Annotated in this window: 48 protein-coding genes and 1 tRNA gene (1 of these 49 cut by a window edge); 22 read left to right on the top strand and 27 right to left on the bottom strand. The window is 62.2% G+C overall.

Features of this window, described 5'->3' with window-relative positions; genetic code table 11:
• Positions 1–884: 884 nt before the first annotated feature.
• The 3 genes from HNP33_RS10955 to HNP33_RS10965 form a co-directional block, all read right to left on the bottom strand.
• A tRNA-Val gene (locus HNP33_RS10955) sits at positions 885–961 on the bottom strand.
• A gap of 106 nt (positions 962–1067) precedes the next feature.
• Positions 1068–3305 carry a RelA/SpoT family protein gene (locus tag HNP33_RS10960; RefSeq protein ID WP_184708502.1) on the bottom strand — a complete coding sequence of 746 codons (2238 nt, stop codon included), beginning with the start codon at positions 3303–3305 and terminating at the stop codon, positions 1068–1070.
• Between the two features lie 39 nt (positions 3306–3344).
• Positions 3345–4280, bottom strand: a complete 936-nt coding sequence (locus HNP33_RS10965; protein ID WP_184708500.1) for an alpha/beta fold hydrolase — start codon at positions 4278–4280, stop codon at positions 3345–3347.
• Positions 4281–4370: 90 nt separating this feature from the next.
• Here HNP33_RS10965 and HNP33_RS10970 point away from each other — a divergent pair, with 90 nt between their 5' ends.
• The 5 genes from HNP33_RS10970 (at position 4371) to HNP33_RS10990 (ending at position 9159) form a co-directional block, all read left to right on the top strand.
• Complete coding sequence (locus HNP33_RS10970; RefSeq protein WP_184708499.1) at positions 4371–5153, top strand: 3-hydroxybutyrate dehydrogenase; 783 nt, start codon at positions 4371–4373, stop codon at positions 5151–5153.
• 306 nt (positions 5154–5459) lie between these two features.
• On the top strand, positions 5460–6191 hold the full coding sequence (gene ompR / locus HNP33_RS10975) for a two-component system response regulator OmpR (RefSeq protein ID WP_184708497.1): 732 nt from the start codon (positions 5460–5462) through the stop codon (positions 6189–6191).
• A 157-nt stretch (positions 6192–6348) separates the two neighbouring features.
• Positions 6349–7866, top strand: a complete 1518-nt coding sequence (locus tag HNP33_RS10980) for a sensor histidine kinase (RefSeq protein WP_184708495.1) — start codon at positions 6349–6351, stop codon at positions 7864–7866.
• A gap of 136 nt (positions 7867–8002) precedes the next feature.
• Positions 8003–8404 carry a GFA family protein gene (locus tag HNP33_RS10985; protein ID WP_184708493.1) on the top strand — a complete coding sequence of 134 codons (402 nt, stop codon included), beginning with the start codon at positions 8003–8005 and terminating at the stop codon, positions 8402–8404.
• Positions 8405–8496: 92 nt separating this feature from the next.
• Entirely contained in the window at positions 8497–9159 is a 663-nt protein-coding gene (locus HNP33_RS10990; protein ID WP_184708491.1) for a hypothetical protein, read from the top strand.
• A gap of 215 nt (positions 9160–9374) precedes the next feature.
• On the opposite strand, the gene ispF is transcribed toward HNP33_RS10990, so the two are convergent.
• Complete coding sequence (gene ispF / locus HNP33_RS10995) at positions 9375–9875, bottom strand: 2-C-methyl-D-erythritol 2,4-cyclodiphosphate synthase (protein ID WP_418903837.1); 501 nt, start codon at positions 9873–9875, stop codon at positions 9375–9377.
• Between the two features lie 113 nt (positions 9876–9988).
• A complete protein-coding gene (locus HNP33_RS11000) occupies positions 9989–10882 on the bottom strand; it encodes an IspD/TarI family cytidylyltransferase (protein ID WP_184708489.1) in 894 nt (297 codons plus the stop codon).
• 247 nt (positions 10883–11129) lie between these two features.
• On the opposite strand from HNP33_RS11000, the gene mfd reads away from it, so the two are divergent.
• Together mfd and serB are read left to right on the top strand one after the other, a co-directional pair.
• Positions 11130–14618: a transcription-repair coupling factor gene (gene mfd, locus HNP33_RS11005; protein WP_184708487.1), complete on the top strand. Its 3489-nt coding sequence runs from the start codon at positions 11130–11132 to the stop codon at positions 14616–14618.
• Between the two features lie 205 nt (positions 14619–14823).
• Positions 14824–15531 carry a phosphoserine phosphatase SerB gene (gene serB, locus HNP33_RS11010; RefSeq protein WP_184708486.1) on the top strand — a complete coding sequence of 236 codons (708 nt, stop codon included), beginning with the start codon at positions 14824–14826 and terminating at the stop codon, positions 15529–15531.
• On the opposite strand, the gene HNP33_RS11015 is transcribed toward serB, so the two are convergent.
• The 3 genes from HNP33_RS11015 to HNP33_RS11025 all read right to left on the bottom strand — a co-directional run bounded on the left by HNP33_RS11015 (position 15488) and on the right by HNP33_RS11025 (position 20035).
• Positions 15488–17512: a hybrid sensor histidine kinase/response regulator gene (locus HNP33_RS11015; RefSeq protein WP_184708484.1), complete on the bottom strand. Its 2025-nt coding sequence runs from the start codon at positions 17510–17512 to the stop codon at positions 15488–15490. The genes serB and HNP33_RS11015 overlap by 44 nt on opposite strands.
• Positions 17513–17740: 228 nt before the next feature.
• The gene (locus tag HNP33_RS11020) at positions 17741–19324 is read right to left on the bottom strand and encodes an ABC transporter substrate-binding protein (protein ID WP_184708482.1); all 1584 of its coding nucleotides are present in this window, start codon (positions 19322–19324) and stop codon (positions 17741–17743) included.
• 54 nt (positions 19325–19378) lie between these two features.
• Positions 19379–20035: a response regulator gene (locus tag HNP33_RS11025; RefSeq protein WP_184708480.1), complete on the bottom strand. Its 657-nt coding sequence runs from the start codon at positions 20033–20035 to the stop codon at positions 19379–19381.
• A 377-nt stretch (positions 20036–20412) separates the two neighbouring features.
• Between HNP33_RS11025 and HNP33_RS11030 the strand changes: the two genes are divergently transcribed.
• The 4 genes from HNP33_RS11030 (at position 20413) to HNP33_RS11045 (ending at position 26743) form a co-directional block, all read left to right on the top strand.
• Positions 20413–20988, top strand: coding sequence for a hypothetical protein (locus tag HNP33_RS11030; RefSeq protein WP_184708478.1), 576 nt, complete (start codon positions 20413–20415; stop codon positions 20986–20988).
• A gap of 17 nt (positions 20989–21005) precedes the next feature.
• Positions 21006–22385 carry a CsgG/HfaB family protein gene (locus HNP33_RS11035; protein WP_184708476.1) on the top strand — a complete coding sequence of 460 codons (1380 nt, stop codon included), beginning with the start codon at positions 21006–21008 and terminating at the stop codon, positions 22383–22385.
• 131 nt (positions 22386–22516) lie between these two features.
• Positions 22517–25585 carry a beta strand repeat-containing protein gene (locus tag HNP33_RS11040; protein ID WP_184708474.1) on the top strand — a complete coding sequence of 1023 codons (3069 nt, stop codon included), beginning with the start codon at positions 22517–22519 and terminating at the stop codon, positions 25583–25585.
• Positions 25586–26287: 702 nt separating this feature from the next.
• Entirely contained in the window at positions 26288–26743 is a 456-nt protein-coding gene (locus HNP33_RS11045) for an ABC transporter substrate-binding protein (protein WP_325064931.1), read from the top strand.
• Between the two features lie 132 nt (positions 26744–26875).
• Here the strand turns inward: HNP33_RS11045 and HNP33_RS11050 are convergent, their stop codons facing one another.
• Positions 26876–27142: a DUF3820 family protein gene (locus HNP33_RS11050; RefSeq protein WP_184708470.1), complete on the bottom strand. Its 267-nt coding sequence runs from the start codon at positions 27140–27142 to the stop codon at positions 26876–26878.
• 198 nt (positions 27143–27340) lie between these two features.
• On the opposite strand from HNP33_RS11050, the gene HNP33_RS11055 reads away from it, so the two are divergent.
• Positions 27341–28129 carry a MetQ/NlpA family ABC transporter substrate-binding protein gene (locus HNP33_RS11055; protein WP_184708467.1) on the top strand — a complete coding sequence of 263 codons (789 nt, stop codon included), beginning with the start codon at positions 27341–27343 and terminating at the stop codon, positions 28127–28129.
• Between the two features lie 205 nt (positions 28130–28334).
• Complete coding sequence (locus tag HNP33_RS11060; RefSeq protein WP_184708465.1) at positions 28335–29636, top strand: UDP-N-acetylglucosamine 1-carboxyvinyltransferase; 1302 nt, start codon at positions 28335–28337, stop codon at positions 29634–29636.
• Positions 29637–29717: 81 nt separating this feature from the next.
• On the opposite strand, the gene HNP33_RS11065 is transcribed toward HNP33_RS11060, so the two are convergent.
• Complete coding sequence (locus HNP33_RS11065; protein ID WP_184708463.1) at positions 29718–30635, bottom strand: EamA family transporter; 918 nt, start codon at positions 30633–30635, stop codon at positions 29718–29720.
• A 99-nt stretch (positions 30636–30734) separates the two neighbouring features.
• Between HNP33_RS11065 and HNP33_RS11070 the strand changes: the two genes are divergently transcribed.
• On the top strand, positions 30735–31205 hold the full coding sequence (locus HNP33_RS11070; RefSeq protein ID WP_221452053.1) for an Lrp/AsnC family transcriptional regulator: 471 nt from the start codon (positions 30735–30737) through the stop codon (positions 31203–31205).
• A 222-nt stretch (positions 31206–31427) separates the two neighbouring features.
• The gene (locus tag HNP33_RS11075; RefSeq protein ID WP_184708459.1) at positions 31428–32495 is read left to right on the top strand and encodes a pirin family protein; all 1068 of its coding nucleotides are present in this window, start codon (positions 31428–31430) and stop codon (positions 32493–32495) included.
• A gap of 119 nt (positions 32496–32614) precedes the next feature.
• Here HNP33_RS11075 and HNP33_RS11080 read toward each other — a convergent pair whose 3' ends face one another.
• Positions 32615–33286, bottom strand: a complete 672-nt coding sequence (locus HNP33_RS11080; protein ID WP_184708457.1) for a LysE/ArgO family amino acid transporter — start codon at positions 33284–33286, stop codon at positions 32615–32617.
• A 71-nt stretch (positions 33287–33357) separates the two neighbouring features.
• Here HNP33_RS11080 and HNP33_RS11085 point away from each other — a divergent pair, with 71 nt between their 5' ends.
• The 4 genes from HNP33_RS11085 (at position 33358) to HNP33_RS11100 (ending at position 38144) form a co-directional block, all read left to right on the top strand.
• Complete coding sequence (locus tag HNP33_RS11085; protein WP_184708455.1) at positions 33358–34257, top strand: HTH-type transcriptional regulator ArgP; 900 nt, start codon at positions 33358–33360, stop codon at positions 34255–34257.
• A 209-nt stretch (positions 34258–34466) separates the two neighbouring features.
• Positions 34467–35663 (top strand): M28 family peptidase, encoded by a 1197-nt coding sequence (locus HNP33_RS11090; protein ID WP_221452054.1) that lies wholly within the window; start codon positions 34467–34469, stop codon positions 35661–35663.
• 94 nt (positions 35664–35757) lie between these two features.
• Positions 35758–36771 (top strand): ABC transporter ATP-binding protein, encoded by a 1014-nt coding sequence (locus HNP33_RS11095; protein WP_184708453.1) that lies wholly within the window; start codon positions 35758–35760, stop codon positions 36769–36771.
• Complete coding sequence (locus HNP33_RS11100; protein ID WP_184708451.1) at positions 36768–38144, top strand: hypothetical protein; 1377 nt, start codon at positions 36768–36770, stop codon at positions 38142–38144. Before HNP33_RS11095 ends, HNP33_RS11100 begins: the two co-directional genes overlap by 4 nt.
• A gap of 153 nt (positions 38145–38297) precedes the next feature.
• On the opposite strand, the gene HNP33_RS11105 is transcribed toward HNP33_RS11100, so the two are convergent.
• From HNP33_RS11105 to HNP33_RS11115, 3 genes are all read right to left on the bottom strand, one after another.
• A complete protein-coding gene (locus HNP33_RS11105) occupies positions 38298–38792 on the bottom strand; it encodes a DUF2721 domain-containing protein (RefSeq protein WP_184708449.1) in 495 nt (164 codons plus the stop codon).
• Positions 38793–39027: 235 nt separating this feature from the next.
• Positions 39028–39249, bottom strand: a complete 222-nt coding sequence (locus tag HNP33_RS11110) for a SlyX family protein (protein ID WP_184708447.1) — start codon at positions 39247–39249, stop codon at positions 39028–39030.
• An 88-nt stretch (positions 39250–39337) separates the two neighbouring features.
• Entirely contained in the window at positions 39338–40534 is a 1197-nt protein-coding gene (locus HNP33_RS11115; RefSeq protein ID WP_184708445.1) for a PLP-dependent aminotransferase family protein, read from the bottom strand.
• A gap of 265 nt (positions 40535–40799) precedes the next feature.
• Between HNP33_RS11115 and HNP33_RS11120 the strand changes: the two genes are divergently transcribed.
• Positions 40800–41876 (top strand): DUF4105 domain-containing protein, encoded by a 1077-nt coding sequence (locus tag HNP33_RS11120; protein ID WP_325064932.1) that lies wholly within the window; start codon positions 40800–40802, stop codon positions 41874–41876.
• A gap of 61 nt (positions 41877–41937) precedes the next feature.
• On the opposite strand, the gene HNP33_RS11125 is transcribed toward HNP33_RS11120, so the two are convergent.
• Positions 41938–43392: an amidase gene (locus tag HNP33_RS11125; protein ID WP_184708443.1), complete on the bottom strand. Its 1455-nt coding sequence runs from the start codon at positions 43390–43392 to the stop codon at positions 41938–41940.
• A gap of 207 nt (positions 43393–43599) precedes the next feature.
• Between HNP33_RS11125 and nth the strand changes: the two genes are divergently transcribed.
• Positions 43600–44253, top strand: a complete 654-nt coding sequence (gene nth, locus HNP33_RS11130) for an endonuclease III (protein ID WP_184708441.1) — start codon at positions 43600–43602, stop codon at positions 44251–44253.
• An 82-nt stretch (positions 44254–44335) separates the two neighbouring features.
• Here nth and cobT read toward each other — a convergent pair whose 3' ends face one another.
• Together cobT and HNP33_RS11140 are read right to left on the bottom strand one after the other, a co-directional pair.
• Complete coding sequence (gene cobT / locus HNP33_RS11135) at positions 44336–45427, bottom strand: nicotinate-nucleotide--dimethylbenzimidazole phosphoribosyltransferase (protein WP_184708439.1); 1092 nt, start codon at positions 45425–45427, stop codon at positions 44336–44338.
• 235 nt (positions 45428–45662) lie between these two features.
• A complete protein-coding gene (locus HNP33_RS11140; RefSeq protein ID WP_184708437.1) occupies positions 45663–46073 on the bottom strand; it encodes a hypothetical protein in 411 nt (136 codons plus the stop codon).
• A 604-nt stretch (positions 46074–46677) separates the two neighbouring features.
• Here HNP33_RS11140 and HNP33_RS11145 point away from each other — a divergent pair.
• Positions 46678–48054 carry an Ig-like domain-containing protein gene (locus tag HNP33_RS11145; RefSeq protein WP_184708434.1) on the top strand — a complete coding sequence of 459 codons (1377 nt, stop codon included), beginning with the start codon at positions 46678–46680 and terminating at the stop codon, positions 48052–48054.
• A gap of 103 nt (positions 48055–48157) precedes the next feature.
• Here the strand turns inward: HNP33_RS11145 and HNP33_RS11150 are convergent, their stop codons facing one another.
• From HNP33_RS11150 to HNP33_RS11195, 10 genes are all read right to left on the bottom strand, one after another.
• A complete protein-coding gene (locus tag HNP33_RS11150; RefSeq protein WP_184708432.1) occupies positions 48158–49621 on the bottom strand; it encodes a cobyric acid synthase in 1464 nt (487 codons plus the stop codon).
• Complete coding sequence (locus tag HNP33_RS11155; protein ID WP_184708430.1) at positions 49618–50025, bottom strand: DUF3037 domain-containing protein; 408 nt, start codon at positions 50023–50025, stop codon at positions 49618–49620. Before HNP33_RS11155 ends, HNP33_RS11150 begins: the two co-directional genes overlap by 4 nt.
• Positions 50012–50818: a HipA family kinase gene (locus HNP33_RS11160; protein ID WP_233464488.1), complete on the bottom strand. Its 807-nt coding sequence runs from the start codon at positions 50816–50818 to the stop codon at positions 50012–50014. Before HNP33_RS11160 ends, HNP33_RS11155 begins: the two co-directional genes overlap by 14 nt.
• 58 nt (positions 50819–50876) lie before the next feature.
• Positions 50877–51872, bottom strand: a complete 996-nt coding sequence (locus tag HNP33_RS11165; protein WP_184708428.1) for an aminotransferase class I/II-fold pyridoxal phosphate-dependent enzyme — start codon at positions 51870–51872, stop codon at positions 50877–50879.
• Positions 51865–52941 carry an adenosylcobinamide-phosphate synthase CbiB gene (cbiB, locus tag HNP33_RS11170; RefSeq protein ID WP_184708426.1) on the bottom strand — a complete coding sequence of 359 codons (1077 nt, stop codon included), beginning with the start codon at positions 52939–52941 and terminating at the stop codon, positions 51865–51867. Before cbiB ends, HNP33_RS11165 begins: the two co-directional genes overlap by 8 nt.
• Positions 52938–53636: a 5,6-dimethylbenzimidazole synthase gene (gene bluB, locus HNP33_RS11175; protein WP_233464489.1), complete on the bottom strand. Its 699-nt coding sequence runs from the start codon at positions 53634–53636 to the stop codon at positions 52938–52940. The genes cbiB and bluB overlap by 4 nt, the downstream gene beginning before the upstream one ends.
• A 66-nt stretch (positions 53637–53702) precedes the next feature.
• On the bottom strand, positions 53703–54272 hold the full coding sequence (gene cobO, locus HNP33_RS11180) for a cob(I)yrinic acid a,c-diamide adenosyltransferase (protein ID WP_184708424.1): 570 nt from the start codon (positions 54270–54272) through the stop codon (positions 53703–53705).
• A gap of 73 nt (positions 54273–54345) precedes the next feature.
• Positions 54346–55143: an ABC transporter ATP-binding protein gene (locus HNP33_RS11185; RefSeq protein ID WP_184708422.1), complete on the bottom strand. Its 798-nt coding sequence runs from the start codon at positions 55141–55143 to the stop codon at positions 54346–54348.
• A complete protein-coding gene (locus HNP33_RS11190) occupies positions 55143–56186 on the bottom strand; it encodes a FecCD family ABC transporter permease (RefSeq protein ID WP_184708420.1) in 1044 nt (347 codons plus the stop codon). The genes HNP33_RS11185 and HNP33_RS11190 overlap by 1 nt, the downstream gene beginning before the upstream one ends.
• Positions 56186–57205, bottom strand: the 3' portion of a protein-coding gene (locus tag HNP33_RS11195) for an ABC transporter substrate-binding protein (RefSeq protein ID WP_233464490.1). 6 nt of this gene lie beyond the right edge of the window; 1020 of the gene's 1026 nt are visible here — the last part of the coding sequence; its start codon lies beyond the right edge, outside the window — the gene reads right to left on this strand; it ends in the stop codon at positions 56186–56188. The genes HNP33_RS11190 and HNP33_RS11195 overlap by 1 nt, the downstream gene beginning before the upstream one ends.

The following is a 57205-nucleotide window of genomic DNA, read 5'->3' on the forward strand; positions in this document are numbered from 1 at the left end:
TCCAGTTTGTGGTGCGGTACTTGCGCCGACCCCAGTTCGTCTCACTCATCATCCGAGCCTACTACCGCTGCGGCCCGGATTTGTGCAACAAAGCCACTCAGGCTTGGCGGCTTGTGCTGACATATTAATTACCTTATAAAAATTTCAAATTATTATGAAAATAACTTGATTTTCATTTTATCGCTATTTATTTTCGATGCTGCATCATCTTTTATAACAATCGACATCTGCTTTGTTAAAAACACTTAGATGTTGCATATGGTTCACTAACGCATGAACTCACAGTTTGATTCTAATGTCAAGTATTTTTACAATCAATCCAACGAATGCATAGCACCCCTGTGCATCGACAAGCCAGATGAGCGTAAAGAAGCAAGATTTACGGGCGTCATCCTCTGACTCTCACGTGAATCCCAATAGGCTTGAGGTTAGGAAAGCATGGACGCCGGAAGCCAACCTCTCGAACCCACAATCATCTGCGAGCGAGGCTATTTCAGCGCGGTCACACATTCAGCGCAGACCCTCACAGGAAGCTTCCGGATTCACTGCACTGGAATTCGGAACAGACATGTCGGCTCGGTTACCTAGCTCGGCATACCGAATCATTCAATGATCGGTTCGGGGGAGCGTAGAGCGCACACAAGCGAAGGGAAGATCAACAGGCGAGTTGGAGCAAATAAGCCCTACTGCTCCACCGACAAGCGTGGGAGCGGATTCATCTTCCAAAACGCCAGACCACAACCACTGTTCAAGAAGCAAAGACTTCTGTTTTGAGCGACCTACTCTGAAACATGGATCGCCATACATCTACGTATCGCGCAAACAAAAAAGCCCGCTTGCTAGCGGGCTTTTTTGCTGCAAGCACTGGTATTGCTTGCGATGTTTGGTAGGCGCGATTGGACTCGAACCAACGACCCCCACCATGTCAAGGTGGTGCTCTAACCAGCTGAGCTACGCGCCTGTCGTTGAAGACTTGAATTATAGACCGAAAAATTCAGCGTTCCGGCAAACTTGGGTACTTTTTCAAAAATCTGCACCGCCAAGTCCCACCAGCCTGCTTCAACAGACTATTTGCGGCGCGCAGAACGCACCCCTGCAACCGTGGCTACTGCGGCCAGCACTTTGGCCAGCCGGCCCGAATCCGATATCTCCACCGTAAAAGTCATCCAGGCCGTTCCTTTGACGGACTGGGTCTGCACGCCGATCACATTGGTTTTGTCCCTGGCAAAGACTTCGGAGATATCGCGCAGCAAGCCCTGGCGGTCGTTCGCCTCCACTGCCACATCCACCGGATACACGGCCTCGCTCGCCAATTGGCGCCTGCTGTAGCCCCACTCGACATCGATCACTCGCTCTGGATTGCGTGCACACATTTCCCGGAAGTTGCTGCAGTCGCATCGGTGCACACTCACGCCCTTGCCCCGGGTGACAAAACCGCCGATCTGATCCGGTGGCGCGGGCTTGCAGCACTTGGCCAGCTGGGTCATCAGCGAGTCCACCCCAACCACCAGCACGCCGCCTTTGCCAGATGCTTCGCTCGCCTTGCGTGGACGGTTGAGCAGAAATTCGTCCTGCGGCGCTTGGGGTTCGGGCGGGCGCAGTATGTTTTCGATAGCACGCAGCGATAGCTCGTCTTTGCCGACAACCTCGAACAAGGCTTCTGCAGTCTTGAAACCCAGCTGCTCTGCCAGGTCGTCGTGCTTGAGGGACGTCTTGCCTTCCCGCTGCAGCAGTTTTTCCACCAGTTCGCGGCCCCGGCTCACGTTCTCGTGGGTGATCTGTGCGTTGAACCATGCACGCACCTTGGCCTTGGCGCGCGAGCTGACCAGGTAGCCCAGCTCGGCATTGAGCCAGTCGCGCGAAGGCCGCCCTTCCTTGACGGCCACGACCTCCACGGTCTGGCCGTTTTGCAGCGCGGTATTGAGCGGCACCATTTGTCCATCAACCTTGGCCCCGCGGCAGCGGTGGCCCAGTTCGGTGTGGACGGAATAGGCAAAGTCAACCGGGGTGGCGCCCTGGGGCAGCTCGATCACGGCCGCATCGGGCGTGAGCACATAGATATGGTCATCAAACAGGCCACTGTCCTGAGTCTGGCCCACCAAATCCTTGCGCCATGCCAGCAGCTGGCGCAGCACGGCAATCTTGGCATCGTAATCACTGCTGGCAGTGACACCTGCGTAGCCCTTGGCCCCCGCCTCTTTATAGGCCCAGTGCGCTGCCACGCCGTTTTCTGCATGGTCGTGCATGGCCTGGGTGCGAATCTGGATTTCGATGGCCTTGCCATTGTCATCGCGCACCACGGTGTGCAGCGATTGGTAGCCATTGGGCTTGGGTTTGGCAATGTAGTCGTCGAACTCAGACTCGATGGGCGCGAAGGTCTCATGCACAAACGACAGGGCGGCGTAGCAGTCCTTGACCGTGGGCACCACGACACGCAAAGCACGAATGTCGAACAGTTGCTCGAAATCCAGCGACTTGCCGCGCATCTTCTTGATGATGCTGTAGATGTGCTTGGGCCTTCCCGCCACAGTGGCGCTGATGCTGTGGGCCCGCAGCGCTGATTCGAGCCGCTCGCGCAAGGTCACCATGTACAGCTCGCGCTCCACACGGGTCTCGTCCAGCAGCTTTGCAATCTTTTTGTAGGTGTCTGGCTCCAGAAAGCGGAAGGACAGGTCTTCCAGCTCCCACTTGATCTGCCAGATGCCCAGACGGTTGGCCAGCGGTGCAAACACCTGCAGGCTCTCGCGCGCAATGGCCGGTGACACCGGTCTTTTGCTGACAGCGTACCAGCGCAGGGTCTGCAGGCGCGAGGTCAGCCTCAGCATCACCACCCGCAGATCGCGCGAAAACGCCAGCAGCATCTTGCGGATGTTTTCGGTCTGCGTGGCCGGGTCGTCCACCAGATGGCCCGCATCGGCTTGCCGCGCCTGGGCCTGCACCTTCATCAGCGCAACAGTTTCGACGGCCAGCGAGGCATAGCTTTCGCCAAACACCTTGCCAATGACTTCGCGCGGCTTGTTCAGCTGTTCACTGGCGTGCACCAGATAGGCTGCAGCCTGCATTGCCTCCGAGCCACCAATATGCTTGAGGATGGCCGCCACTGCATCGGCATGCTGCAGTGCGTTTTCACCCGTATCCAGCGTTTCCTCTGCAATCAGTGGCAATGCGAAGGAACGCGCCCGGGCCAGCACATCGTCCTGTGCAGGCAGTGCATGGGCGGTTGCCGCCACGAGAGGAGAGACCGGCTCTGCCGGAAGATGTTCTGCGCCGGGCGCAGGCTGAGCGACTGCCGTCAAACTTTTCATGTTGTCACCACACTCTTGCACTCCCCCGCCAGGAATGCACTACGAACCGCACAAAAAGGCCAGCACCGCAGCTATTTGATCAAAAGACACCAGGGTGGGCGCATGGCCAACCCCTGCAAATTCAACAACGCGGGCCTTGGGCCCGCGCTCTGCCATAGATTGGGCCGTTTTCGCAGAAAGCAAGTCCGATTCTGCACCGCGCAACACCAAGGTATCAGCACCTATGTTGTCATACAGTTGCCACAGGAGTTGCTCGCCTGCTGCGGCCATCTCGGGTGTCATCGCCCGCATGGGCTCACCAATGGCCGGATCGTAATGCAGGCGCACGGCCAAGCCGCTTTCAGGTCGAAGCATCGGACGCGACAGTGCAAGCCATTCTTCGGGCGTATGAGGGCCAAACCCCCTGGACAGATGCCACAGCGCCTCTACCGCCTGCGCTTCACTGGCATACACCATCTGCTTGCCGACATAGCCGCCGATGCGCACGAGCGATACAGGCTCTATGACCGGCCCGACATCGTTCAGCACCAGGCGCCGGATCGGTACCGGCAGCACCGGCTGAATGCTTTTTTCACCCGCCAGCCCCATGCCGATCAAGCCACCCATGCTGGTGCCGACCCAATCCAGACTGCCGATGGGTGCCGCGTTGTGCACCTGCTGCAGCAGCGCAAGCATATCTGCCACATACAAGGGCACCTGGTAGCCCTGGGGGTTGTCGAGCCAGTCGCTATAGCCTCGCCCCACCACATCAGGGCAGATCACCCGCGCATGCAGCGCCAGCTGGCTTGCCAAGGCATCAAAATCGCGCCCCTGCCGCGTAAGGCCATGCACACAGACAATGACATGGGGATGCCGTGGATTGCCGGTATGGTTCCACTCCCAGTAGGCCATGCGGTGGGTAGCATCACTGCGCCCCGCTTCCGTATTGCCAGCGACCGCACAGGTGACATATTGCAAGCGTGGTTGTTCAAGCATGGTTTTTCATATGGCAGGCCACCCACCCATTGAACCCATTTGGTTTAGGATGGCCGGTGGGAATGAACCAATAGTAACTGGAGATAACGAATGCTGAAAGGTAAAACCGCGCTGGTCACCGGATCGACAAGCGGCATTGGCCTGGGAATTGCGAAGGCACTGGCACGCCAGGGCGCCCATATCATCCTCAATGGCTTTGGCGACACCGAAGGCCCGAAGGCCGAAGTGCAAGAAGCCATGGCCGGATCTGGCGCACGCATTGGCTACCATGGCGCCGACATGAGCAAGGCCGCTGACATCGAAGCCATGTTTGCCTATGCCGCGCAGGAGTTTGGCCAGGTGGACATCCTGGTCAACAACGCTGGTATCCAGTATGTAGCCAACGTGCAGGATTTTCCTGTGGAACGCTGGGACGCCGTCATCGCCATCAACCTGACGAGTGCTTTCCACACCAGCCGGCTCGCGCTGCCCGCTATGCAAAAAAGCGGTTGGGGCCGCATCATCAATGTGGCATCGGTGCATGGCCTGGTGGGCTCCGCCGGTAAATCGGCCTACGTGGCGGCCAAGCACGGCATTGTCGGCCTGACCAAGGTGACCGCACTGGAAAACGCAGCTTCGGGCATTACCTGCAACGCCATCTGCCCCGGCTGGGTGTTAACCCCGCTGGTACAAAAGCAGGTGGATGCGAAAGCCGAGCAGCTCAAGATCAGCAATGAAGAAGCCAAAAAGCTGCTGCTGGGCGAGAAAGAGCCTTCGATGCAGTTCACCACCCCGGATGAACTGGGCGAGCTCGCGGTGTTCTTCTGCTCCCCCGCCGCCAACAACGTACGCGGCGTGGCCTGGAACATGGACGGCGGCTGGGTAGCGCAATAAAACCTGTTGCAAACCCCACCCTCTAGCGGCGCACCATGCGCCGTTTTTTATGAGCCCCTGCATTCAATGCTTTTTTTGCATAACAAAGGATACATTTTCAAAAATTCATAGTCCTTGGTTTAAATGAGCAAAATATCAATGAAGATAGGCATAAAAAACAGAATTTACCGACTTGACAGCATGTACGCTCACGCACATGTAACGCAAATTTTGTAACTTAGAGTCAATTTTCGACCTTGAAACGCACTTTTTCCGAAAAAACCGGTCAAAATGTAAAAGTTACAAATCAGCCGGAGGAAATCACCCATGGTGACTGCAACCAACCGCGTAGACAAAATCCTGGTCGTGGATGACGACGCCCGTATTCGTGACCTGCTGCGCCGCTATCTGTCGCACGAGGGCTTTGAAGTAATGATTGCCGAAGACGGCAAAGGCCTGCAGCGCATCCTGCTGCGCGAAACCGTCGACCTGATCGTGCTGGATCTGATGATGCCCGGTGAAGATGGTCTGTCTATCTGCCGCCGCCTGCGCGCCAGCAACGACCGCACCCCTATCATCATGCTGACTGCCAAGGGTGAAGATGTGGATCGCATCGTGGGCCTGGAAGTGGGCGCTGATGACTACATTGGCAAGCCCTTCAACCCACGCGAACTGCTGGCACGTATCCACGCGGTGCTGCGCCGCCGCCCTCCTCAGGAAGCGCCTGGCGCGCCTTCGGGAGAGAACGAAGTGGTCACCTTTGGCCCTTTCACGTTCGACATGAGCACCCGCGTGCTGACCAAGGATGGCGAAGAGCTGCCGCTCACCACGGGCGAATTTGCCATGCTCAAGACCCTGGTGCGCCACCCACGCCAGCCGCTGTCACGCGAAAAGCTGGCCCTGCTGGCCCGTGGCCGCGAATTTGAACCCTTTGACCGCAGCCTGGACGTACAGGTTTCGCGGCTGCGCAAGCTGGTCGAGGTCGACCCGGCAGCGCCGCGCTACATCCAGACAGTGTGGGGCGTAGGCTATGTGTTTGTGCCGGACGGCGCCAACTGATCACACGCTCAATATATAGAACGTGCTGACCAACCGCCCCAGCATCCCTGTGGGCGGTTTTTCTTTGCCTGGGCTCAGACTTTTGCTGTCATCCACAGTTTTGTGCATGGCGCACAATGCAGGATGACTGCACAGCCCTTTTGAACTGACTTCCCTCATGGCATCCAACCCCGCTCACGACACAGACCACTCCGGCCTGGCTCCTCTGGATGGCACGGCCGGTGCCCGCACACGGGCCAGCAAACGCACCCGCGTCGGTCTCAACCTGTTCTGGCGTACCTTTTTCCTGCTGGCGATCCTGTTGACGGGCAGCATTCTGGCCTGGGTACAGACACTGCGCTCGCTGGAAACCGAGCCACGCGCCATCCAGACGGCGCAGCAGATCGCCTCGCTCGTCAACCTCAGTCGCGCTGCACTGCTGCACTCGGACGCCATTGCCCGCGTGTCTCTTGTCAAGACCATGGCGGATCAGGAAGGCGTGCGCATCGTGCCACGCGAGCCCAAGGACACCTACGAGCCCATGGATACCTCCACGCCACTGGGCGCGCGGCTGACGCAGGAGTTGACCCGGCGCCTGGGCCCCGGAACCGTGGTGGCCAGCAGCGTGAACCATGAGGAAGGCCTGTGGGTGGGCTTTACCATCGACGGCGACCAGAACTGGTTCCTGATCGAGCCCTCGCGCTTCAATCCCGCAGGCGGCAAAACCTGGCTGATCTGGGTGCTGACAGCCGCCGCGCTGTCGCTGGCGGGCGCAGCAGTGATTGCAGGCCTCATCAACCGGCCACTCAAGCAGCTATCGAGCGCTACCAATCGCCTGCGCGAGGGCGACTTCGCCGCACAGCTGGACGAAGACGCGGTCACCAGCGAAATCCGCGAGGTAAACATCGGCTTCAACCGCATGAGCGAGCGCCTGGCCAAACTGGAGCAGGACCGTGCAGTCATGCTGGCGGGCATCTCGCACGACCTGCGCACGCCGCTGGCGCGGCTGCGGCTGGAAACCGAAATGAGCGTTTTCGACGATGTGGCCCGCGAACACATGGTGGCCGATATCGTGCAGCTCGACGCCACCATCGACAAATTTCTCGATTACGCCCGCCCCGACCATGCAGCCAAGCTCACCCCGGTGAATGTCTATGGCGTTGTATCGTCTTGCGTTTACGCCGTGCAAGACCACCAGGAGCTGCAGATCAACATGACTGTGCCGGAAGAGCTGATGGCCAGCGCCGACGAGATCGAGCTCTCGCGCGTACTCTCCAACGTGCTGGAAAATGCGCGCCGCTATGGCAAATCACCAGGCACCAACTACACACGCGTGGACATCACCGTCAAGTTCAGTGACAGCACCGTCACCATCCGCATGCGCGACCACGGCCCCGGCGTATCTGCCGACCAACTCAGCAACCTGACCAAGCCCTTTTTCCGTGGCGACACGGCCCGTACCGCTGCAGCAGGTGCAGGGCTGGGCCTCTCCATTGTCGAAAAAACCGTGCAGCGCATGGGCGGACGCCTCACCATGGCCAATGCATCCGATGGCAGCACAGGCCTTGTCACCAGCATCTACCTGCGCCGCGCACCAGACCAGCCCCAGGGCAAGGAACCCAAGCGCCGCCTGCAGCGCCCGCAGATCAAGCGCCACCTGCCCGGCACCCCCACCAACCTGGGAGACTTGCAGTAACACCAGGCTCAGGGCCCGTTTCATCTCCCTTCAGGAGCGGGCATCTGACTCGGATTTCTCATTCGCACCGATTGTGCCGGATGGCAGACCATGTCTAGAATGCGGGCACCTCCCCCTATTCTCCAAGGAAGCTGCCATGCAAGCCCAGTGCCTTTGTGGTGCCGTTCATGTGACTGCGCCAACGTATCTCCAGGTTCATGTCTGCCACTGCACCATGTGCCAGCGCTGGAATGGAGGCCCGGGCTTCAGCCTGGAAGGCGGCACCGAGGTGGAAGTGAGCGGCCCCGTCACCCGCTACGCCTCATCGGAATGGGCGGAACGCGCATTCTGCAGCCGCTGCGGCACCCATCTGTTCTACCGGCTGGTAGAAAACAATGCGCACTACCTGTCTGCCGGCCTCTTCCAGGACGAGGATGGCTTGGAGCTCACCCAGCAGATCTACATCGACGAAAAACCCGCCTACTATGCACTGGCCAATGAGGTGTGCACCCTGACAGGGGCGCAATTCATGGCCCGACATGAGGGCGGCGAGGCTTGAGCAAAACGCCCTGTCTGGTCACCCTGCCAGGAATCGATGGGAGCCCGGCATTACAGGGAGCCCTTCCGCAAAGCCTTCGCGCAGTGCAAGGCATGGATGGACTGGCACACCAACTCATGCTCTATCCGCCGCATCAGACCATGGGGTATGCCGAACTGGCGCATTGGGTGCAACCACAGCTTCCGCACGACCGCCCCTTTGTACTGTTGGGTGAATCATTTGGGGGTCCATTGGCCTTGTTGTTGGCGGGGTGTGGCCAGGGCAATATGTACCTAGCCCCACCAGCACAGCTAAAAGGCGTGGTATTGGCAGCCAGCTTTGCAGGCTGTGCTGTGCCGTGGGCCCTACCATTGTTGCCGTTGATCAGGAATCTACCGGCCAGAACCTTGCACGCTGTGCCGGCTGCAGCATGGCACTGGTGGTTGCTGGGCCGCTGGGCAACGCCGCCATTGCAAGCGGCTTTAAAGCAGGCGCTGGGTCATGCGTCACCCAAGGTTTTACAACATCGCGCTATGGAGGCTTTGCAGCCACCAGCTTTGGACATGCAGCGCTTGCGAGTGCCGCTGCTGGCCATTCGCGCTGCAAAAGACCGACTTGTACCGTCCGGCAGCGTACAACCTTTTGCACATTTACCAAACAGCCAGACCATCACCATCCCGGGGCCTCACATGCTCCTGCAAACGGTATCCGACACCTGCGCGCCACCCATCGCAGCGTTTATGCAGAAGTGCTGTGGCAACTCCGAGAACACATAAAAATGCCGCCAGAAATCCTCTGCAAAGCCCTTGGCAAATGGGATGGATGCGGATCGGGATGAGACGAACGGCATCTTTTGAAGGCAATAGCCGTAGCTATTGCCAAGAAAGACAACGCAGCGGATCGCCCGAGACCGCGCTCAGACCATAGCAGGAAGTTTTGCAGAGGGTCCCGAGCGCTCTAGAGAAGATCACCTCCAGCTATCAAAACCCTGCTATCCAGCGCGCACCAGCAGCACCACAGCACGCGCTTCCATGGCTGCGCCCTGGCCCACCGGCCCCATTTTTTCTGCGGTCTTGGCTTTGACGTTGACCTGGGCCTCGTCAATGCCCAGCGCCTTGGCGATGCTCGCGCGCATGGCGGGAATGTGAGGCGCCAGTTTGGGCGCCTGTGCGATGACCGTGCTATCGACGTTGTTCACCACCCAGCCCTGCTCGGCCACGCGGCGCATGGCCTCAGTCAGCAACACAGCAGAATTGGCGCCGCGAAAGCGTTCGTCGGTGTCCGGAAAGTGCGTACCGATATCACCCAGGCCTGCAGCGCCTACCAGCGCATCGGTAATCGCATGCAGCAGGGCGTCGGCATCCGAATGTCCCAACAGGCCCGCCGTATGTGGAATGGTGACGCCCCCCAGCACCAGATCGCGCCCCGGTACCAGCGCGTGAATATCCCAGCCTTCACCAATCCGCATTGCCAACATCACGTACCTTTTCATTCAAGTTTCAGTAAAAAATTCCAGCCCCAACTTCGCCGGGCAGAACTTGCGTCTGTGGAGACCATCGCTTGCGATGCGAGCTTGGCGCACCTACGATCAGCCTCCAGCGTACATCAGTCGCGCGCAGATTCATCAAAAATAATAGCAATCTGGCTGTCTCCAGCGGCGATGCGCTGCGACAGCAAGGCTTCTGCCAGCGCAAAATCGTCTGGATAGGTGACCTTGAAGTTGAAGCTGCTGCCCGCCACCAGGCGCGGGTGCAGGCCAGCGGCCTCGATGGCGCTGGCCTCGTCCGTCACATCCTGGCATTGGGCCAGAGCGTCCAGCAAGGAGCCAATGCGGAACATCTGCGGGGTCTGTGCCAACCACTTGTCGACACGCGGCAGCGTCGTGCTGACACGGCTTTGGCCATGTGCATCAATCTTGGCGGCTTTCAGCGTATCGGGCAGCGGCAAGGCCAGCAGGCCGCCCACCGCATCAGCCGCACATTCCTGCATCAACTGCTCGATCTGGCTGGGCTTGATGAGGCAACGCGCCGCATCATGCACCAGCACCCAATCGTGGCGCTGCGCGCCTTGCTCAAGCAGGCTGCGCAGGCCACCCGCCACGGTATCGGCGCGCGTGGGGCCGCCGCAGGGGCTGATCGCAAAACCGGCATGCGCGTAGCGCTGCAGAAAATCATCGCCGCTGCTCACGCCTACCAGCACGCCCGCAAGCGGCTTGACCGCCATGAAGGCAGCCAGGGTGTGCAGCACCAGCGGCCAGCCCGCCACCTTTTGGTATTGCTTGGGCACATGGGCCGGACGCGTGGCATCCACCGCTCGCGCGCCCACACCCGCGCAGGGCAGAAAAGCCCAGTAACGGGCAATCACGTCGCGGCTGGCCTCGTCCAGCGTCTGCGTGGCTGCACCCGGGTCTGCAGGCAATGGTGCGGGCTGCGGAATCGCGGCATCGGGTGGTGCAGCGGGCACAGCCGGGATCAAATCATTGCGGACAGACTGGTTCATGCGTCTATTTTAGAATGGCTCAGACTTTTGTTTTAACGCACGGAGCCTGGAAAGGCTCTGCAAAACCCCGGCCAAATAGGATGAACACGGATCGCGCGAGACCACGTTCAGACCACGGAAAGGAGTTTTGCAGAGAGACCATAGGGCTTTCCGTGCTTTTGTTGTTCTGCTTCCCGCTGCTAGCCCGCTACCAGCGGGCTCAGTTGTTGTGAAGGTGACCCATCCGCCGAGATGGGTTGTTGAAACCATGGAACTTCCCAAACTCATCGCCGGCAAACGCTTCCAGTCCCCAATGCCTCCTGGCAGCGCCGACGCATTGCTGCTGGCGCGCCTGGCCGAGCGCGAAGCCTCGGGCAAGCGTGTCACTGCCATCGTTACCGCCGATGCGAGCGACGCGCATCGCCTGCAGGACGAAATGGCTTTTTTTGCGCCCGAGCTGCGCACTGCCCTTTTCCCGGATTGGGAAACGCTGCCGTATGACACCTTTTCGCCGCACCAGGATCTGATCAGCGAACGCCTGGCCACGCTGTGGCGCATCAGCCAGGGCGAAGCGGACGTGGTGCTGATCCCCGCCACCACGGCCCTGTACCGTCTGGCGCCACCATCTTTCCTCGCAAGCTATACCTTTGCCTTCCAGGCCGGGCAGAAGCTCGACGAGGCCAAACTCAAGGCGCAACTCACGCTGGCGGGCTACAACCATGTGTCGCAGGTAGTCAGCCACGGCGAATACTCCGTACGAGGCGGGCTGATCGATCTGTTCCCGATGGGCTCGCTCGTGCCTTATCGGGTGGATCTGTTCGATGACGAGATCGACTCCATCCGCACCTTCGACCCCGACACGCAGCGCAGCCTCTACCCGGTCAAGGAAGTGCGTCTGTTGCCGGGCCGCGAGTTCCCCATGGATGACGAGGCGCGCGCGCGCTTTCGCAACCGCTGGCGGGAGTTGCTGGAAGGCGACCCGACCAAGAGCCGCATCTACAAGGACATGGGCAACGGCGTGGCCACGGCGGGCATCGAGTACTACCTGCCCCTGTTCTTTGACAGCACCGCTACGGTGTTTGATTACCTGGGCGACCATGCCACCTTGGTGCTGCACGGCGATCTGGAGCCTGCCTTCCAGCGCTTCTGGCAAGACACCAAGGACCGCTACCGGCTGGTGCAGGGTGACCCGGAGCGCCCTGCGCTGCCGCCTGAAACCCTGTTTCTGACTGCAGACCAGTTCTACACTACCGCCAGGGAAACGGCTCAGTTTTCCCTGCGCCCGCAGGTGGAGGATGTGGAAGACGCAGCCGTTTTCCAAAAGCTGGAAGACCTGGCCGTGGTGCGCGGCGCCGAAGACCCGCTCGCCAAACTGCAGCGGCACATTGCATCTGGCAAGGCACGCACGCTGCTTCTGGCGGAAAGCGACGGCAGGCGCGAGAGCCTGCTCGATTTCTTCCGCGCGAGCGGGCTGAACCCTCCCGCCTTCGATTCACTGGCCGAGTTTCAGCAGAGCACGAACGAGAAGGTCGGCATTGCCACTGCGGCGCTTGCCAAGGGCTTTCGCTGGGCTGAGCAGGGGATCGATTTCATCACCGAGACCGAACTGTTCGCCGCCACCGGCAGTGCGCGCCGCCGCCGCAGGCAGGAACAGGCGAGCGATGTCGAGGCGCTGATCAAGGACCTGTCGGAGCTGAAAGTGGGCGACCCGGTGGTTCATGCCCAGCACGGCATTGGTCGCTACCACGGCCTCATCAACATGGATGTGGGCCAGAAGAACCCCGATGGCTCGCCCGCGCTGCAGGAGTTTCTGCACCTGGAATATGCTGACAAGGCGGTGCTGTATGTGCCTGTGAGCCAGCTCGCGCAGATCAGCCGCTACACCGGCGTATCGGCAGACGAAGCGCCGCTGCACAAACTGGGTAGCGGCCAGTGGGAAAAAGCCCGGCGCAAGGCCGCAGAGCAGGTGCGTGACACGGCTGCCGAGCTGCTCAACATCTATGCCCGCCGCGCCGCCCGCGAAGGCCACGCTTTCCGCTACAGCCCGCAGGATTATGAGCAGTTCGCCAACGACTTTGGCTTTGACGAAACGGCCGACCAGCGCGCCGCCATCCATGCGGTAATTCAGGACATGATCTCGCCCCGCCCCATGGACCGACTGGTGTGCGGCGATGTGGGCTTTGGCAAGACCGAGGTGGCGCTGCGTGCAGCCTTTGTCGCGGTAACCGGCGGCAAGCAGGTGGCGCTGCTGGCCCCCACCACCTTGCTTGCCGAGCAGCATTACCAGACCCTGGCGGATCGCTTTTCCAAATGGCCGATCAAGGTGGCGCTGGTGTCACGCTTTCGCTCGGGCAAGGAGGTCAATGCCACCATCAAGGGGCTGGATGACGGCACGGTCGACATCGTGGTGGGCACGCACAAGCTTCTGTCGGAGAAGACCCAGTTCAAGAACCTCGGCCTGCTCATCATCGATGAAGAGCATCGCTTTGGCGTGCGCCACAAAGAGGCCATGAAGGCCATGCGCGCCGAAGTGGACGTGCTCACGCTCACCGCCACGCCCATTCCACGCACCATGGGCATGGCGCTCGACGGGCTGCGCGATCTGTCCGTCATTGCAACGGCGCCGCAACGGCGCCTGGCCATCAAGACCTTTGTGCGCAACGAAGGCACCGGCGTCATCCGCGAAGCGGTGCTGCGCGAATTGAAGCGTGGCGGCCAGGTCTACTTTCTGCACAACGAGGTCGAGACCATCGAGAACCGGCGCCAGAAGCTGGAAGAAATTCTGCCCGAGGCCCGCATCGCCGTGGCCCATGGCCAGATGCCCGAGCGCGAGCTGGAACGCGTGATGCGCGACTTCGTGGCCCAGCGCTACAACATCCTGCTGTGCTCGACCATCATCGAGACCGGCATCGACGTACCCAGTGCCAACACCATCGTCATCAGCCGTGCCGACAAGTTTGGCCTGGCGCAATTGCACCAGCTGCGTGGCCGCGTAGGCCGCAGCTACCACCAGGCCTATGCGTACCTGATGGTGCCCGACATGGAGGGCCTGACCAAGCAGGCAGCACAGCGGCTCGAAGCCATCCAGCAGATGGAAGAGCTGGGCAGCGGCTTTTACCTTGCCATGCACGACCTGGAAATCCGGGGGGCGGGCGAAGTGCTGGGTGACAACCAGAGCGGCAACATGATGGAAATCGGCTACCAGCTCTACAACGAGATGCTGTCCGAAGCCGTGCGCAGCCTCAAAAACGGCAAGGAGCCGGATCTGCTCTCCCCGATGGCCGCCACCACCGACATCAACCTGCACGCCCCGGCCCTGCTGCCCAACGACTATTGCGGCGATGTACACCTGCGCCTGTCGTTCTACAAAAAGCTGGCAACCGCCAAGACTGCCGACCAGATCGACGCATTGCTCGAAGAAATCGTCGACCGCTTCGGCAAGCTGCCAGCGCAGGCGCAGACCCTCATCGACGTTCACCGCCTGCGGGTGCTGTGCGAGCCGTTTGGTGTGCAGAAGGTTGACGCGGCGCCGGGTGTCATCAATATCAGCTTCCACCCCAACCCACCGATCGAACCGATGACCATCATTGGCCTGATCCAGAAGAACAAGGCGATCAAGCTGGCTGGCAATGACAAGCTGCGCATCGAACGCGCCCTGCCCGAGGTGAAGGACCGCGTACAGATGGTGCGCGATGTGGTGCGCAGCCTCGGCAAGCCGCTGACGAACACGCCAAAGACCGAAGGTGCAACGGCATAGAGGTAATAGTCGGAATATACAAATATGACCTCTGCGACCCATCCATAGAGGCGCAGGTACGCCTGTCTTCATCGCAAATTCTTCCTGGGCAGCTGTGCTGGCCTGCGTCACCGCACCGCGCCACATGCGGCGCGCCTGGGTAGAATCAGCGCCAGACGCCCGCAGCACCCAAGCTGCGGGCCCCTCCACGAAAGCATCCATACCCATGACTGCCACGCCCCCGCCCGCCATCGAAATCAAAGGCACGCTTCCCTTCAACAAGCTGGCTGACTACAAGCTGATCGCGTTCGACATGGACTCGACCCTGATCACCATCGAGTGCATCGACGAGATTGCCGACATCACCGGCAAGAAGGCCGAGGTGGCAGCCATCACCGAAGCGGCGATGCGCGGCGAGATCAGCGATTACAAGGAAAGCCTGCGCCAGCGCATGGCTTTGCTCAAAGGCGTGCCTATTGCCGATATCGAGCGTGTGCTGCAAGAGCGCCTGCAGTTGACCCCAGGCGCCAAGACCTTGATCGACGCAGCCCATGCGGCCGGCCTCAAGGTACTGTTGGTATCGGGAGGTTTCACTTTCTTTGCAGACCACGTCAAAACCCAGCTGGGCATCGACTTTGTCCGCGCCAACATCTTTGAAGTGCAGGACGGCAAGCTCACCGGCGGCCTGGTGGAGCAAAGCTGGGGCGACATCTGCGATGGCGAGGAAAAGCGCCGCACGGTGCTGGGCCTGGCTTCGCTGATGGGCATTGCGCCTGCGCAGGTGATTGCCGTAGGCGACGGCAGCAACGACTTGCCGATGATGCGCGAAGTAGGCCTGTCAGTGGCCTACCACGCCAAGCCCCGCGTGCGCGCAGAAGCCAAGGTTGCCATCAATCAGGGCGGTCTGGATCGATTGCTGGAAGTGTTTCCATAAACTCTTCCATGTCCAGCCGCAGGCCCAGCTCGCGGCTGAGCAGATCGTGCAACTGCCGCGGATCAATGGGCTTGTGCATCAGTGTGGCGCCCATGGTGTTGGCCAGTTGCAGCCGCCCTGGCGCGGTGTCTCCCGTCAGGATGATGTACTGCGGCAGATGCGTCTGCCAGGGCGGGTAATGGGCAATGGCTTCGCGCATGGCCATCACCACCATGCCGCCATCTTCGGTTTTCGACAGGCGCAGGTCGGTCAGCACCACATCAAACGGCCTGCTTGCACTGTCCTGCGCACGCCGCAGCAGCCGCTGCACCTGGCCGACGGTTGCTGCGCTCACCACCTCGCACTGCCACTGCTCCAGCATGCTCGACAGCCCCACGCGCACTAGGGGCTCGTCGTCCACCACCAGCACCTTCAGGCCCGCAAGCGGCTCGTATCCCGCGTCATCAGCGTCCTCCCACAAGCCTGACACCAGCCCGTAGGCGCCCGCAGGCGCGGCCTCGGCCATCAGCGCAACACGAAACACCGTGCCCTTGCCCAGCCGGGAGGAGAGCGACACCTGCACGTTCAGGATGTCGGCCAGCTCGCGCACGATGGCCAGCCCCAGGCCAAGCCCCTTGCCACCGGGCCCATGGTCTTCACCGACCTGGCGGAACTCCTGAAAGATCAGTTCATGGTGAGCCGGCGCAATTCCGAGGCCCGTATCCCACACCTCAATGCAGCGCTGCAGGCCACGCTTGCGCACCGCCAGCAGCACGCCCCCCTGGTCGGTGTAGCGCAGCGCGTTGGAGACCAGGTTGCGCAGCAGCATGAAGAGCAATGACTGGTCGGTGTAGACCCAGTCCTCGCTGTCCCGCACCCGGAAAAGCAGGCCCGCGGCATCGGCCTGGGGGCCAAACTCCTTCTCAAGCCTGCGCAGAATACCTGCAATGGCCACCGGCTGGAGCTTGGCATCCAGCACGCCCGCTTCAATGCGTGAATAATCCATCAGCGTATCGAGCATCTCGCGGCTTGCGGCGCTGGCCGCGCGCGCGTGCTCCAACACACTCGCCTGCGGTGGCGTCAGGCCCGATCCGCGCAGGGTTTCCAGAAACAGGTTGAGCGCCTGCACCGGTTGGCGCAGGTCATGGCTCACGCCAGCGAGGACGCGGTTCTTGTCATGCACCGCGTTCTGTGCATGGCGGGCATGGTCGCTCAGGTGCTTTTTATACGATGCAATGGCATGCGCCAGCTGGTCGATTTCGTCGCCATGCAGGTCGGGCGCGGTGTGGATTCCGCCGAATTCATCATCGCGCACTTCACGCTGCAAGTTGACAATCCGGCGCGACACCGAGGCATCCATATAGATACCTGCGGCAATCACGATCAGGATCAGCGCCGTCACCAACCAGTTCAGGCGCTCCTGCTGGGTGGCCACATCGCGCGACAGCTGGCGGCCCCTCTCATTGAGCTCGCGGCGTAGATCTGCCGCCACATGGCTGGCCAGCAGCGACAGTTTGGTGGCCAACGCCTGGCTGCCCGCCACCAGCGCATCGGTCTGCATCTCCGCCTCTCCGTAGACCGAAGGCTCGAACACCGCGCCACTCAATTGGCCCACCTTCACCCGAAGCGCTTCGCGCGTGGTGATCAGTTGCGGCCCCAGATCGCGCAGGTCGCCACTGGCCACCAGCTCGGTCACCAGCTTGTCCAGCCACAGCATGCGGTCCGTCAGCTCCATCATGTTCAGGCGTCGCTCGCTCTGGCTGTTGCTCTGACCCACCAGGCGCGCGTAGCTTGCCACCATTTCGCTTTGCTGCATGAGCCGCGTGCTGGCAACCAGTTGCTCCATCTCGACATTTGCCAACCGTCGCACTTCCTGGTCGGTACGCTTGAGCCCCCGGATCGCAAACACAAAGACCATGGCAATGCCCACCGCAACCACCGTGAGGATGATCAGCAGCCTGGCAGTGACCGAAGGTCTGGCAAGCTTCAAGGAGCGGGACATGCGCTTGGGCCCAGGAACTTCAGGCAGGCAACACGCATCTCGGCGCCGTGAGCAAAATGCCTCGCGCCGCAGTCCCCTTCGTCAAGCCCTCGCGGTAAGGATTCATAAAACATAGCTATTTGCGCTTGTACTCACTGGATTTCCATTAAAAGATCGATTGAGCCTTCTACCCGAGGTCGCCGTCAGCCCTCTTTTTTGAAGCATTGGCGCAGATTTCCCTGCTCCACCTCAGTTCTGCCAGCGCAGGTTCTCGATCGCAAATACGGGTATGGGGCAGTGCTCCCACATGCCCGCCAGTTCACGCCGGATGAAGTTGCGCTCAGGTCGCAGCTGGATGAAGAGGTTGACCGCATCCTCGGTGATCTGGCGCTGCGCCTGCCCCAGCTGTTCGTTGCGCTCGGCATCGTTGCGTGCAGCGCGTACCTTCTCCCAGATCTTCTTGAAGGCCCGGTTGTCGTAGTTGAAGTAATAGCCGCTGCGGGCATAGATGTTCAGGTCCATGGGCTCGACATGCATGATGACCGTCATGTCATAGTCCTTCTGCTTGAACACCTTGTCGAGCCAGGTGGGCCAGTCCATGGTCACGATTTCGACCTGGATGCCGATGGCCTCCATCTGCCGGGCCACAATCAGGCTGCCATAGCGCCCATAGTCGGTGGGCGGCAATGCCAGCTTCAACACTGTCCCCGGCGCCACACCGGCTTCGCGCAGCAGCGCCTTGGCGCGCTCCACGTCGTAGGGGTAGCGGTTCACCAGATCCACATAGGCGGGGTGAAAGGGGGAGAAATGCGTGCCAATGGGTACAGCCTGAATGAGCGGCCCATAGATGCCATGGTATTCACGGCGGTCCAAGGCATGGCTGAGTGCACGGCGCACACGGATGTCGTTGAGCGGCGCACGCGCATTGTTCAATGCCACGATCTGCTTGCCCTCCACACCGCGCGAGGTCATGACGTAATCGGAGCGGCCCGCAAAGGCGCCGGTCAGCCGCGTCACGCTGCTGAGCACATCAATGCGGCCCTCAGCGAGCATGCTTTCCGTCTCGAACGAGGTGGTCATGAAGAGAAACTGTGCCTCGCGTATCTGCGGTTTCAGGGAATTCCACCAGGAGTCATTGCGCACCAGGCTGACAGAGTGGCCCCGCCGCCAGGGCTTGACCCGGTACGGCCCTGTGCCCACTGGCTGGACAGCATTGGTATCTGCCGTATCGGGGTGCACCATGACGGCGCCTGGCAAGGCCAGCGCATAAGGCAGCAGGCTGTCGGGTGCGGTCAGGTGAATGCGCAGCAACTGGTCGTCCACAGCCTCCACCGAGGCAACCTTGTCAAACCACTCAAGGTAGGCATTCATGCTGGTCATCTTCAGCATGCGCTGCAGGCTGAAGACTGCGGTGCGCGCATTGAAGGGCTTGCCGTCGTGGTAGAGCACCTGCCCGCGCAGCTCGAAATCGACTGTCTTGCCGTCCTTGCTCACCTGCCACTGCGTCGCCAGCCGTGGCTTTACCTTGCCCTCTCCATCGATGAAAGTCAGCCCCTCATAGACATTGGCATAGGTGATTTCGCTTGCCGTGCCCGCACTGGTGGTGGTGATATCGAGCGATGGAGGCTCCAGCTGGATGCCAATGCGCAGGCTGTCCGAGCCAGCCTGTGCCGGAATCACCCACAGCCAACATAGCAGCGCCAACAGCCCCTGCAGCCACAGCATCCTGCGTGGCCTTTGCAGTCTTTGCGGCGGCAGCAGGCAAGCAGGCAACAGGCCCTGCTCTACTGCCTGCCGTTCGCCTTCATCAACTACCGTGCTTTGCTCTTTCATTGTGGTTTCCTCCTGCCGGCTGCCCATATCACTGACACGGGCCGCCGCCCGTGCCTACTTGATGGGCATGGCCGGCAGAACGCCGCTGCGCTGGGCGTTGAGCACGGCCTGGGTGCGCGTCTCGGCGCCAAAGTGCTTCAGCACCGACGCCACCTGGTTGCGGATCGTGTGTTCGCTCAGGCCAAACTGCCTGGCAATTGCCTTGTTGCTGTAGCCTTTGGCGAGCATCTTCAGGACTTCGTACTGGCGCACAGGCAACTCGCTCTCGCCCTCTGCCAGAGGCGGCACCGTGCACAGGCTCACAGGCTTGCTGCGGCTCACTGGCTCCATCCCGGGGCTTCTGCGCAGCCAGTGCTGCACCTGGGCGCATATCGCGTCGGGCTGCATGGCTTTGGACATGAAGCCTGACGCTCCTTGCCGCACGGCATCCTTCATCAACTCCGGATGGTCATGGCCGGAGAGCATCACCACAAAGGCACGCGGCCAGCGCTTTCGTACATGATCGATACCGGCCAGTCCATCGCACCCAGGCATGCTGATGTCCAGCAGCACCAGATCGGCCCAGCACTGCAGCGCAATGGCCTCGGCCACCGAACTCGCCTCATGGATATGGGCCTGCACCATGTCGCTGGTCGACAGCATCATCCGCAGCCCTTTGCGGAACATGGGGTGGTCATCAACCAGCACGACCGATGGCAATGGAAGCGTCATGTTTATCCCTCTTCTCTCTCTTTTTGATAACTTTTGGCGCAAACACATACATATCGTTACCTTACATCCAAACCAATCCGTAACCAATAGTTCATTTGTACTAACTGCCTTTTGATGTGCTTTTCAGCATCGATTTCATCAAATATGAAAATTTTCAATTCATTGATAAATATATGAAAAATACAAAACATCCCCCACAGAAAGGCCTCCACCTACCCCGTTTCTGACGCTTCCGCCTAGTGCATCTGAACTATTTACGATTTTTCACCAAAAAATGACCATGCAGCCATGCGAAGGCATTGCTGCGATGCGGCCAGTGCACTCGCGCTTCCCTCCGCTTGGCCCACGGCAAGCGGACCCACCAATGCGAGGACGACATGAACAAAACCACCACCTATCTGGCCATCGGCTTGCTGACGGCGGCCACCCATGCCCATGCACAGGGCTGGCTCGGCGAATCCGTGCCATGGCAGTTCCAGACCAGCGCGGACCGCGCCAACCGGGCCTTGGTCAACGACCTGGTAGAGAAGAAGAAAGGCGGCTATTACGACGCATTCAAAAGCACCTACATCACCAATATCGAACGCCAGGTCAACTGCAACTTCCAGCCCACTTCGGCTGGTAACAGCAGCGCTGCAGACCAAGCCAATAACGTGGCTTCTCCCGTAACCAATGCCTCATCTGGCACCAGCGCCAGCAGCACCGGCAGCTCCAGCGAAAGCCGTGACAACCTCGGCCGCGGCGGAGTTACCAACAACAACCAGAGCAACTCCGGCCCCATCACCAGCGGTGTGCAGGGCAGCCCTTCGACCACCACCACGGCGCCCATCAACAGCGACCGCTCCAATGGCCAGCAGGACATGCAGGTCGCGCAGAACAACAGCGGCAGCCAGACCACGAACGTGAGCGGCAGCTCGGCCTGCCAGTTCAGCTCCAGCGGTGCCATCAACTAAGCGCGGCGGAGGACACCATGCATACACCCACCAAGCACACAGTTCCCGTACTGCAGGCAGGGCGCAGCAAAATCCTGCCCCTGTCCACCCTGGCTGCCACCCTGCTGCTGGGCGGCTGCGCGCTGCCTACCTACCAGCAGGTGCAGATGGCCGAAGGCGAAGCCGCCGTCATGCAAGGGCCGGGCCCGCGCCACAACGGTACGCCGCTCGATGGCATTCTGGCCTGCCTGTCACACCGCATCGTGGCCCAGCAAGGCGGCAAAGCGCCCCTGTCGGTGGCCGTCGGCGACATCAAGGACTACACCGGAAAGTACTCGCAGGGCGATGGCAATGTCGTCACCCAAGGCGGCGCGCTGATGGTGTATTCGGCGCTGGGCAAGCTCGGCGGCGCGATTGACGTGCGCGAGCGCTTCGACACCCGCGTGGCCGAGCTGGAGCTGGCCTATACCGACCGGCGCCAGCTGGGCGATGGCAACTCACATGCACTGGCTGATGACAAGGGCCAGCGTGCGGTGCCCTGGCTTCCGTACTACGGTGGCTCCATCCTCAAGTCCGACTACTACATCATCGGCGGCCTCACCGAAGTGAACTACAACATCCAGTCCGGCGGCATCGAGGCCCAGATCAACCAGATCGGTCCGCGCTACCGGGTCTTCACCATGAATGTCGGCGCAGACCTTCGCATTGTCGAGACCCGCACGCTGCGTGTGGTGCGTGCTGTCAGCCTGCAAAAGCAGATCGTGGGCCGGGAAATCGGCGCAGGCATCTTCCGCTTCTTCGGCAGCAACCTGTTCGACATCAACGCTGGCAGCAAGGATCTGGAGCCCGTGCAGCTGGGCGTGCGCACCACGCTGGAGCAAGGTGTGATCGAGCTCATCAGCACCATCACCCAGACGCCTGCAGCGCCTTGCCTGGAAAAGACCGGCGCTACCGAACAGGCCAAGGCAACCGCCACACCGCCCGAAGAAGCTCCGCCAGCTCCCACGCCCGCGCCAGCCCAACCCACTGCAGCTGCGCCCCAGGCAGCGGTTGCCACCGAGCCGCTGCAGGAAAGTACGGCCGCCGCGCTCACGGCGATGGACGTGGTGTTCGAGGAAAACTCCAACCGCATCGCCCAACAATCGGCTACTGCGGCTGAAACCGTGGCAACGCGCCTGCGCGCAGGCCAGGGCGTACGCATGGCCTTGCTGGCCCGTGAGCGCGAAGCCGACCAGAACCCCACTCGCCGCGACGAGCTGACCGACGCCCGCATCCAAGCCTTGCGCAACCTGCTGGCGCAGCACGGCGTTCCGCCAGATCAGATACGCATCACCTGGCGCCCATCGCCAGGCGACAACACCGTTCACCGCTATGGCGCTGGCTACCGGCTGCTCGCCAAGCTGCAGGTGACCCCCTGAGGCGTCAGCCAGGGTACGTCGATATCAAAACCATAGCTGATAGCGCTTTCCCCAAAAGCGTTTGAGGCCAATCACCTTCCTTTTCAAGAGTTCTTCCCCAGCCCCGCTCCATTTTTTCCAAGGAGAGCACCATGTCACGTCACACCACATCCTCTTCGCGCCGCGTTCCCCGCACACATCTGGCGCCACTGGCCGCTGCCGTGGCACTGCTTGGCGCAGCCATGGGCGCGCAGGCCCAGATCATCAGCGCGGGCCCGCCAGCGGTCATCGGACCCACGCCGTCGCAAAACAGCAGCGGCCCTGTGACCGCCAATGGCGGCGCCAACCTGGTTCTTGGTACCCTGGACCCGGTCACCACCAACAACAGCAATAACAGCCTCGGCGCCAGCGCCCACGGCAACGAACACCAATTGGCCCCTGGCGCCACGGAGGCGCTCTCCATCACCAGCCAGGCCGGTGCCGTCAACCCCGTAGTGACAGCCACCCAGCTGGTCACGGGCGCCGTTACGGCCAATACCAACAATACGACCGTCGGCATCGACACCACAGGCGCAGCCAATGCGCTGGCGAATGCGGGCAGCCGTGTCGGCGCCACGGCCAATGTGAGCGGCAACGAGGTTTCCACCCAAGCCAGCGGCAACTCCGACGTCGCCACGATGGCCATCAGCGCCCCCACGCTGGTGCTGGCCACGCCCGCCATTGCCGGCACCGGGCAGGTAACGGCAAGCAACATATCAGCCAACACCGCTGTGCGGCTGCTGGGCGCCAGCATTCAGCCCCGCAGTGGCAGCTGGACGGATTTGACCGTCAACGTCTCCGGCAATACCGCAGACACATCCGCCTCGGCCAACCAATCAAAGACCGGCATTGCCGTTACTACACCTGCAGACCTGACCATCTCCACCACCGGCGGGCTCATGAGCGGCGTGACCCAGGTGCAGGCCGGCACCACCAGAGCCATCAGCGCCGTTGATACGCTGGGCACGCAAATCCAGGGAACCCTCACCTCTCCAAGCCCTTCGAACAGCAGTTTCAACACCAGCGGCAACCAGGCCACGGCATCAGCGCAGAGCAACCAGCAAAGCAACCAGATTGCAATGGACGCGGGCTCCGTCCAGCTTGACGGCACGCTGCCTGCATTTGCCAACACGGTGCAAGCGGCCAGTGGCAGCACGCAAGCGCAGAGTGTCGTAGGCATGCTGGGCGTGAGCAACGCATCCACCAACTCGTCCGGCAACCAGTACATCGTCAATGGCAATACCGCAGGTGCAAGCGCCAGCGGCAATACAGGGAACACCGGCGTCTCCGTGACGGCTGACAGCAGCATCACCGGCCCTGCGGCCATGGGCCCCGAGGCCATCGTGACGGTGGGCAACACCCAGAGCTTTGCCGGTGCGGGCGTCAGTGCCCATACCAAGGTGACCCAGCTGGGCTCGTCGATGGCACCTTCGATTCTGGGCAACTCCAGCGGCGATACCCAGACCATTTCGGGCAACAAGGCCTACGCTTCGGCCCAGGGCTCCGACGCCACCAATACCGCGAACCTGCACGCCAGCGGCAGCATCGACAACACCGGCGCTGCGATAACCAGCACGCAAAGCCATGCAAGCGGCAACGTCAGCGCCATCACCGAAGTGACTGCGTTGGGCAGCCGGGCGCTCTTCTCCCAAGGTGGGAGCCAGACCGTGACCGGCAACAGCCTGCAGGCCACTGCGCAAAGCACCCGGGCGAGCAACGCCATCTCCATCACGGGCGGTTCGCTCAATTTCACACCCGCAGCCATTGTCAGCACTCAGACGCACACCGTCGGCAACACCAGCGCCACTGTGGATGTCGCACAGGTTGGCAGTGTTCGCACCACGCTGGGACCCTTGTCCGTCAACACCTTTACCCGCGACCAGCAGACGGTAAGCGGCAACACTCTGGCCGCCGTTGCCAGCAGCCAGACTGCCAGCAACCAGACCGCCATCAACGGCACCAGCCTGGACAATGCAGGTGCGCTGATCGCCAATACACAGACGCATGTCTCCGGCAACGTGAGCGCCACGGTGGCAAACCTCAACCAGGTCAGCCCTGCACCCGCCCCTAGCCCCACCATGGCGATGGTGGGCGTGTCCGGGCTGTCGCTTTCAGGCGGGCAGAGCATCGTGTCGGGCAACAACGCCAACGCCGATGCCAACATCAACCTCGCTGCCAACACCGCAGCGCTGAAAAGCGACACCAGCATGAATGGAGCGGGCAGCGGAGCCATCCTGGGCAACGTGCAGGACGCGCAAGCTGGCAACGCAACTTCGCTGGTACAGGTGGACTTCGGGGTATCGGGCCTGCGCTCGGGTGGGCATGAAGCCATCGTCTCGGACAACAGCGCCAATGCCAGCGCCAGCCAGAACCAGGCGATCAACACCATCAGCCTGCAGGCCGGAACCAACCTGGCGGCGCCCACATTGCAACTGGGCAGTGACCAGAAGGCCTCAGGCAATACCAGCGCCACGGTCGTCACCAACCTGCTGACTGGCACCGGCGTGAGCAACAGTGGCGCCACCACCGTGAGCAACAACCAGGCCAGCACCAGTGCGCGCGCCAATGTTGCCAACAACCTACTCGCGCTTGACTCGACTACCGCCAGCGGTGGCCTCGCCGGTGTTCTGTCGAACGTGCAGGCCAATGTCGGCCAGGTCAATGCCAACACCACCATGACGATTGGTGTGCAAGGCGCACTGGATACGGGGGCGGTCACCGTTTCGGGAAATGCCGTCGATGCACTGGGCGCTGGCAACGCGGCGCTCAACAGCATCAACGCAGCAGCGGGCACCGCCTTCAACGGCAACAGTGCCAGCCTGCTGAACACGCAGACCAACAACGGCGCCATCACCGCCACTGCTGCGCTCAATGCCCCTGCGGGCCAGCCCATGGTGAGCGGGGGAGCCACCACCTCCAATCTGCTGAACAACACGGTGACTGCAACGGCCTATGGCAACAACGCAGTCAACCAGATCAACATCGTCGCCCTGCCCGGCCAGCTGGTGGCCAGCACCAACCTGACGTCGACGCAGATCAATACGGGCGCAGTGACCGCTGGCGCCAGCGGAAATGTCAGCAGTGGCGGTGTCTCGACGGGCAACAACATCTCCGGCAACCGCATCAGCGCCGTGGCCGTGGGCAACAACTCGGTGTCGTCCATGACGCTGGGTGTGAAATAAGCGGCACCCTCACTGCCGCCCGGGCGGACGCATCGTCCCTCGCCGTCCGCCCTTTTGCCCACCACCGGTGGGCTCTTTTGCCTCTGCACACGCCACGCCCGCACCGCTGTGCTGAGAACGTGTTTACGATCTCTACGCAGCCGCGTTGGAGTGCAATCGGGATGAGTTCGAAGTGCTGGGGCCGCAGCTTGCACCGGGGTACAAGCAAGGGGCAGCACGAAGAAATCGCCCGGTTTCACTCGAACCCGTAGGGACACTGGGTTTGGGGGCGCCCGGCTAGGGGCGGTCTGCGTCGTTGCAAATCCTCGCAATAGCGGGGCTATTGATGCGGTATTGCGCCTAGCAGCCCATCGCTAGCCGGGCGCCCCGCAAAGCCACTGTCGCGGCGCGAGGAGATCGTAAACACGTTCTGAGGCTTGAACGGGCAGATGGGGCGCGTTTGCACCAAGAACGGCAGACGCGCTTCAGGTCATGCGCCAGCATGGCCTACAATCAACTTCAGCTTGCGCCACCCAGAACGAATAACCAAAGCGCAGCCCCCTGGCCACTGTTTCTGCTTGCAACGCGCAGCTTGATATCCGCAGTGGTTGACCTTATCTCTCCAGGGTCGGCACGACACTGCAGTCGCAGACTGTCGCCCGCCTTTGGCTGTTTTTCTTGAATGGAACACTTGTGAATCCTTCGTTTCGTACATCCGCCTCCGTGGTTGCCCTGACCGTTGCTGGCCTGGTGCTGCCAGGGCTGGCCCACGCCAAGCGCATGGGTGGCGGTTTCAAATCGCGCCCTGCGGCTACGCAAAAAGCAGCGCCCGCGCCTGCTGCCACGCCAGCCGCAAATACAGCAACCAAAGCAGCGCCTGCACCTGCTGCACAAACGCCAGCCGCTACCAATTCGGCAGCAGCGGCCACACCAGCGGCCCCTGCCGCTGCAGCCCGCCCCAGCATGATGGGCACCATGGGCGCAGCAGCCGTGGGTGCCGTTGCAGGCACCATGGCTGGCAGCGCCATGGCCGGTGCCATGGGTGGCGACAAGGCCAAGGAAGAAGCTGCCGCCAAGGAAGCCGAAGCCAAGAAGGCAGAGGCCGAAGCGGCCGCGCTGCAGAAGAAGGCCGATGAAGCCAAGGCCAAGGCAGAAGCCGCGCGCTCTGCCGCCAAGTAAGAAACCCGCTCAGGCTGTACCGCCTGGTGGCTCACGCACAAAAGCCCGCATTGCGGGCTTTTGTGTTGTTGAGCGATAAAAAGGCCCGCAGCCCGGCAGCGCATCCAATCCAATGGCGCTGCCCGCAACCGCTCAGCGCTTTGGCTCCGGTGATTGCTCGGCCAGCGCGGCACGCAAGGGCCGCAGCAGCTCGCCCAGGCCGTTGTGGTCGATTTCGTGCATCAGCGCCAGCAGCCTGCCCAGATCGCCCTTGGGAAAGCCTTCGCGGGCAAACCAGTTCAGATAGTTGCCCGGCAGATCAGCAATCGCACGGCCCTGGTACTTGCCAAAAGGCATGGTGGTCGTCAGCAAGCGCAGCAACTGCGCAGGATCGAGGCCGGTGGCATTGGCAGGAGTCATGAGCGCAAGCATAGCGGAACAGCGCCCACAGAACTGCGTCGATCTCATATAAAGACAATAATCTTTATAACCAAATCTCTTTATATTCTTTAGAAAGAATATTTTTTGGCGCTAGACTTGGCACCCATCTTGGTTCAGTCCCATCAAGAAAGATTCCATGTGCTGCCGGGGCTGGTCTTTTTACTAATGCAAAACACCATGTTCAAAAAAACGCTTTCTGTTCTCGCCATTGCGGCTCTGGCCGTGTCCGCCCACGCTGCCGATGTGGTTCTGAAAGTGGCTGCGACGCCCGTGCCGCATGCCGAAATCCTGAACTTCGTCAAACCCAAGCTCAAGGCCGAGGGTGTGGATCTGCAGGTCAAGGAGTTCAGCGATTACGTGCAGCCCAATGCGGCCGTTGAAGACAAGCAGCTCGATGCCAACTTTTTCCAGCACCAGCCTTACCTCGACAGCTACAACAAGGACCGCAAGAGCAGCATCGTGGCCGTTCCCAATGGCAAGGTGCATGTGGAGCCCTTCGGCGCGTACTCCAGCAAAATCAAGAATATCAAGGACTTGAAGGACGGCGCAACCATTGCCATCCCCAATGATCCCTCCAATGGTGGTCGCGCGCTGCTGCTGCTGCAAAAGCATGGCCTGATCGAGCTCAAGGACGCCACCAAGCTGACCTCGACCCCGCTGGACATCGCCAAGAACCCCAAGAAGCTGAAGTTCAAGGAACTCGAAGCCCCCCTGTTGCCACGCGCACTGGCGGATGTGGATGTGGCCCTGATCAACACCAACTACGCCATTGAGGCCAAGCTGAACCCCACCAAGGACGCGCTGTTCATTGAAAGCTCGGACTCGCCCTACACCAACATCGTGGCTGCCCGTGCCGATCGTGCCAATGACGAAGCCATTGCCAAGCTGACCCGCGCCCTGCACAGCGAAGAGGTCAAGAAATTCATCCTGGACAAGTACAAGGGCGCCGTCGTTCCCGCCAACTGAGCAGATGGTGGATGGACACCGCGCCTGCAGCGGCAAACCAATGTCTCTGACAAGGATTTAGCAGGCGTTAACAATGCTTGCATTGACCGCTGATTACAAAAGGCACTCATTGAGAGTGCCTTTTGTCTTAGTGGCTCCTGTAACATGCAGGTCTGCAAAGGGCGATAGTCCCGTTGCAGCCCGATTCCGCGATTTCTCCCTCTGTATGTCCAAACTCATCGTGCACGGCGGCACACCCTTGCAGGGCCGCATCATTCCCTCGTCCAACAAAAACGCCGTGCTGCCCGTGCTATGCGCCACCTTGCTGACCAGCGAGCCGCTGGCCCTGCATGGCGTGCCCGACATCACCGATGTACGCAAGATTCTCGATATCTTCGAGAAGCTGGGCTCCAACGTCGAGATGAACTACCAGACGGGCGAGCTGAAACTGCACCACCGTGATACGCATTTCGACGCCTGCAAACACCATCTGCCTGAAGAAATGCGCTCGTCCATCATGCTGGTGCCACCGTTGCTGGCGCGTTTTGGCGTGGCGCGGCTGGAGGACAACGTCAAGGGCTGCACCCTGGGCGTACGCGAGATCGACCCGCATATCGAAGTCTTCCGCCGTTTTGGCGGACGTGTGGAGCATGGCGAAGGATCGCTGATCGTGCGTGCCGACGAGAAGCTGCACGCCACCCAGCACTGGCTGGACTACGCCTCCGTCACCACCACCGAGAATTTTGTGCTGTGCGCTGCCACGGCCCAGGGCACTTCGGTGCTGACCAATGCCGCCTGCGAGCCGCATGTGCAGGAATTCTGCCGCTTCATGACCATGCTGGGCGCGCAGATCGAAGGCATCGGCACCTCGCGCCTGACGGTGCATGGCGTGCAAAAGCTGGGGGGTGGAGATTTCCACTTCGAGGAAGATTTTCACGAAATCACCACCTTCCTGGCGCTGGGTGCCATCACCGGAGGCGACGTGCAGGTGCGCAACCGCACGCCTGACAATTTCCCGCTGATCGACCGCACCTTTGCCAAGTTCGGCGTGCAGATCGAACACAAGGACGGCTGGTCGCGCGCCATCCGCACCGGCCCGCTGAAAGTCGAAACGCCCTTCACCCGCAATGTGCTCACCAAGGTCGAGGCGGCTCCCTGGCCCTACTTCCCGGTTGACCTGCTGCCGATCTTCATCGCCCTGGGCGTGCGCGCCGAAGGCAATGCCATGTTCTGGAACAAGGTGTACGACGGCGCACTGGGCTGGACAGGCGAGCTGTCCAAGTTCGGCGCCCACGTCTTCTCGTCCGACCCGCACCGTATCGTGACGCTGGGCGGCAATCCGCTGAGCCCTGCCGTGGTCGAGAGCCCCTACATCATCCGCGTGGCCATCGCCTTGTTCATGGTGGCAGCCAGCATTCCCGGCCGCTCCGAGATCCGCAACGCCGCCCCCATCAAGCGCGCGCATCCCCGCTTTGTTGAAAACCTGCAGAGCCTGGGCGCCAAGGTGGAATGGGCTGGCGAAAACTAAAGCTACACTTTAGATAGCAAAAAGCGCTTACCGCATCTACGGCAAGCGCTTTTTTATACCCAAAATTCCGTCGAAACACCGTCAGACCAAGGCCTGGGCATCTCCTGCAGCTTTCTGCGGTGCGGGCGCTACCGCAGGCGCAGGCCTGGATGTGAGTGCGCTGCCCATGGCCGCCACCATGATGGTGCCGATGGCCGACCATTGCACCAGGCTCAGATGCTCTGCGAGCACCAGCGTACCGGCAATCGCCGCAATGGCAGGCTCGGTTGCCAGCATGGTCGAGAATGTGCCGGGCGACAGCCGCTTCAAGGCAAACATCTCCAGCGAATACGGGATCGCACTCGAGACGGCAGCCACCGCCAGCCCATACAGCAGGATAGAAGGGCTCAATAGCTTGGCGCCCGCCTCGGCAATGCCAAACGGCACCACCACGAACGCTGCAGCCAACAACCCCAGCGACACCACCATGCCGCCATGCATGTGGCCAGCGCGCTTGCCCAGCACGATGTAGCCGGCCCAGCAAGCGGCGGCAATGCTGGCATACAGCAGGCCCAGCGGATCGAGATGCCCCACCTGCACACCGAGCATCGGCAGGATCAGCAGCATGAACAGGCCCGTGGCCGCCAGCCCGAGCCAGACAAAATCCAGCCAGCGCCGCGATGTAAGCACGGCCACGGACAGCGGCCCGATGAACTCAATCGCCACGGTCACCCCAAACGGCAGGCGCTTGATCGCCATATAGAACAGCAGATTCATCAAACCCAGCACCGCGCCGAAGATGGCAATCTGCCTCAGATTGGCACGGCTTGGCCCAAACCGCCATGGGCGCCAGATGGCCAGCAACAGCAGTGCCGAAAAGCCCACCCGCAGCGCCGTAGTGCCCTGCGCACCCACGACAGGGAACAAATGTTTGGCAAAGCTGGTGCCCAGGCACAGGGATGAGACCGATGCCAATACCGCAACCGATGGCAGCACGCGCTGCCCCAAGGAATTTTGCATGGACGAGATAATATTGCGAAGCTGCCAAGTAAATTGCGCAAAATTGCACTGCAACATGCAACTTCCGCTCTGTCTGCCGCTGCAATGCGCGCCTCGCCGATGAAAGCCGATCTCGACTCCTTTGACTGGGCCATTCTGGCCATTCTGCAAAAGAACAACCTCACCCCGCAGCGCGAAATCGCCGAGCGGGTGCATCTGTCGCCTGCCGCTGTGCAACGGCGCATCCGGCGGCTGCAGGACAGTGGTGTGATCGCAGCCAATACCGCACAGCTCAACCCCGAAGCCGTGGGCAGGCCCCTGACGATTCTGATCGAGGTGCAACTGGTCAACGAGCTCGATGCATTGACCGCCGGATTTCGTGCCCGCGTGGCGGCCGAGCCTGCCGTGCAGCAGTGCTACAGCACCACGGGGCATACGGATTACCTGCTGGTGGTTACCGCTGGCGACATGCAGGAATACCAGGCCATCACCCAGCGGCTGTTCGGCGGCGACCAGAACATCCAGCGCTTTACGACATCCATCGCCCTGGCCACCTTGAAGCGCAGCCTGCAGATGCCATTGCCCGGCTGAATGAGCATTGCCTGTACAGGGCACCCTGTTTTGCTATCAATAAGCGAGCGTCTTTGATTTTCAAGGTGCGCGACACACCTTCATCTGCTGCCTGCTCACAAACCATTTGGCAGCTTTCACCCAGCCTTGCCAAGCATTGCATTTGGCCCGGTTACCACCATCTACTTGTCATATGCAGCAGGCGGGCAGGAGCCTCCTGCGCTCTCTTCTTGAGGACGCACCATGCAAGACAACCAACCCACCATCATCCTCAGCGCCCAGGCCCTGGACCAGCGCCTGCCGGGCATTGACCCATTCATCTTCGGCATGTACCACCAGGACCGCTACCCCGCAGGCAATGGCCAGTTGGGTCCGCAGCAAGAGCTGTTGCAAGGCCGCGAGATTGGCATGGATTTCAGCGGCAAGGACGGCTTCAGCATGTACCACGGCGAGCAGGTGCCAGGCTTTCCCGCGCACCCGCACCGGGGGTTCGAAACCGTCACCATCGTGCGCAAGGGCCTGGTGGACCACGCAGACTCCCTAGGCGCCACGGCCCGCTATGGCGAAGGTGATGTGCAGTGGCTCACCACCGGCTCCGGCGTTCAACATGGCGAGATGTTTCCCCTGGTGCACGAGGACAGGGACAACACGCTCGACCTGTTCCAGATCTGGCTGAACCTGCCTGCCAAAAACAAGATGGCGCCGCCCGATTTCACGATGTTCTGGGCGCATGACATTCCGCATGTACGGCAATCCGATGCCCAGGGCCGCCAAAGCGAGGTGGAAGTGATCGCGGGCGATTACACCCCCGTCCATGCAGGCGGAGGCGGTAGCCCGAAGCCGACCAGGGCACTGACGCCTCCCACCCATTCCTGGGCCAGTGAGCCGGATGCCGATGTGGCGATCTGGATCATCCGCCTGGAGCCCGGTGCCACCCTGGTGCTGCCCGCCGCCAGCCGCCACGCACGCCGTGCGCTCTATCTGACCACAGGCTCTACCCTGACGGTGGACGGCCAGCGCTTTCACCAGCCGGTGATGGTGGAAGTGCAGCCCGATCACCCTGCGCCGCTGCGCAATGACGGCAATGAGGCGATCGAAGTGCTGATGCTGCAAGGCAAGCCCATTGGTGAGCCGGTGGCATCTCACGGCCCGATTGTGATGAACACCCAGCAGGAGGTGGTTCAAGCCGTGCATGATTTTCAGCGCACCCAGTTTGGTGGCTGGCCGTGGCCCAGCCATGCCCATACCCATGGCACCAGGGGCCGCTTTGCCCAGCACCCCGACGGCCGGGTGGAAACGCCGCAGGTCTGATCTGCCGCTTCTCGAAGAAATGCCGCAAAAGCAGAACCCGCCAGTAGCGGGTTCTTTTCGTATTAGTCAGTGCATGGCACCAATTCCGAGTCGAAATTGACTCCCATCAATACCACCACCTATGGAGCGATTTGGTCCAGCCCACCGTACACCCACCAAGCCAGGGTCAGCATCATCACGCCGGTCAGGCCATCGAGGATGCGCCACGAGAGCGGATTGGCAAACAGCTTCTGCATGCGTTTGCCAGCATGCGCCAGGGTAACAAACCAGGTGAGACTGGCACAGGCTGCGCCTAGCACGAACACCCATTTGAGCATCCCATCCTGGCGCGCGCCAATGGAGCCGACCAGCACCACCGTGTCCAGATATACATGGGGGTTGAACAAGGTGATCACCACGAGTGCACCCAGCACGCTCCACAAGCTGCGGCGGGCGGCGGCCGTGGTCTTCTCTGCAGCGCCACCATCGCCATTGGCGCCCAGCGAAGCATCGGGCGCCGTTGCCATGCGCCACAGCGCCATCAGGCCATAGGCAAGCAAAAAGATGGCGCCCCCCAGCGTGAGGTAATAGGCCAGCGTGGGCGAATCGCCCAACACCTGCGCCATGCCCGCAACCCCGATACCGATCAGCAGGGCATCGGCAAACACGCACCAGGCCACACAGGCACGGATATGTTGCCCATTGACGGCCTGCCGCAATATGTACAGGTTCTGCGCGCCGATCGACACGATGAGTGACATGCAGACAGTAAAGCCCGCCAGCCAGGTAGAAGTCATAGTTGTAGTCCACATAGGCGGTGATTGTGCGCTGCCCCAATAATTAAGTAAAATTAAATAACCTGAATCATATGAAGCAATGCTAAATGCTGGACTACCTGGGACTGGCTGCTCTTGCCGCCGTGGTGCGAGAAGGCAGCTTTGAGCGCGCCGCCAAGAAGCTGCATGTCACGCCATCGGCGGTGTCGCAGCGTGTCAAGCAACTCGAAGAGCGCACCGGACAGGTGCTGGTGCAGCGCGGCAACCCCTGCACCGGCACCGAGGCGGGTCGGCGCCTGTGTCTGCACCTGGAGCAGGTGGCACTGCTGGAAAATGAGCTGCGCCGCAGCAACCCCGACCTGCTGCCGCAAGCGCCGGTAGCGCCAACGCTCAAGCTGGCGGTGAACGCGGATTCACTCTCGACCTGGTTCATGGACGCGATGGCCGAGTTCACCGCAGGTGGCGACGAACTGCTCGACCTGCGCATCGACGACCAGGATCACACGGCACAGGCCCTGCGCGAAGGCGCGGTGATTGGCGCGGTCACCGGCGCCAGCAGCCAGATCCCCGGCTGCAACAGCTGGCCGCTGGGAACCATGCGCTATGTTGCCGCCGCCAGCCCCTCTTTCGTGGCACGCTACTTTGCTGAAGGGGTGAGCGCAGAGGCCCTGGCCCGGGCTCCGATCATGACGTTCGACCGCAAGGATCGCCTGCAGGATCAGTGGATGCAGGCCAACGGCCTGGCCTCGCGCAACAGCGGGCCGCGGCATTTTCTGCCGTCCAACTATGGCTACGTGCGCGCCTGTGAGATTGGCATGGGTTGGGGCATGCATCCCGAGGTACTGATTGACGAGCAGTTGGCGCGCGGCCGCCTCGTGCCCTTGATTGCAGGCACACCGCTGGATGTCCCCCTGTTCTGGGCGTTGCCGCGCAGCGCACAAACCAGCCTTGCGCGGCTGACCGATTGCGTCATGCGGGCAGCGGCAGAAGTGTTGACTCCCGCTTGAACCGCACGCGCAGTATCGAAACTGTAGCAACTACGCCGCATTGCACCTAACCGTTCAGCGCAAAGCGCTGGTAAACCGCAGCGAGGGCTCCTATCATGGCGGAGATAAAAACGTCCATCTCCCTGAAGGGCGCCAGACTGAGCGGAAAAAGGATGCCGTCCATCCACGGATGGCATGTCCCCAACAGCCCCTGCATCACACTGCATACCATGGCCTTATCCACCGATTTCACGCCTCTGTCCCTGGCAGTGCTGCCCCGCCGCAAGCGCAACTGGCTTATGCGTTTATTGCGGGTTGTATGGATTGCCTTGGCGCTGCTGGCACTTGCAGGTGCCGCAGCGTGGTGGCAGCTGACCTACCCCGGTGTGACAGCCAGCGCGCTGCCAGCAGCTGCGCAACCGTTGCGCGGCGCAGGTGGCGCCTCGGTGGAACGCCTGCAAGCCCATGTCAGGGCGCTGAGCGAGAACTTTCCCGGCCGCAGCTTTGACCAGCCCGCACAGCTGGATCTGGCGGCCAACTACATTCACGCCCAGCTGCAAGCCCTGGGCGCCGCGCCTACTCGCCAGCCGGTGCGGGCGGATGGGCAAACGCCCTACCACAACATCGTTGTGCGCCTGGGCCCCAAAAAAAGCGAGGCAGGAGGCGATGCGCCGCTCCTCGTGATTGGCGCCCATTACGACACAGCGCGCACCAACGGTGTGGCTGCCGGATCCACACCAGACGCCCGCAGCCACACGCCTGGCGCGGACGACAATGCAAGCGGCGTTGCCGGATTGCTGGAGCTCGCCCGCCTGTTGGTTGCCCACCCACCCAGGCAGCCCGTGGAGCTGGTTGCTTATACGCTGGAGGAACCACCCCAGTTCCGCACCCCGCAGATGGGCAGCTACCAGCATGCAGCAACACTGGCCGAGGCCCGCCAGCCGTTGCGCATAATGCTCTCGCTGGAAATGATCGGCTACTTTGACGACAAACCTGCAAGCCAGCACTACCCAGTGCCTGGCATGGCGGCGATCTACCCCAGCGCTGGCAACTTCCTGGCGCTGATCGGGCAGTTAAGCCACTTTGCAGCAACGCGCGAAACCTATGCCCAGATGCTGGGCGGCGCGCAGATCGATGCGGCCGGCACCGCGCCATTATCGGTGCGCGCACTCAGCGCTCCCGCATCGCTGCGCGGCATCGATTATTCCGACCACCAGAACTACTGGCGCTTTGGCTACCCCGCGCTGATGGTGACGGACACCTCCTTCATGCGCAATCCGCATTACCATCGCAGCAGCGACACCTGGGACAAGCTGGATTACCGCCGCATGGCGCAGTCGGTGAACGCCGTGCTGGCCGTGGCGCTGGCCGAGCCTCTGGACCCCGGCCATGGCGTTGTGCCCCTGGCCAGCCAACCATCGCGCTGAACTATATTCATAGAAAATCGTCTTTGAGCGCATACTCGTATTGCGCCATTTGCTATCAATTTGATAGTTAAAGTATTTTTCCAAAGCACGCACCATGATTGAGGTACAGAACCTGATCGTTGACTACCCCGGCCACCGGGCTCTGCATGGCATCAACCTGCGGATTGCCGCAGGTACGGTCACGGCGCTCGTCGGCCCCAATGGCGCGGGCAAATCCACCCTGCTGCGCTGCATGGCAGGGCTGGAATCACCGCTTGCCGGCAGCGTGCATGTTGCAGGCGTGGATGTGCAGGAAAACCCCCGCCGCGCCCATCAGCACATGGGCTATCTGTCCGATTTTTTTGGTCTGTACGAAGCCTTGTCCGTCGCCCAGTGCCTGCAATACGCGGCAGAAAGCCAGGGCCTGAGCCGCCAGGCCGCCGCACAGCGCGTGCACGCGGTGGCCCAGCAACTGGCGCTGACCGACAAGCTCGGCAATGCGGCGCGCAACCTCTCGCGCGGCCAGCGCCAGCGGGTGGCCATCGGCCAGGCCATCATTCACCAGCCGCAGGTACTGCTGCTTGACGAACCTGCCAGCGGGCTTGATCCAGAGGCGCGCGGCAGCCTCTCCGCCCTTTTTCGCCAATTGCATGCCCAGGGCATGACCCTGATCGTCTCCAGCCATATCCTGAGCGAGCTGGACGAATACTGCACGCACATCCTGTCGATCCGGGAGGGCCGCATCACCAGCCATGAGGCATTGAACGCTGCGCCGCACACTGGCGGCAGCAGTGCGGCGCAGCCTGGCGAGCTGGTCATGCAGGTGGAGCTGGCGGCACCGCTGGCCGCGGGCTCTGCCGCATTGGCCGGCTATCGCCTGCTGGATGTACGCACTGCCACCGAGGCCAGCCATACGCTCTGGATTGCCTTGCCCTCCGCCAACAATGCGGAGCGCGTGCAGTTGCTGCAACAGCTGGTGACCCATGGTGCCCAGGTGCTGAGTTACCACCAGGCCCGCACCAGCCTGCAGGAACGGTACCAGCAAAGCCTGCAGGCCAGTTCCCGGCACAGGCCTATGGCCGACGTGCCCGGCGTTCCCGCCGATCTTTTTGCCAAGGAGCTGGAATGAACCCGGAACTGCGCCGCCAGCTCACGCTGGAACTCACCCCCTCGCGTCTGGTGCTGATGCCCGCCATTCTGCTGCTGATGGCCGTCTGCGTCTTCATGATCGAGCAGCACGAGCCAGTGCTGTACTTGCACCGGGGCGCACTGGCCGTCATGGGCCTGCTCGCTGCCTGTGTAGGCACATTCACGGCCCTCTCCAGCATCAATGACGAAGTGAACGAACGCACCTGGGATCAGCAGCGCATGAGCGCCATGGATCCCTGGCGCATGGCATGGGGCAAGTTGCTTGGCGGCCCGAGCTACGCCTGGTACGGCGCATTGCTGTGTGCGGGGGTAGCCCTTGCAAGCGGCGTGCTGCTGGGGCGCACCAGCTACACCTTGCAGACCATACTGCTGTGCGTGCTGGGCATTGGTGCGCTGCACTGCGGGCTGATGGCGAGCCGGCTCTATGGCCTGGACCCTGCCAAACCCGCAGGCAACCGCAGCACCTGGGGGCTGGTAGTCATTGTGTTCTTCCTGGTGCAAATGGTTGGCGGCCTGGTTGTCGGGCTCGATTCTCTGCTCGGAACCCGCGAAATGGTGCGCTGGTGGGGTGTGCCCATGGCAGCCCCGCGCCTGGCGCTGTTTCTGGCAGCGCTCTCCTTGCTGCTGGGCCTGCTGGCACTGTGGCGCGCCATGGCCATGCAGCTGTCGGTGCCCACCACGCCCTGGGCCTGGGCGCTGGGCAATGCCGCCGCCTGCATGCTGCTGCTGGGCCTGGTGCCCGACAATACGGCCCGCGTGCTGGGCGCCATTGCTTTGCTGGTGCTCGCCACCTACTATGCCGCGGCCATGGACAGCCAGACCGCCCAGCGCTGGCGCAATGTGCTCTACAGCGCACGCCATGGCCAGTGGCGGCGCGTCTGGCAAAGCCTGCCGCTGTGGCCTGTCAGCTGGTTCATGGCGTTTGCGGTGCTGCTGCCCGCCTATATTCTGTGGAATGCAGACCCGCTGGCGGCACGCGACCGCCTCGGCCCCTTTGTGCTGATGGTGTTGCTGCACGTGCTGCGCGACTGCGGCATCCATCTGTTCTTTGCGCTGCGCAACAGCTACCGTTCTCCGCTAGGCATGACGATGCTGGTTTTGCTCGTGCTGGGGGGTATTCTGCCCGCCATCTTCTGGTCCACAGGCCTTGCCCCGCTGTTCGAGCCCCTGTATGGAGCCTTCGGCCGCCCGCTGCACCATGCCATGACGAACGCACCAAGCCTGGGCTGGCTGGCATGGGCCGGTATGCTGGTGCAGCTGGCGGCAGTAGCCGCTGCAGTGTTATGGCGTTTTGCGCAGATGGCGCCTGCTGCGCAAGGCACGCAGTGGCCACAGCGGATGTCTGGCGGATAAGCGCACCGGGCTACCGTATCGCATGGTGCTGGCATGGCCCGTAGTTGACCACCCTCCAATCCGCCGTATCGGCTGCTTGATGAATAAAGCGGCCTTCAGCTTTTTCTCGGTGACATTCAATGCTACTTGTTCAATAGCATATATACGACCATCTCAGAATGCCGAAGACTGGCCCTCGGCGGCTTTGGCCGCCTGCCGCAGCGGATGAAAATTCAGCAGTCGGGTTGCCATCATGGTCTCGATCATGAAGCAGCACAGCGCCGACACAAAACTCACCACCCCAAGGCCAAAGCTGATCATGGCCGCCATCGACCACGCCCGTGCGTCGATTTCTGCTGCCGCCGTCTGGCCGATGAACAGCAGGATGATGGTCAGCGCAATCAGCGCGCCGCACCCTGTCAGCAGCCCGATGCAGACATTGGCCAGACGCCCGCGACGGCGCAGAAAACCCAGCTCCAGCATGGAGCGCTGGATGTAATCCGCATCCTTGGAAGCGCTCATGCGGTCTTCCAGCACACGGCCTCGGTCAATGATGCGCGCCAGTCGCCCGGCCACAGCGCCAATCATCCCGGCCACGCCGGTCAAAAAGAAAACAGGGGCCACAGCGAGCTGGATGCTGTGGGTGATATTGCTGACGTCGATGGCCATGGTTGCGATAAAAACTAAGGGAAAACCAGTATTGCCAAATGATTTTAAAGACGAAGGCAATACCTGTCTCAGCTATCGCAAGAAATGGGCCAGATAACGAGGCACCAAAGTGGTGCCTAAACGACGTCCTCTGCCCTGCCTGAAAGAAATTGGCGGCCCAATACCATCCATTCTGCATCGACAGCTACAAATTAGATAGCAATCAGCGCAATCTCTCATGACGGGGAGTGCAGCTTCAATAGTGCGGCGGCAGCTCATCGCGCAGATTGCGCACGCTGGCGCCGCCTCCTTGCTCGGGCAGGCGCTGCTGCAGATCCAGCAGCATTTGCTGCAGGCGGTCAATCTGTTGCTGCTGTTTGTAGATCGTCAGGTTCAGATCCTCCAGCAGGTCTTCGGCGTAGGCCGATTTGATCTCCAGCGCCTCAACACGGGCCTGGAGCTGTTCGGTAGTGGGCATGGCAACTCCTGGAAGTACGTCTCGGAACAATAACGCCGGAGTGTGAAACCTCACACACCGGCGTCAGGAACGAAACGTGTTTACGAAATCAGAACGCCTTGGCCAGGCGCGCCATGCCTTCTTCGATCTTGGGAATATCCGCCGTGGCAAAGGACAGGCGCAGGGTCGATGGATCGGGGTTCTGCGCAAAGAACGGCGTGCCGGGCACGAAGGCCACGCCCTGCTCGATGGCTCGCTTGGCCAGAGCGTTGCCGTCCTTTTCCTGGCCGTTGGCTCCCGTCAGTTGCACCCAGATGAACATACCGCCTTGGGGCTGCACAAAGCGCACCGCATCGCCCAGGTGGCTGCGCAGTGCATCGCCCATGGCCTTGCTGCGTGCAGCGTAGGTGGTCCGCACGCGCGCCAGGGTGGCTGGCATGCGGCCTGCCTTGAGGTACTGGGCAGCAGTGGCCTGCGCGAAGGTGCTGGTGTGCGCATCGCTGAACTGCTTGCACATCACACACTTGGCCAGCAGCTCGGCTGGGGCGATCAACCAGCCCAGGCGCAGGCCGGGGCTGAGCACCTTGCTCATGCTGCCGCAGTGCGCAAGATACTCGCGGCTGCCCGGCACGCTGTGGGAGAGCGCCAGCATGCTGGGGGGCGGGGGCGCGTCAAAGTACAGGTCGCCATAGGGATCGTCCTCCACCACCAGGGTCTGGTGGCGCACGGCCATCTCCAGCACCTGCTTGCGACGCTCCAGGCTCAGCAGTGCACCGCTGGGGTTGCCAAAGGTGGGCACCAGGTACACGAGCTTGGGCTTGTGCTGGGCGATCAGCCGCTCCAGCTCTTCGGTGATCACGCCATGTTCATCGATCGGCGCACTGATGACTTCAGCCCCGTAGAGGCGGAAACACTGGATGGTGGCGAGAAAGGTCGGCCCTTCGACAATCACCTTGTCGCCTGGCGAGATCATGGTCTTTCCCAGCAGATCCAGGGCCTGCTGGCTTCCGGTGGTGGTGATCAGCTGCTCGGGCGCGAGATTTTGCACGCCCTTGCCCGCCATGAAACTGGCAATCTGCTCACGAAACGGCTGGTAGCCTTCGGTGGCGCCATACTGCAATGCCGCACCGGGCTCTTCCTTCAAGGCGGCGTTCGCCGCCTGCTGTACGCCATCCACATCGAACATGGCGGCATCTGGAAAGCCCCCGGCAAAGCTGATGATGCCGGGCTTGCCCAGCAGCTTGAACAGTTCACGAATGGCGGAAGTCTCGACATTGTCGAGGCGAGAGGCGAAACGCAGTGTCATGGAGCTTTCTCTCAAGAATCAAAAACAGGGCAGTCCGGCACCAGCGCCAGCAGCCCTACCACAGGGCCAAGGTGCCCGGCTTTGGCAACTCCTGCCATTTTGCAGCTTTTTGCCACCCACCGGCGTCGCTCTGGCATCCGTCGGCAGCCAGTTGAGTGCCTGCGCGTCACATCGGTGTTGGTTTTGAACAGGTTCTTGGGTTTTGCACGCCCGCGCATCGTCTATGCTTGCAGCCAGACAGATTCTGCAGACGGGAGCACCCGTTGTGCAGCCACAGAGCCTACGCCCCCTGGGCACGAATGACATGCGGATAGCCGGTTTCTTTTTTGCCATTGCCAAACTGATCGCCTCACTGCTGATGCTGGCAGGCGTGGTCTGGGCCTGTGGGGCTCTGTGGTTTCAGTTGGCGCAAACGGTCAAATCGGGCTCGGCGCGCGGCCTGATCCTGGGCGTATGGGTCGGCGTTGGCCTCTACAGCATCTATCTGCTGTGGCAGCATCGGGCACCCAAGGGCCTGCTGATCTATGGTGTGCTGCTGGGCGCCATTCTGGTGTGGTGGAGCACCATCCACCCCTCCAACACGCGCCGTTGGGCGCCCGATGTGACGCAACAGCTCTCCGGCAGCATCAGCGGCGACATCGCCACGCTGCACAATGTCCGCAACTTTGACTGGCAGACCGCCACCCGCGCCACGCCGCGCTGGGAAGACCGCAGCTATGACCTGAACCAGCTGGTATCGGTGGACATGGCGACCTCGTACTGGATGGGCCCAGCCATTGCCCATACCCTGGTGTCCTTTGGCTTTGACGATGGCAAGGGCCCGCGCAGATACCTGACGTTCTCGGTCGAAATCCGCAAGGAGGCTGGCGAGTCTTTCTCAGCGATTGGTGGCTTCTTCAAGCAGTTCGAGCTGAGCCTGGTCGCCGCCGAAGAGCGCGACATTCTGCGCGTGCGCAGCAATCTGCGCGGCGAGGAGGTGTATCTCTACAGCATTCAGATGCCGCGCGCGGCCATGCGCTCGCTGTTTGCCGCCTATGTCGACAAGGCCAATGCCCTGGTGGAGGCGCCTGCGTTCTACCACACGGTATTTGCCAATTGCACCACCATTGTGTTCGACATGGTGCGCAGCATTGTCCCAGGCCTGCCGCTCGATTGGCGCCTGCTGGCCAGCGGCTACCTGCCGCAGTATGTAGACAGCCTGGGCGCGCTGGCGCGCACCCATGATTTCGAGGCGCTGCGCGGTGCAGCCCACATCAATGACCGCGCCCAGGCAGCGCTGCCAGGCGAGGATTTTTCAGCAGCCATTCGCAAAGGCGTACCGCAGGCCCCCGCCTTGCCTTGAGCCGGGATGTGATTCCTGACGCGCAGCAAGACCAGGACTCTTATCCGGCCGCGCAGTCGCATCAGATACTTTCCAGCAGCGGGCTGCGCAACTGGCTGTAGCCGCTGGCCTCGTCATAGGCGTGGCCCAGCTGCAGCACCGGCCAATCTGCGCGCAACCCACCCACGATCTGGATGCCGGCCGGCAACCCCTGGGCGTTGATGCCCGCAGGTACGGCAAGCGCGGGCAGGCCCGCCATGGTCGCGGCAATCACGACCTCCATCCAGCGGTGGTAGGTGTCCATCTCTCGCTCGCCCACCGTGTGCGGCCAGTCCAGCTCCACTGCAAAAGGATAGACCTGGGTGCAGGGCATCACCAGGTAATCAAAGCGCTCCAGCAAGCCCTGCAACTGCAGGTACCAGCTGCTGCGCACCTTGGCGGCCTCATAGATACGCATGCCCGACAGGCGCATTCCGCGCTCGATCTCCCACACCGCTTCGGGCTTGAGCAGGCTGCGCTTGGCCGGATCGGTGTAGAGCGCCAGGTTGCCACCTGCCACCTGCAGGCTGCGCAGATCGAGCCAGGCCTCCCACAATTGCTCCAGATCAAAGTCGAGCACGGCAGGCTCGACCACAGCACCCAGGCTGCGAAAGTGCTCCAGCGCCGCCTCCTGCTGTGCCAGCAGGCCGGGCTCCATGGCCAGGTGGCCGCCCCAGTCGCCCAGCCACCCGATGTGGGCACCCTGAAAATCGCGCTCCAGGCCTTCCACCGGAAAAGCACCCGCAGGCCACTCGCGCGCCAGCGGGGTGCGGGCGTCCCCTCCCGCCATCACCTGCATCTGCAGGGCCAGATCGGGCACATTGCGGGCCATGGGGCCGTTGGTGCTGTATTGCTGCAGGAACAGCTCCTCAGCCGGGCCGTAAGGCACTGCTCCCAGCGATGGCCGAAAGCCATACACGTTGTTGAAGGCGGCCGGAGTGCGCAGCGAGCCCATCATGTCCGAGCCATCGGCAAACGGCAGCATATGCAGGGCAGTGGCCACCGCCGCGCCGCCCGAACTGCCCCCGGCAGACCGCGTGGGCACCCAGGCATTGCGTGTGGCGCCATACACCGGGTTGTAGGTATGGCCACCGAGTCCGAATTCCGGCGAATTGGTGCGGCCGACAAACACCGCACCGCTGGCGCGCATGCGTTCAAAGTGGATGGCGTCGGCCTCTGACACCTGGCCCACGAACAGCGGCGAACCCCGGGTCGTCACCATGCCCTGCACCGGCAGAATGTCCTTGGGCGCCTGCGGAATACCGTGCAGCAACCCGCGCGAGCAGCCTTGCGCCATCTCCAGATCCAGCCGCTGCGCCTGGGCAAGCAGGGTTTCACGGTCTTGCAAGGCAACAATGGCATTGACTTGCGGGTTGAGCGCATCGATCTGCGCCAGGTAGGCATGCAGCACTTCCACGCAAGAGACTTTGCGCGCATGGATGGCTGCAGACAGCGCAACACCCGATAAGTCGGTGATCTGGGCAGGCAGGTTGGGCATGGCGGCTCCTTGAAGGCTTTGCCCCCATACTAACCAGCGCATACAAATCCCCGGCAAGCCCGCTGTCGCCTCCGCGCATGGCGATAATCGCAGTCAAACCCATCAACGACTGATGCAGATCAGGCGCAGGCAGGATGCTTGCATGCCAGAGGCGCTCCCTGGGCACCCTGGCTTTGCGCAAGAACATGCATTAAAACAAGTTGCCCCATGAAGACCGCCGATATCGAACCGTTTTTTGCCACGCTGAAAGCTGCCAACCCCTCGCCGCAGACCGAGCTGGAATACACCTCGGTGTTCGAGCTGCTCACCGCCGTGCTGCTGTCGGCACAGGCCACCGATGTGGGCGTGAACAAGGCCACGCGCAAGCTCTTTCCCGTGGCCAACACGCCGCAGGCCATTCTGGACCTGGGCCTCGAAGGCCTGGAGAACCGTATCAAGACCATTGGCCTGTACCGCAGCAAGGCCAAGCACCTGATGGAAACCTGCCGCATGCTGGTCACCCTGCACGCAGGCAAGGTGCCAGACACCCGCGAAGCGCTGGAGGCCCTGCCGGGTGTGGGTCGCAAGACGGCCAATGTGGTGCTGAACGTGGCATTTGGCCAGCCCACCATGGCGGTCGATACGCACATCTTCCGCGTCGGCAATCGAACGGGCCTGGCCCCCGGCAAGAATCCGCTGGAAGTGGAAAAGCAGCTGATGAAACGCGTACCCGCTGAATACGCCGTCGACTCGCACCACTGGTTGATTCTGTTGGGCCGCTATGTGTGCCAGGCACGCAAACCGCGTTGCTGGGAATGCGTGGTAGCGCCCTACTGCGACTTCACGCCAAAGACACCCGCACCGGTGCCGGGCAAGCGCTAATAGATTGCTACTAAATTAATAGCTAATTGCGCTTTCCACGCTTTTTCACGCTTTCCAATTAGGCGCGAGCAGCCTCTTTTCATCAACTCTGCTGACTGACCCCAGCGGATGCAAAGCTGGCCATCTCGCGCAGGATGGCACATGCCGACTGCAACAGCGGCCAAGCCAGCGCCGCGCCCGAGCCTTCACCCAGACGCAATTGCCAATCGAGCAGCGGCTGCGCCTGCAGATGGGCCAGCATGCGCGTATGGCCCGGCTCGCCCGAGCGGTGGGCGTATATGCAGCGCTCCAGCACGGCAGGCTGCAGGCGGCTGGCCACCAGCACCGCCGCTGTGGTGATGAAGCCATCGACCACAATCACACGGCGCTCCACGGCAGCCTGCAACACGGCGCCCACCATGGTGGCAATTTCCAAGCCACCCATCGCGCACAGCACGTCGAGCGGCTCCTGCGCGCCAGCATGCAAGGCCAGTACCTGGCGCAGCACTTCCACCTTGCGCGCAAGGCCAGCCGCATCGAGCCCGGTGCCAACGCCGGTCACTGCCTCGATGGGCTCATTGCACAAACGTGCCAGCAGCAGCGATGCGCTGGAGGTGTTGCCTATCCCCATCTCGCCCAGCAGCAGTGCATTGCCCGGCAATTGCTGCACCAGCACCATGCCGTTGCGCAAGGCCATCGCGCATTGCTCTGCCGTCATCGCTGGCCCCACACTGCAATCGGCAGAGCCATAAGCGATCTTGCGGCGCCACAGACGGGGCTCGCCTGGCACCGGCAGCTTGTGCGCCGGATCCTGCTCGCGCACGGCAAAATCCCTGGCCACGCCACAGTCCACCACATTCAGCGCAATGCCGTTGTGCCGCGCCAGCACGCTGACGGCAGCGCCTCCCGCCAGAAAATTCTCGACCATCTGCCAGGTCACATCGACCGGGTATGCCGACACCCCCCGTGCTGCCAAGCCATGATCGGCTGCAAACACCAGCATCTGCGGCGCCTGCAGCACAGGCTGCTCATCTCCCAGAATGCAGGCAATGCGCAGCGCAAGCTGCTCCAATTGGCCCAGAGAGCCCACCGGCTTGGTTTTCTGATCGAGCAAATGCTGAACCCGGCTTTGCAGGCCGGTATCGTGAAGCGAGGGGATAGACGGGATGGAAGCGATCAGGCGAATATCAGACATGGTGAGAAATGCGGCAAGCGGGCTGGGGATATCGGCGCGCGCCAACGGAGCCCGGGGCGCATAGTATGGCGCGGCTGCCAAGACAGTGCAGCACCACTCGTCCATACCAAAAGAAAACGCTCTGACCGGTTGCCCGGCCAGAGCGCAAATTCGGATGGGTGCACTGGCGTTTTACACACCCATCCGACAGAGCTCAGACATGCTCGGTTGCGTAAAAGTGCTGGTACATGCAGCCTCAGGGCTTGGCAGGAACGGTATAGGTGTATTCGCGCAGAATGCCACCGCCCTGCACCGAGCCGCTGTCCTGCCCGTTGGTGACACGGTCCACACAGGCACGCTTGTCTTCTTCAGCCCGGAACACGCCGCAGCGGGCCACTGCATTGCCCGCGTACTGGTCATTGCTGCGGTCGGTCAACTGGCCCTGGCGATCAGCCTGCAGGGCGGCTGCCGCTTCCCGGGAGCTGGAGCTGCCGTCGGCCACACTGCGATCGGCACGCTGGTGCGGCTTGCCAGTTTTATGGGCATGTTTGGCATGCTTGGCTGGCGCCTGTGCAGGCGCAGCCGGTTGCGCAGACGCAAAACCAGCCACCCCCAAGGCAATGGCGGCAACGGCGATTTGCAAGGATTGGCGTACAGCATTTTTCATGGTGATCTTCCTTCTGTCTGGTAATGGGCAATTGCAGCCAACAGCATGCTTGAAGTCCTGCCCGGCAGTTATCGGCCCAGCCCACCAGACCTTGCAGTCCAAGGCCTACATGGCAGCGTCTGCTTAGAACGTGTTTACGATCTCCTCGCGCCGCGACAGTGGCTTTGCGGGAGGGGATGCGAGGCGCAATACCGCAGCAATAGCCCCGCTATTGCGAGGATTTGCAACGACGCAGACCGCCCGCAGAGCCGCTGTCCCTACGGGTTGGAGTGAAATCGGGCGATTTCTTCGCGCTGGCCCTTGCTTGCACCCCGGTGCAAGCTGCGGCCCATCGCTTCGAACTCATCCCGATTTCACTCCAACGCGGCTGCGTAGAGATCGTAAACACGTTCTTACAACAAAGAGATACCCCTGCACAACCGCCTCGTCCTTGCGTGCTCCCACTGCGGTCCAAACCCACCTTACAAACTACGACATGGTCTTTGACCAATACCTAGTCCTGTGGTAACTTTTCAACACATTTGAAATTGTCATACTTGTTGAAAATTAGATTTTATTTATTAACTTATATTATTAAATAAATTCTTTATAACAGAGGACAGGGATGAGAACCTCCAAAAGAACCTGGGGGCTGTGCGCAGCCCTGCTGGTGTGTGCAAGTGCGCACGCAGAAGCGCCGGTTACGGCCAATTCACAGTATTTCACCGGCTGGCGGATGGCCAAATTTGTGACGGCGACGCCCACACCCACAGCGGGCACTCCGATCAACGCCACGGTAGGCGGGACTCCGTTCACGATCAATACCGTGGGCACACCGCCCACCACCTGGGCCACTTGGGGCAGTTCGCAGAGCACCATGCTCATGAGCTCTACGGATCTACCCGTCAATATCGGCCTTCCCTCAGATCCGGGCAACGTGTGGGAAGTGGGTGCTGGCGAGATATCCATGAAGTTCCAGGCGCCGATGGTGGTTGGAACGACGCTGTTCAGCCATGATTTCGACTCTGCTGATGCCATGGAGTACCGCTTCTACCGTTGTGACGGCACGCAGGTGGATGCAAGCCAGGTCGAATTCCTGCAAATCGCCACGGCCAACAATCCGGTGCAGACGCCTCCAGTGGCCAACGCCACCGATTCATTCTGGAAGCTGGCGAGTCCGACCACCGGCCCTCTTGCTGGCACCACAGTAGGTTTGGTCGTGAAGGCTGCTGATGTCTGCGAAATCCGGGCCAAGGAACTGGGTTTGCCAAGGCATTCCACCATTGACCTCATGCTCGGCATTCCGCCCACCCCCAATCCGGTTGCAGACACCAGCAACACCGTGCAGGGCCAGCCCGTCACCATTGATGTGCGCGCCAATGACACCACCTCATCGCCACCAGCAACCCTCGCGCCGCCTACCATCACGCAGCCGCCAGCAAACGGCACGGTTAGTGTCGACGGCTCGGGCAACGTGGTCTATACCCCCAACGCAGGCTTCTCGGGTAGCGACACATTCACCTACGAGGTGTGCGTGCAGACGGCCCCCACCCAGTGCAAAACGGCGACGGCGAGCGTGAACGTCCTGGGCGCAACCGCCACGGCAGACTCTGCCACCACGAAGGCGGATACGCCGGTGACGATCGGCATTCTGTCCAACGATACCTCGAGCGATCCTGCCAATGCGCCACTGACCGGGCCTGCAACAGCAGTTTCCGCGCCCGCCCACGGAACCGTCGTCTACAACCCCGATGGCACCGCGACCTACACCCCAGCAGCTGGATTTACAGGCACCGATACCTTCGAGTACCAGATCTGCACTGCGCAAGGCACCTATCCTGCACCGGCATGTGCAACGGGCAAGGTGACAGTGGTGGTGACCTCCACCGTAACGCCACCCGTGCCTGGCGCCACCGCACCCGTTCCCGTGGACAGCCCCTGGGCGCTCTTGATGGCTTCGATGGGCTTGCTGGCCCTGGCCGTACGCCGGGCAAAACACTGAGCTGACACGATCCCGCATCGCCCCACCACAGTAAAAAGCGCCAGCGCATGATGAATGCGTCGGCGCTTTTGCTTTTCATTGGACCAAGCAAAGCGGTCGGTTTTTACGGAGGCGCGAGCGCCCCCGCCTCAAACCACGCTTCCACGCCCCGCGCCAGCCGCTCAAAAACCTGCTCCAGGCTAGGCGCGCCATGGCCGAACAAGGCGTGGATGACTTCGCCATTCTCGAACAAGCCATGCAGATAGGTGCCGAGCACCGCGGGATTGCCGCCCTGCCACAACAGGCCCGGCAGCAGCTCCTGAGCGGGACGGCTCGCACCAGCCTGCATGTCGGCACGCAGCTGGGTCTGACCATGGTGGATTTCATAGCCGCGCACCTGAACGCTGCCCAAAGCCTGCCACGGCGCCTGCAAGGCGGGAAGCGAAAATGAGGTGGGCTGCACGGTCTTGTCTTGCGCAAACAGCGTGGCCAGCGGCAACAGGCCCAGACCGGCTGCGTTGCCATCAACGCCATGCAGATCAATCAACGCCTCACCCAGCATCTGCAGGCCTCCGCAAATGCCCAGCACCCGCCCGCCTGCATGGGCATGCGCGGTCACGGCAGCATCCAGCCCCTGTGAGCGCATCCAGGCCAGATCAGCGGCCGTGGCCTTGCTGCCCGGCAGGATGACCCAATCGGCGCCCGCCAGTTGCGAGGGCGAACGGGCCCAGACCACCCGCACGCCAGGCACCTGCAGCAGCGGCTGAAATTCATCCAGATTGCTGATGCGCGGATAGGCAATGATGGCAATGGTGGTATGCACCACCTGCCCGGCACCTGTGCTGCCACGGTCGTCAAACACGCCATCCTCTTCGGGCAGACCGTGCGCATATTGCATGGGGATGCAGGCCACGGTGGGCACGCCGGTTTTTTCCTCCAGCATCTGCGGCGCGGGCGCAAGCAGGCTGGCGTCGCCCCGAAACTTGTTGAGCACAAAGCCTTTGATGAGCGCCTGCTCCTCAGACGGCAGCAGCGCCCAGGTGCCATACAGGTGCGCAAACGCGCCGCCCCGGTCGATGTCCGCCACCAGGAGGCAGTGCGCATCGCAGTGGCGCGCCACGCGCATGTTGACCACATCGCTCGCGTGCAGGTTGATCTCGGCGGGCGAGCCTGCGCCTTCGATCACCACCACATCGTTTTCGGCGCGCAGTTCATCCAGCGCCTGGGCGATCTGCGGCCAGACCCGGGCACTGCGGCCGCGCCAGGGCATGGCCGTCAGCTCTTCATTCACCTGCCCAAACAGTACGACCTGGCTTTTGGTATCGGCCTCTGGCTTGAGCAGCAAGGGGTTCATGCGCACATCGGGTACGGCGCCTGCGGCCAGCGCCTGCAGGTACTGCGCGGTGCCGATCTCCCCCCACCTGCCGTCAGGCGTAGCCACCACGCGCGCGTTGTTGCTCATGTTCTGCGCCTTGAAGGGCGCCACCTTGTAGCCCTGGGCCCGGTACCAGGCGCACAATGCCGTGGCCACCCAGCTCTTGCCTGCGCCGCTGCTGGTGCCCAGCACCATCACGCACCGGGCGGTCATGCGTGCACCTTGGGTTGCAGGGGCAAAACCATGCGCTGCAGGATGCGCTCCAATGCATGATCGCCATGCAGGCACAGCCCGGTGTGCACAGCCGAGGTCTGGATGATGCTGCTGCGCTTGGCGGTGAGCCAGTGAAAACGTGCGCGAAACGGCAGTTGTGCAATCGGCCCGCCTTCGGGTCGGCCCTCACAGATGGCGATGATGCTGCCCAGGTGCCGGTACACCATCTCCAGATCGGCCTGCGGGTCCAGTGCCAGCAGTCGCGCCTCATCCAGCGCCATGGCTGCCTGCAGATAGCCACTGCGCTGGCAGGAGACGATCACCCCGGCGTTGATGAATTCCTCGCGCTCCACCCGGGGTACCACGCGCACGACAGCGTAGTCATATACATCATGCGCGTGCATCGATGGCTCCTTGCAACCAGCGGCCACGGTCTTGCAGGCGGGCCAGAAAATAATTCACATAGGCTGCACGGTGGGCCTGCGGATCGGCCAGCGCATCGCTCTGGCGGTCTTGGGCCGCCTGGTTCAGAAAGCAGTCGGGCACGGCAGCCACAATCGCCGCCAGCACCGGCCCTGTCAGCTGCCCTGCCATCGCCTCGTCCACCTGTGCCAGCTGCGTGGCCTGCGGCAGCAGGACATGGTCTGCAATCGGGGCATAGGGCTTGCCAGGATCAGCCACCACCCCTTCCCAGGCATGGTGAAAGGTAAGCGTGGCCCCATGGTCGATCAGCCAGGGACGGCGCTGCCACATCAGCAGATTGGTGTTGCGCGCGGTACGGTCGACGTTGCTGACCAGGGTGTCGAACCACACCAGGCGCGATGCGAAATCGCTGTCCACCGCATCGACTGCGGGGTCGAAGTTCACCGAACCGGGCAGGTAGTCCAGCCCCACGTTCAGGCCGTCGCTGGCGCGGATCAGGTCCTGGATTTCGGGATCGGGTTCGGTCTGCGCCAGCTTGGCATCGAGCTTGGCCAGCACGATTTCGGGAACAGGCAACCCGAGCGCCCGCGCAATACCGCCCGCAATCAATTCGGCCATCAAGGCGCGCACGCCCTGCCCGGCACCGCGGAACTTGAGCACGTAAAGCCCCAGGTCATCCGCCTCGACCACGGCAGGCATCGAGCCGCCTTCGCGCAAGGGCGTGACGTAACGCTCCACCACAACGGAGCGCAAGGAAGGAATTGGTGAGTCCATGCGAAATGGTAGCGCCGGATGGATGCCCTCGGGGCTTGCCGCGCTCATTCTCTCAGTGTTAGGGGACCACGCTCCAGGACTGCTCCAGCGCGGCCTGCGACGCGGGCGGCAGCACGCCCAGGCGCACAGCCCCTGGCAGGCCGAAGCTGGCGCAATCGCGCAGCTTGATGCCCTGCGCGCGCAGCCAAGCCAGGCGCTGCACCAAAACGCCTTCGGCCAGAGGCGGCCGTGCCACAAAGTAATTGGCCTGGTGGCCGGGTACCACCGCCCAGCCCAGCCGCTCACACAGCGCCAGCTGCTGCAGCTTCCAGGCACGCAAACTCTGCAGGCTCAGGGCCAGCCATCGCTGCACCTCACCGCTCGTCCAGGCTTCCAGCATGGCCACACCGTGCGCGCCCACCACCCAGGACGGCGCCAGCTCGCGCAACGCGCACAACGCATCGTCCGCAACATGGCACGGCGCAATCGCGTAGGCAGCGCGCACGCCTGTCATGCCCAGGGCCTTGTTGGGCGTCCACAGCTGCCAGAAACTGTCCAGGTTGCACCGTGGTGCATCGCCTTCCAGCCACAGAGGGCGATAGGCACAATCCAGAACATGCCACCCCGACCCCACAGACGCTGAAACGGTATCCCGCTCGCCCAGTGGGCTCGATGGCTCGCAGAACCAGTGCAGATTGCCATGCCCTGCACCATCCTCCACGCGATCGCGCCGCAACAGCGCCAGCCCCCATACACGCGCGGCATGCGCATAGTCGCCGTAGTGGTGGCGGGGCAAGGTCACCGCCGATGCACCACTGCGCGCGGCATATTGCGTCATCCGGTGAATCAACTCACTGCTGCTGCCGCCGATGACAATGCGCCGTTGCGCCACCGCGTGAAAGGCCGCCAGCCGCTCCTGCAGCCCGGTATAGAGCGGATCGGGGTACTGCGCCGCATGCGCTGCCTGCAGGGCCGCCACCGCCGCAGGGCACGGCCCGAAAGCGTTGCGATTGGTGGAGAAATCGTGCGCGGGTACACCCAGCGCATCGGCGCCGCCATGGATGCTTTCAAGCATGGCCTGCCTCCATCCACAACGCTATTGAAAAAATAGCTATCAGCATGCCTACCACCTGCGCCACTACTACTTTGGATGCCAGATTCACGGCCTGCTGCACGTGGGCCGCCTCGGGCGCCCGTCCCTGTGGATTCAACCGGTATACGCCCGGCTTGGACAAGTGCACGCCCAAGGCCAACGCCATCGCGCCCATGGGCCAGCCGCCATTGGGCGATGGCGTCACGCGTGCATCGCGCCGCAGCGCAGACCAGGGCACGCCGCCTGCCAGCAGTGCCAGCCAGGCGGCGGTAAGGCGTGCAGGCACCCAGTTGAGCACATCATCCGCCCGCGCCGCCCATTTGCCAGCCCACTGCCAGTAACGGCGATCTTCGCCCTGCCCGCGCCAGCCGGGGTAGCCCCACATCGCATCTGCCGTGTTGGCCAGGCGGTACACCGCCGCACCGGGCAGGCCCGCAATGGCAAACCAGAAGAGCGGCGCAATCACGGAGTCGCCCAGGTTCTCGGCCAGGGTCTCGATGGCGCTTTCACGCACGGTGGCGGCATCCAGTTGGGCGGTATCGCGGCTTACCAGCCATGACAGGCGCTCGCGGCCCGCTGGCAATGATTGCTGCAGCGCAGCCTCTACGGCCAGCACCTCGTCCCTTAGCATGCGCCAGGACAATAGCGGCTTGAGCAATACCCCCATGCACACCCCTGCCAGCCACCAGGGCTGGTAGGGCAGCACGAAAAGGATCGCCCCATAGACCACAAAAACAATCGCCGCCAGCGCACACCAAGAAAGCATCCCCAAGGCAAATCGCATCCAATCGGCTGAGCGCTCTGCGCGGGGCGCTATGCATTTCCCCAGCACGCCCAGCAGCTTGCCCATGTAGACCACCGGGTGCAGCCACGCAGGTGGCTCGCCCCACAGCCGATCAAGCGCAAGAGCCACCAGCACGGCGATCAAGGCGCACAGCACATTCTGCGACCACAGCACCGCCGCATCTGGCGCGGCCGTGAGCGCCCGGTACAGCCAGCCCAGCGGGCTGAAGGACCAGGCCAGCAGTTCCGACCAGGTGATGACCGTCATGCCGCTGGTGGCTCCTCAGTCCAGACATCGTCCATCAGCATGGCTTCCAGCGGCGCACGACAGGCCCATTTTTCCTGCTGCAACATTGGCTCTGCGTAGTAGGCAGCAACAGGCCCCAGGCACAGCACGCCCAGCGGGTGGGCACCTGCTGGCATATGCAGCAGCTGCGCCAGCGCCTGTGGATCGAAGATGGACACCCAGCCCATGCCCAGCCCTTCGGCGCGCACGGCCAGCCACAGGTTCTGGATGGCGCAGGCCGCGCTGGCAATATCCATCTCAGGCAAGGTACGGCGGCCAAAGATGTGCGCCTCGCGCCCCGGCGGCATGGCCACCACCAGCACCTCGGCCGCATCGAGCACGCCCTGCACCTTGAGCTTCATGAAATCTTCCTCGCGCTCGCCCAGTGCGTGGGCGGTACGCACCCGCTCTTCTTCCACCAGTGCATGGATGGCCTCGCGCAATGCGGCGCTTCGCACGCGGATGAAGCGCCAGGGCTGCATAAAGCCTACGCTGGGCGCATGGTGCGCCGCACGCAACAGGCGCAGCAATACCTCCTCAGGCACAGTGCCACCGGCAAAGTGGCGCATGTCGCGCCGCTCGTAGATGGCCCGGTAGACGGCTGCACGCTCTGCCTCGGTGAAAGGCATGGCGGCAATCATGGCAGGCGCTGAGGGAGGAATCGGTTTATCGGGCATGGTTCGATTGTGGGCCTTATGCCGCCGCCAGGGTGGCTGGGCAGCAAAGCCGGAGTCCATTCACACTCAATCCTCGATACCGCGCTGGGCAGGAATGCCCGCCTGGAAGGCATGCTTGATGAGCTTCATCTCGGTCACGGTGTCGGCAATGTCGATGATCTCCTGCGGGCAGCGTCGGCCTGTAAGGCAGACATGCACATCCTTGGGCCGTGCAGCCAGGGTGTCGAGCACTTCCTGCAGCGGCAGCCAGCCATAGATCAGCGGGTAGGTGATTTCGTCCAGAACGACGAGGAAATACTCGCCCGAGAGGATGGCCGCGCGGGCTTTTTCCCAGCCATCGCGCGCCAGTTGGCCCGACTGCTCCAGATCCCTGCTCTTCCAGCTGAAACCGTCGCCAAGGCCTTCGATGGACAGCCCCACCTGGTCGGCCAGCCGGTGCTCGCCAAAGCGCGCCGTAGGCACCTTCATGAACTGGAACACCTTGACGGCCTTGCCCCGGCCTGTGGCGCGGAAGGCCAGCCCAAAGGCTGCCGTGCTCTTGCCCTTGCCGTCGCCGGTATTGATGATGACGAGGCCCCGGCGTTCGCCCTCGGGCTTCTCGTAAGGCTTTTCGGTAGGGGGAGTTTCGATTTGCATGCTTTCCTTCTCACAAGTCACGGGGCGTACATATCGCCCACAGCATTTAAAAACCACCCAAGGGAGGGCTTCTTCATTTCGCCATCCGGGGCAATGCCATCCACAGGCCGTCGATGCTGCGCACCTGGATACGGTGGTCAAACACCGTTTCGAGCGCCGCATGGGTGGCAAGGTCGCCGCAGGCGCCCTGGTGCACCGCCCGGCCTTCCTGCAGGATCAGCATGTCGTCCGCCAGCAGTGCCACCGAGATTTCATGCAGCACGCTGATGACCGTGGCACCCTGGCGGGTGAGCGTGCGCACGCTGTCCACCCAATCGGTCTGGTGTGGCGGATCGAGGTTGGCGAGCGGCTCATCCATCAGCAGCACCTGGGCCTGCACCGCCAATGCCCGGGCGAGCAGCACCCGCTGGCGCTCGCCGCCCGAGAGTTCGACCACCGGACGATGGCGCCACTCCCAGGCCTGGGTCTGGCGCAGGCAGCGCTCCACAATGGCGTGGTCTTCATGGCTGGGCGCTGCCAGCCAGGGCTGGTGTGGCAAGCGGCCGAGCAAGGCCACATCCAGCACCGTCAGGTCTTCGGTCACCACCTCTCCCTGGCCCAGCCAGGCCAGGGCCTGCGCGCGCGCCTTGCGGGGCCACGAATGCAGCGGCTTGCCCAGCAGATGTACCTGGCCCTGCAAGCCGTGCGCGGGCCACAGGCCGCTCAGAACCTTCAACAGGCTCGATTTGCCTGCGCCATTGGGGCCGACGATACTGGTCCACCGGCCCTTGGCAAACCCGGCAGACAGGCCATGCAATATGGGCTTGGAATGCACGTTGGCGTATATCTGCTGCGCAGCAATAGCGATAGTTTCAGGCGTATTTTGTGGCATCACATGGCTCCTGCCGCCCGCGTGCTGCGGTGCATGCGCCACAGCAGATAGGTACCACCCAGCGCTGCGGTCAGCACGCCTACAGGCAGCTCCTGCGGCGCCACCAGCCACCGCGCCAGAATGTCTGCCGCCAGCAGCAGCGTGCCGCCCATGGCAGCGGCCAGCAAGGTGCTGCGACCGTGGCCGATACGCACGAGGCTGCGCACCAGATGCGGCGCAGCCAGCCCCACAAAGGCAATCAGGCCGGTCTGCGCCACCGAGGTACCCGTGGCCAGTGCCAGCACCGCCACCAGGCCATAGCGCAGTTGCGTCAGCGGCAGGCCCAGGCTGGTGGCCGTCGCTTCGCCCAGCGTCAGGCCATCGAGCACCCGCGAGCAGGCCCAGGTAGCCAGCGCACAAACCAGCAGCACCGCGCCCATCAGCGCGCAGCCCTCCCAGCCCACAAATGCCGAAGTGCCCAGCGTAAAGGCCTGCATGGCCTGCAGGATGTCAGGGTGCTTCAACTCCAGCAGATCGCGCACGGCACCCAGCACCACGCCCACGATCACACCCGCCAGCAGCAAGCGCAAGGTGTTTTGCACGTTGCGCGCCAGCACCACGGTCAGGCCAACGGCGCAGGCGGCGCCAGCAAAGGCCATGCCCGTCATGCCCAGCCGGTAGATGAGGCTCAGGCTAGTGAGGGACGACCCCATCAGCACCAGGCCCACCGCGCTGCCCAGCGATGCACCCGATGCGCTGCCCAGCAGGTAGGGGTCTGCCAGCGGATTGCGGAACAGGCCTTGCGCCACCGCCCCGGCAAGGCCAAGCAATGCGCCCGCCAACCAGGCGCCCAAAGAGCGCGGCAGGCGGATGTCCATCACGATCTGCCAGGCCGTGGCGTCGTCCCGCATGCGCAGCACGCTCTCCCAGCCAGTGCTGCCCACGCTGGCCCCCACCATCAACAGCGCGATGGAAAGCAGCAGCAACACCAGCGCCAGCCAGCCGCTGCGGCGCTGGCCAGGCGCGCATTCGCGCAGTGACGCCTGCCCTGCCTGAGCCGCCATCAACGCTGCCCTCCTTCGGCCGACTTTTCTGCGCCTTGCTTCCTCGGTGCCTTGTCAATCAGGCACTGCGCAATCAGGTGGGCGGCCTCTGCCATGCGCGGACCGGGGCGCACAATGGTGTAGGAATCCTGGTCGCTGAAGACGCACAGGTTCCCGCCCTTGATGGCCTTGAGGCTGTTCCAGCCCGGGTAGCTGGTGGCAGCCTGCATGCTGCGGTTACCGAGCATGATCACGTCAGGCTGGGAGCGCAGCAGAAACTCGGGGCTCAGGCGCGGAAACGGCCCCAACTCGGCAGGCACCACGTTGTCCACTCCCAATTGGGCAAGAATTTCTCCAATGAAGGACTGTGGCCCGGCAGCATAGGGGCCACGGCTCACCTCAAAATACACCCGACTGTGTCTGGCTGCCACGGGCACACGCTGCGCCGCATCCACCACCCCCGCCTGCAACTCGCGCCACACGCGGTCGGCGCCTTCTGCAGCGGGCACGCCCAGCACCTGGCCCAACTGCTGCAGCACCTTGTGCACACCGGCCTGTGATTTCACTTCCAGCGCCGCCACTTTCACGCCCAGCGCCTCCAGCCGCTCGGCCACCTTCGAGGCATGCGACATCAGCACCAGATCGGGCTTGAGCGCCACGATGGATTCCACGCTCGGATCCAGCCCGCCCCCCACTATTGGCAGTTTCTTGACAGCCAGCGGCCAGTCCGAATAACGATCCACCCCCACCAGCCGGTCGCACAGGCCCAGGGCGCAGGTGCTTTCGGTCAGCGAAGGCAGCAGGCTGACGATACGTTGCGGCGGCCGTGCCAGTTGCACGGTCTTGCCACGGTCATCAGTGATGGGCTGGGGAGCGAGGCGCGCAGATTCAGCCAGCACAGGAATCGCTGCCGTACGCTCGGCAGCAGGCAACTCCTTCGCGCTGGCCGCTGCCGCGCCCAGCAACGCTGCCGCCACTGCGATGCTTGCGGTACGCACGGCACGCCGCAGGAGGGATTTTGGAAAATGCATAGAACGAAC

The sequence above is a fragment of the Comamonas odontotermitis genome (genome assembly GCF_014207855.1).
Lineage (GTDB): Bacteria > Pseudomonadota > Gammaproteobacteria > Burkholderiales > Burkholderiaceae_C > Comamonas > Comamonas odontotermitis_A.

Excerpts from the sequence above, each read along its gene's own strand:
- HNP33_RS10960 (WP_184708502.1), bottom strand. The coding sequence starts at position 3,305 with ATGAAAAGTTTGACGGCAGTCGCTCAGCCTGCGCCCGGCGCAGAACAT.
- HNP33_RS10965 (WP_184708500.1), bottom strand. The coding sequence starts at position 4,280 with ATGCTTGAACAACCACGCTTGCAATATGTCACCTGTGCGGTCGCTGGC.
- HNP33_RS10970 (WP_184708499.1), top strand. The coding sequence starts at position 4,371 with ATGCTGAAAGGTAAAACCGCGCTGGTCACCGGATCGACAAGCGGCATT.
- ompR (WP_184708497.1), top strand. The coding sequence starts at position 5,460 with ATGGTGACTGCAACCAACCGCGTAGACAAAATCCTGGTCGTGGATGAC.
- HNP33_RS10980 (WP_184708495.1), top strand. The coding sequence starts at position 6,349 with ATGGCATCCAACCCCGCTCACGACACAGACCACTCCGGCCTGGCTCCT.
- HNP33_RS10985 (WP_184708493.1), top strand. The coding sequence starts at position 8,003 with ATGCAAGCCCAGTGCCTTTGTGGTGCCGTTCATGTGACTGCGCCAACG.
- HNP33_RS10990 (WP_184708491.1), top strand. The coding sequence starts at position 8,497 with ATGGATGGACTGGCACACCAACTCATGCTCTATCCGCCGCATCAGACC.
- ispF (WP_418903837.1), bottom strand. The coding sequence starts at position 9,875 with ATGAAAAGGTACGTGATGTTGGCAATGCGGATTGGTGAAGGCTGGGAT.
- HNP33_RS11000 (WP_184708489.1), bottom strand. The coding sequence starts at position 10,882 with ATGAACCAGTCTGTCCGCAATGATTTGATCCCGGCTGTGCCCGCTGCA.
- mfd (WP_184708487.1), top strand. The coding sequence starts at position 11,130 with ATGGAACTTCCCAAACTCATCGCCGGCAAACGCTTCCAGTCCCCAATG.
- serB (WP_184708486.1), top strand. The coding sequence starts at position 14,824 with ATGACTGCCACGCCCCCGCCCGCCATCGAAATCAAAGGCACGCTTCCC.
- HNP33_RS11015 (WP_184708484.1), bottom strand. The coding sequence starts at position 17,512 with ATGTCCCGCTCCTTGAAGCTTGCCAGACCTTCGGTCACTGCCAGGCTG.
- HNP33_RS11020 (WP_184708482.1), bottom strand. The coding sequence starts at position 19,324 with ATGAAAGAGCAAAGCACGGTAGTTGATGAAGGCGAACGGCAGGCAGTA.
- HNP33_RS11025 (WP_184708480.1), bottom strand. The coding sequence starts at position 20,035 with ATGACGCTTCCATTGCCATCGGTCGTGCTGGTTGATGACCACCCCATG.
- HNP33_RS11030 (WP_184708478.1), top strand. The coding sequence starts at position 20,413 with ATGAACAAAACCACCACCTATCTGGCCATCGGCTTGCTGACGGCGGCC.
- HNP33_RS11035 (WP_184708476.1), top strand. The coding sequence starts at position 21,006 with ATGCATACACCCACCAAGCACACAGTTCCCGTACTGCAGGCAGGGCGC.
- HNP33_RS11040 (WP_184708474.1), top strand. The coding sequence starts at position 22,517 with ATGTCACGTCACACCACATCCTCTTCGCGCCGCGTTCCCCGCACACAT.
- HNP33_RS11050 (WP_184708470.1), bottom strand. The coding sequence starts at position 27,142 with ATGACTCCTGCCAATGCCACCGGCCTCGATCCTGCGCAGTTGCTGCGC.
- HNP33_RS11055 (WP_184708467.1), top strand. The coding sequence starts at position 27,341 with ATGTTCAAAAAAACGCTTTCTGTTCTCGCCATTGCGGCTCTGGCCGTG.
- HNP33_RS11060 (WP_184708465.1), top strand. The coding sequence starts at position 28,335 with ATGTCCAAACTCATCGTGCACGGCGGCACACCCTTGCAGGGCCGCATC.
- HNP33_RS11065 (WP_184708463.1), bottom strand. The coding sequence starts at position 30,635 with ATGCAAAATTCCTTGGGGCAGCGCGTGCTGCCATCGGTTGCGGTATTG.
- HNP33_RS11070 (WP_221452053.1), top strand. The coding sequence starts at position 30,735 with ATGAAAGCCGATCTCGACTCCTTTGACTGGGCCATTCTGGCCATTCTG.
- HNP33_RS11075 (WP_184708459.1), top strand. The coding sequence starts at position 31,428 with ATGCAAGACAACCAACCCACCATCATCCTCAGCGCCCAGGCCCTGGAC.
- HNP33_RS11080 (WP_184708457.1), bottom strand. The coding sequence starts at position 33,286 with ATGTGGACTACAACTATGACTTCTACCTGGCTGGCGGGCTTTACTGTC.
- HNP33_RS11085 (WP_184708455.1), top strand. The coding sequence starts at position 33,358 with ATGCTGGACTACCTGGGACTGGCTGCTCTTGCCGCCGTGGTGCGAGAA.
- HNP33_RS11090 (WP_221452054.1), top strand. The coding sequence starts at position 34,467 with ATGGCCTTATCCACCGATTTCACGCCTCTGTCCCTGGCAGTGCTGCCC.
- HNP33_RS11095 (WP_184708453.1), top strand. The coding sequence starts at position 35,758 with ATGATTGAGGTACAGAACCTGATCGTTGACTACCCCGGCCACCGGGCT.
- HNP33_RS11100 (WP_184708451.1), top strand. The coding sequence starts at position 36,768 with ATGAACCCGGAACTGCGCCGCCAGCTCACGCTGGAACTCACCCCCTCG.
- HNP33_RS11105 (WP_184708449.1), bottom strand. The coding sequence starts at position 38,792 with ATGGCCATCGACGTCAGCAATATCACCCACAGCATCCAGCTCGCTGTG.
- HNP33_RS11110 (WP_184708447.1), bottom strand. The coding sequence starts at position 39,249 with ATGCCCACTACCGAACAGCTCCAGGCCCGTGTTGAGGCGCTGGAGATC.
- HNP33_RS11115 (WP_184708445.1), bottom strand. The coding sequence starts at position 40,534 with ATGACACTGCGTTTCGCCTCTCGCCTCGACAATGTCGAGACTTCCGCC.
- HNP33_RS11125 (WP_184708443.1), bottom strand. The coding sequence starts at position 43,392 with ATGCCCAACCTGCCTGCCCAGATCACCGACTTATCGGGTGTTGCGCTG.
- nth (WP_184708441.1), top strand. The coding sequence starts at position 43,600 with ATGAAGACCGCCGATATCGAACCGTTTTTTGCCACGCTGAAAGCTGCC.
- cobT (WP_184708439.1), bottom strand. The coding sequence starts at position 45,427 with ATGTCTGATATTCGCCTGATCGCTTCCATCCCGTCTATCCCCTCGCTT.
- HNP33_RS11140 (WP_184708437.1), bottom strand. The coding sequence starts at position 46,073 with ATGAAAAATGCTGTACGCCAATCCTTGCAAATCGCCGTTGCCGCCATT.
- HNP33_RS11145 (WP_184708434.1), top strand. The coding sequence starts at position 46,678 with ATGAGAACCTCCAAAAGAACCTGGGGGCTGTGCGCAGCCCTGCTGGTG.
- HNP33_RS11150 (WP_184708432.1), bottom strand. The coding sequence starts at position 49,621 with ATGACCGCCCGGTGCGTGATGGTGCTGGGCACCAGCAGCGGCGCAGGC.
- HNP33_RS11155 (WP_184708430.1), bottom strand. The coding sequence starts at position 50,025 with ATGCACGCGCATGATGTATATGACTACGCTGTCGTGCGCGTGGTACCC.
- HNP33_RS11160 (WP_233464488.1), bottom strand. The coding sequence starts at position 50,818 with ATGGACTCACCAATTCCTTCCTTGCGCTCCGTTGTGGTGGAGCGTTAC.
- HNP33_RS11165 (WP_184708428.1), bottom strand. The coding sequence starts at position 51,872 with ATGCTTGAAAGCATCCATGGCGGCGCCGATGCGCTGGGTGTACCCGCG.
- cbiB (WP_184708426.1), bottom strand. The coding sequence starts at position 52,941 with ATGACGGTCATCACCTGGTCGGAACTGCTGGCCTGGTCCTTCAGCCCG.
- bluB (WP_233464489.1), bottom strand. The coding sequence starts at position 53,636 with ATGCCCGATAAACCGATTCCTCCCTCAGCGCCTGCCATGATTGCCGCC.
- cobO (WP_184708424.1), bottom strand. The coding sequence starts at position 54,272 with ATGCAAATCGAAACTCCCCCTACCGAAAAGCCTTACGAGAAGCCCGAG.
- HNP33_RS11185 (WP_184708422.1), bottom strand. The coding sequence starts at position 55,143 with ATGCCACAAAATACGCCTGAAACTATCGCTATTGCTGCGCAGCAGATA.
- HNP33_RS11190 (WP_184708420.1), bottom strand. The coding sequence starts at position 56,186 with ATGGCGGCTCAGGCAGGGCAGGCGTCACTGCGCGAATGCGCGCCTGGC.